The organism is Streptomyces sp. NPDC041122, assembly GCF_055592445.1.
Genome location: NZ_JBVIYQ010000006.1, coordinates 55,705 through 111,959, shown reverse-complemented (window position 1 = coordinate 111,959; position 56,255 = coordinate 55,705). Strand labels below are relative to the sequence as shown.

The following is a 56,255-nucleotide window of genomic DNA, read 5'->3' as shown; positions in this document are numbered from 1 at the left end:
GCAGTGGCTGATCGCCACGTACCCCAAACGCGAGCTGCACCACAAGGCGTTCGCGGCCCGCAGGAGGACGGCGCTCGCCACGATCACCGCCGAGGGGCGGCCGGACCCGGCAACGCTGCCGCTGCTCGCGGCGCCGGAGCGGTTCGGGCGGCTGGTGCGCGCCGAGGAGGAGCGGGGCACCCTGACCGTCTCTCCCGACGCGGTGCTCGCCTCCCTCGTCCATATGCACGCCAACCGGCGTCTCGGCACGGACCGTACGGCCGAGGCGCAGACCCTCGCGGTGGCCCGCGGCGCGGTCCGGGCGCACCTGGACCGGGAAAGGGCACACGCATGACCGAGGACCTTCTCGCGCGGCTCGCGGAGCGCATGGCCGATCCGGTGGCGCTGGCCGAGCGGGTGACCGCCGCCGAGCCACCCGGGCCCGCCACCACCCGCTCGCTGTGGCATCCCCAGTCCCTCGCGGACGGCCACGCCGGGGTGGGGCTCCTGTTCGCGGCACTGGCCCACGGCGACCACGGCTACGCCGCCGTCGCGCACGCCCATCTGTCGGCGGCCGTCAGCGGGGTGCGCAGGACCGCGCGGGAGGGGCTGTACGCGGGGCTGCCCGCGGTCGCCTTCGCCGCGAGGACCGCGGTCACCCGGCCCGGCGAGTACGCCGCGCTCCTGGACCGTCTCGACGACCAAGTCGCCCTGCTGGCACGGCGGTTGGTGGCGGAGGACGCCGCCCGGGTCGCGGCGGGGACGGGCGGGGCCAGGATGGCCGGTTATGACGTGATCGCCGGGCTCTCCGGCATCGGGCGGCTGCTCCTGGCCGCCGGGCCCGGGCACCGCGCGACCACCGAGCTGGTCCTCTCCCACCTCGTCGCCCTCACCCGCCCGGTCACCGAACCGGGCGGCCGCACCGTGCCCGGCTGGTGGACCGCCGATCCGATCCTGCTCAGCGAGCCGGACGGGATTCCCGGCGGCCACTTCAACGCCGGTCTCGCGCACGGCATCCCCGGGCCGCTCGCCCTGCTGTCCCTCGCTCATCGCGCCGGCGTGCGGGTGCCGGGCCAGGAGCGGGCCATCCGCACCATCGCCGAGTGGCTCCTCGACCGGCGCGACCCGGCCGGCACGGGCTGGCCCAACATCGTCCCGCTCGACGCGGAGTTGGCGGCGGCCGCCGGTGGCCGTCCCGCGCTGGCGGAGGCCCGTAGCGGCTGGTGCTACGGCACGCCCGGTGTCGCCCGCGCCCTCCAACTCGCCGCGCTGGCCCTCAAGGAGACGGAGTGGAACCGCCAGGCGGTCGCCGCGGTCGCCGCGGTGTGCGACCACCGGGGCCCGGACCGCGCCTCAGGTGACCCCACGCTCTGCCACGGCCTGGCGGGGCTCACCACGATCGTGGCCCTGATGGCGCGCGAGCCCGGCGGGGCGGAACTGGCGGCGCGGTTGCCGGCGCTGGCCGACGCCCTGGCGCGCGCGGCCGACCCGGCCCACCCCTTCCTCTGGCCCGCCGCCGCCCCCGGAGGGCCCGCCGTTGTGCACCGTCCCGGCTTCCTCGACGGGGCGGCGGGTGCCGCGCTCGCCCTGCGCGGCGCGACGGCCCCGGACGCGCCGAGCGGCGAACTGCCCTGGCAGGCGGCGCTCCTGCTGTGCTGAGCGGCGTCGACAGTTCTCCCCCTGCTCACCCTCGCTTGAAGACGGCCACGGTGCGCGCGGGGACCGTGAAGTCCCCCGAACTGCGCTCGTAGGAGGCTGACTTGACCCTCGCGTCGGCGCCGGACGCCTGCACCGGATGCAGGGCGTACCGGGCGCCGCGCACGGCGGTGACGCGCTGCCGCTGGGTCCGCGGGCTCGCGTTGAGGACGACGACCAGGTCGTCCAGCTTCATGGTGATGACGCCCGGTGTCTCGGCCCGGGTGCCGGAGAGCGGGAAGGAGAGCGCCGACTGGACCTGTTCGGTCGTCGCAAGGGAGAAGGCGGGCTCGGTGGTGCGGATCCTCAGCAGGTCCCGGTACGCGGCCGACGTGCCGTTGATCTGCGCGCAGCCCGGGGTCAGCGAGGGTGATGACGTCAGCAGGGGCTTCGCGTAAGGCCACTTGGCCCTGTTGTCGGCGGCCGGTGGCAGCCCGCGGCCGAAGCCGTTGCCGGTCCGGCAGTTCCAGTGGATGGCGTTGAACCAGTCGCCGCTGTCGAAGGAGTTGCGGTCCAGGGACTTCGAGCGCAGCAGGTCCGTGCCGGCCTGGGAGAGCGCCGGGCCCTGGGACAGGGTGGCCGTGGCCATCGCCAGGAGCTGCATCCTGGCGCGGTCGGCCGCCGGGGTGCCCTCGGGCAGCTTGAAGGCGAGCGCGTCGTAGAGGGTTTCGTTGTCGTGCGCGTCGGCGTAGGAGAGTGCGTCGCCGGGGGCCGCCGCGTAACCGGCGGGCGCGCCGTTGTAGTCGACGTCCGCGCCCTTGACCGTCACACCGGCGGAGTCCCGGAAGGTGAAGCCGGCGAGGTTGCCGGACAGGCCCACCTTGATGAGGTCCTGGTAGTGGAGGAGCCGGGCCTTCTGTTCGGCCGGAGTGCCGTTCGCCTGCGCGGAGTTGGGGTCGGTGTAGAGGCCGCTGGCGAAGCCCTGTACGCGAGGGTCCTCGTCGAAGGGGCCGCCGCCGCGCAGCGCGTCGCGGGAGCGGTCGGAGAAGGTCGCGACGCCGGTGCCCGCCATGTTCTGCTGCGTGGCCTGCACGAAGCGCGCGTCGTCGGCGACCTCACCGAAGTTCCAGCCCTCGCCGTACAGGACGATGCTCCTGCCGTCGACGCCGTCCTTCGCCACGGTCAGCTCGTCCAGGGCCTTGCGGACGGCGAGGATGTTCGCCTTCGGGTGGTGCCCCATCAGGTCGAAGCGGAAGCCGTCGACCTTGTACTGCCTGGCCCAGGTGACGACCGAGTCGACGACCAGCTTGCCCATCATGGCGTTCTCGGGGGCCGTGTTGGCGCAGCAGGTGGACGTGGCCACGGTGCCGTCGGCTTCCAGGCGCTGGTAGTAGCCGGGCACGATCCTGTCGAGCACGGACTTCTCGTCCTGGCCGCTCGCGACGGTGTGGTTGTAGACGACGTCCATGACCGTGCGCAGCCCCGCGCCGTTGAGCCCCTGCACCATCCTGCGGAACTCGACGGTGCGCCGGGTCCCGTCCGGGTCGCTCGCGTACGAGCCCTCCGGGACGGTGTAGTGCAGGGGGTCGTAGCCCCAGTTGTACGCGTCGTCGGCCGCGCTCTTGGACACGCAGGCCTGTTGTGCCGCGGAGTCGGGGGCGTACGACGGCAGGTCGCAGTCCGGGGTCGCCTGGTCCGACGCCCGTTCGGGGACGGTGCCGATGTCGAAGGCCGGCAGCAGGTGCACGTAGGAGGTCCCGGCGCGGGCGAGGTCGCGCAGGTGCCGCATGCCGGCGGAGTGCTCGTCGGTGAACGCCAGGTACCGGCCGGGATGGTCCGATGTGCGGTCCTCGACGGAGAAGTCGCGGATGTGCAGTTCCTGGATCTGCGCGTCGCGCAGCGGGGTCGCCTTCGGCTTGCGCAGCCCGGACCAGCCCCTGGGGGCGAGCCCCGGGTCGGCGAGGTCGACGGCGAGGCTCCGCAGGGAGTCGCCGGTCACGGCGGTCGAGTACGGGTCGGTCACCCTGTTCGTGACGACCTTGCCCGCGCTCGGCGCCCACACCCGCACGACGTACCGGTACGCCTTGCCCCGCCAGTGGCCGGGGCCGGTCACCGACCACACCCCCGACGCCCGGTCCCGGCGCATCGGAACGGTGCGGCCGCCGATGTCCAGCGCGACGTGCTGCGCCGTGGGCGCCCAGACCGCGAGGGTGACCCGGCCGTGGACGAAGCGCGGGCCGAGCCGCGCCGGGCCGGCGGAGGCGGCGTACAGGTCGTCGAGGACGCCCTGGGTCTGTACGCCGGTGGCGGCGCGCAGGGTGCCGTCGGCGGAGCGCCCGGTGGCGACGAGCTGGCCGGTGAGCGCGGCGCGGACCCGGTCGCGGTCGCGGCGGTCGACGGTGAAGGCGGCGTAGTCCTTCAGGTGCGGGAACCTCGCCTTCTGGGCATGGGTGAGGCCTCCCTCGACCGGAGTGAGGCGCAGCCTTCGGGCCGCGCCGCTCAGCTCGCCGTCCTTGACGGTGAGGCCCCCGCGGCGCGCGTACCACAGCTCGTGCCCGGTGCCGGTGGCGCCGTCCCAGGCCAGCGTGGAGCGGTCGATCCACTGGGCCCGGGACGTCGACAGGTCGAGGCCGTCGGCAGGCCCGGCCGCCGCGTCCGGTGCGGCGGGCGCGCGGGGCGGGGCCGCCGCCGACGCGCTCAGGGGCGCACAGGCGGCGAGCAGGGCGACGGCCACGGTCACGGCGGCGCGGCGCGGGGAGCCGGTCACGTCAGCTTCTCCTTGCGGGGTCGGAGGCGTTCAGGGGTTGCGGTGCGGGAGGCCGCGGCCGGTACGCGGAGGGGTGCGGCCGCCCGGCGGCGGGGACACAGGCGGGCCGGACGGCCGGTCGGAGGGGGCGGGGTCAGCAGCCCTTGGCCCCGGTGTGCAGCGCGAGCGCCGTGTTCGGTGCGACCGAGGCGGTGAACCGACCCGAGCCGTCCACGCCGACCTTCCGGCCGCTCTGCACGTCGCAGTAGGTGCCCGCCGCCAGGGACGTCTGGAAGGTGCGCTCGACGGTGGCCCCTTCGTGGTTGATGACCACGTACGCCTTGTCGCCCCGGCCGAAGGCGATGGCGTCGTCGCCGTTGTCCCACCAGTCGGTGACGGCGGCTCCGCGCGCGGTGTTGCGGAGCTTGACCATGGAGCGGATCTCCGGCCACGCGTGCTGGCACTTCCAGCCGTCGCTGTAGCAGGCCTTGACCAGCCCGCCGTCGGGCGACCCGGCGTCGATGTCGCTGAACTCGTAGCCGGAGTGCACGTCGGGCGAGCCGTAGGGCCAGGCCAGCATGAAGACGTGCGCGAGGGTGTAGTCGGCGCCGTCCTTGTAGCTGAGGGTCTGGCCGTGCCGCTCGGTGTCGTGGTTGGTGACGAACACCGAGGCCGAGCCGCTCGGCAGGTACCCCCAGCCCTCGCCGAAGTTCTTGAGGTAGGCGAGCTTCTCGTCCTTGAAGACCCGCTTCAGGTCCCAGCCGTAGCGGAACTCCTGGGGGTCGCCGGTGGCGGTGTACTCGTCCGGCGAGACCGCCTCGCCCGCCCCGTACAGGGTCTCCTGCTTCCAGTGGACGCCCGGGTCGGTCAGCCGCGACTTGATGTTCTTCAGGTCGTCGACGGGGATGTGCTTGGCCGCGTCGATACGGAAGCCGTCCACGCCGAGGGAGAGCAGGTCGTTCAGGTAGCCGGCGATGCGGCCGCGCACGTACTCCTCGCCGGTGTCCAGGTCGGCCAGGCCGCCCAGTTCGCAGTGCTGGACGTTCCACCGGTTCCGGTAGTCGCTGATGGGGGCCTTGCAGTCGTCCATGTCGGCGGCGGAGTAGGTGCCGGGGTAGTCGTACTTGGTGAAGCGGGAGCCTGCGGAGCCGGTGCCCGAGGCGTTGGTCATGTGGTTGATGACCGCGTCGGCGACGACCTTCACCCCGGCGGAGTGGCAGGTGTCGACCATCCGCTCGAAGTCGGCGCGGTTGCCGAGCCTGGTACCGATCTTGTAGCTGACGGGCTGGTAGGCGGCCCACCATGCGTCACCCTGGATGCGCTCCTGCGGCGGCGACACCTGCACGTAGCCGTAGCCGTACGGACCGAGTTGCGTCGTACAGGCCTTCGCCACCGACGCGTACTTCCACTCGAAGAGGACGGCGGTGACGTCCTTGGCGCCGGGCGGTGCCGCCTGGGCGGCGGGGGCCTCGGCGACGAGAGCGCCCGCGGCGCCCGCCACGAGGGCGAGCGCGGCGGCGAGGAGTCTGCGGGGCTGCGTGGGGCGGCCGGTCATGGGGTACCTCCCGGGCGTTGAAGGCTCTTGCAGCAAGTCATGGAAACTTGTTGCGAGTTGGACCGTAGGGCGCCCTCTATGCGCGGTCAACCCTCTGCGCACGGGCCTGCGCGGTGGATCCCCGTACGACCAGCTCGGGCTGGAAGACGAACTCCGTGCGCTGCACGGGGTTGTGGCCGATCTCCTCCAGGAGCGCCCCCACCGCGGCGGTCGCCATCGCCCGCACCGGCTGGCGCACGGTGGTCAGCGGCGGATCGGTGAAGGCGATGAGCTGGGAGTCGTCGAAGCCGACCACGGAGACGTCGCCGGGCACGGTCAGGCCGCGTTCGCGCACCGTCCTGACGGCGCCGAGCGCCATCAGGTCGCTGCCGCAGACCATCGCCGTGCAGCCGAGGCCGAGGAGCGCGCCGGCCGCCGCCTGTCCGCCCTCGACCGTGAACAGGGTGCGCCGCACCAGCCGTTCGGCCTCGGCCGCGGGCAGGCCGAGCATGCCGTGCAGGGCGGCGGTGAACGCCTCCGCCTTGCGCAGGGAGGGGACGTACCGGGTCGGCCCGACGGCCAGACCGATCCGCTCGTGCCCCAGGTCGACGAGGTGGCGCACCGCCATCCGTACGGCCGAGCGGTCGTCGGGCGAGACAAAGGAGGCCGGGATGTTCTCGTTGTAGCCGTTGACGAGGACGAACGGCACCTTGCGGTGGGCCAGTTCACGGTAGCGCGTGGGGTCGGCCGTCAGGTCGGCGTGCAGGCCCGAGAGGAAGATGATGCCGCTGACCCCGCGGTCCTCCAGCTGCTCGACCAGCTCGTCCTCGGTGGCGCCGCCCGGCATCTGGGTGCAGAGCATCGGGGTGTAGCCGTGGCCGGCCAGGACCTGCTCGATGGCCTGCGCGAAGGCGGGGAAGATCGGGTTGGTCAGCTCGGGGATGACCAGGCCGACCAGGCCGGCGCTGCGCCGTTTCAGCCGGGTGGGCCGCTCGTAGCCGAGGACGTCGAGGGCGGCGAGGACCCGGCGCCGGGTGCCCGCCGCCACCCCGGCCCTGCCGTTGAGCACCCGGCTCGCGGTGGCCTCGCTGACCCCCGCCTGGGCGGCGATGTCCAGGAGCCGCGGGGCGCCCCGGTGGGCGTCCCGCGGCGTGGCGGGCAGCGTCACACCGTCCACCAGACGGTGGTGTCGGCGGGCAGGACCACCGTCCCGTCCACGACCTCCGTCTCCTCGACGGCCAGCAGGACCTTGCCCGGTGCCGGGATCCGTACGGGTTCGCCGGTGGTGTTCACGGTGCACACGAAGCCCTCGCGGGCGAAGGCGAGCACCCCTGCGGGGGCGTCGAGCCACTCGACGGCGGTGCCCGCGCCGAGCCCCGGCTCCGCGCGGCGCAGAGCGAGCGCGCTGCGGTACAGCTCCAGGGTCGAGCCGGGGTCGCCGGTCTGCGCCTGCACGCTCAGCTCGCCCCAGCCGGCCGGCTGCGGGAGCCAGCTGCCGCCCGCGCCGAAGCCGTACGACGACCCCTCGGTGGTCCACGGGATGGGCACCCGGCAGCCGTCCCGGAAGCCGTCCTGGCCCGCGGCCCGGAGGAACGACGGGTCCTGGCGCACCTCGTCGGGCAGGTCGGTGACGTCGGGCAGGCCGAGCTCCTCGCCCTGGTACAGGTAGGCGGAGCCGGGCAGCGCGAGCATCAGCAGGGTCGCGGCGCGGGCGCGGCGCAGGCCCAGCTCCCGGTCACCGGCCGTCCGCAGCTGGGTGCCCATGCCGGGCGGGTTGGCGAGCCGGGTGGTGTGCCGGGTGACGTCGTGGTTGGAGAGCACCCAGGTGGCGGGCGCCCCCACCGGACGCATCGCGGCCAGCGACACGTCGATGACCGCGCGCAGCTCCTCCGCGTCCCACGAGGTGCCCAGATACTGGAAGTTGAAGGCCTGGTGCATCTCGTCGGGGCGCACGTAGTGCGCGGAGCGTTCGACGGTCGGGGTCCACGCCTCGGCCACGAGGATGCGGGCACCCTCGTACTCCTCCAGGACCTGCCGCCAGCTGCGGTAGATCTCGTGCACGCCGTCCTGGTCGAAGAACGGCATCACGTCGTTGCCGAGCAGCTTGAGCTGGTCGGCGCTGCCGATGTCGGGCAGCCCGGCCTCCTTGACCAGGCCGTGCGCGACGTCGACGCGGAAGCCGTCGACGCCCATGTCGAGCCAGAAGCGCAGGATGGAGCGGAACTCGTCCCGGACGGCGGGGTGGTCCCAGTTGAAGTCGGGCTGTTCGGGCGCGAAGAGGTGCAGGTACCACTCGCCGTCGGGCACCCGGGTCCAGGCGGAGCCGCCGAAGATGGACTCCCAGTCGTTGGGCGGGAGTTCACCGTCGCGGCCCCTGCCGGGGCGGAAGTGGTAGCGCTCCCGCAGCGGGGATCCCGGCCCCTCGGCGAGGGCGCGCCGGAACCAGTCGTGGCGGTCGGAGGAGTGGTTGGGCACCAGGTCCACGATGATGCGCAGCCCCAGCCCGTGGGCGTCGCGGATGACGGCGTCGGCGTCCAGGAGACTGCCGAACATCGGGTCGATGGCCCGGTAGTCGGCGACGTCGTACCCGGCGTCGGCCTGCGGTGACGCGTAGAAGGGGCTGAGCCAGACGGCGTCGACGCCGAGGTCCCTGAGGTACGGCAGCCGGCTGCGGACGCCCGCCAGGTCGCCCATGCCGTCGCCGTTGCCGTCGGCGAAGCTGCGCGGGTACACCTGGTAGATCACCGCGTCGCGCCACCAGTCCGGCTGTGTCTCGGTGGCGGCGGCGGCAGGGGCAGCGAGGTGCTGGGTCATGTCTTCCCTGGGATCGAGTGGGGTGGAGCGGCGGGACGCCGTGGAGAGGGACGTCTCGGAGACAGGACGCCTCAGGACTTCGTCGCGCCCGCCGTCAGACCGGAGACCAGGTGGCGCTGGGCGAAGCCGAAGATGATCGCGGCGGGTACCGCGACGATCACCGCGGACGCGGTCAGCGAACCCCAGTCGCTGGTGTACTGGTTGACGAAGGTCTGCAGGCCGCCGGCGAGCGTGAGGTTCTCCTCACCGGTCATGAACGCCGAGGCGTAGGCGACTTCGGCCCAGCCGGTGATGAAGCTGTAGAACCCGGTGACGGCGAGGCCCGGCTTGGCGAGCGGCACGATGAGCCGCCAGAAGGTGCCGAACGGGTTGAGCCCGTCGACCCGTCCCGCCTCGTCGATCTCGACCGGGATGGTGTCGAAGTACCCCTTCATCATCCAGGCGCAGAACGGCACGGCGATCGTCAGATAGGTGACGACGAGGCCGATGGGCTGGTTGAGCAGGCCGAGGTTTGCCAGCAGGTTGTACAGCGGCACGATCAGCACCGCGACGGGGAACATCTGGGTGATCAGGAGCAGCCACATCAGCGGCCGCATGCCGGGGAACTTGAAGCGGCTCACCGCGTAGCCGGTCGTGGCCGCGATGAAGACGCCGATCACCGTGGTCAGGCCCACCACGACGAGCGAGTTGAGGAGCCAGTTCGGGAACTCGGTGTCGTTGAGGACGTGGTCGTAGTTGCCGAGGGTGAAGTCCTTGACCAGGTCGGTGGAGAAGGCCTCGCTCTCCGGCTTGAACGAGGTGACCAGGAGCCACAGCGGGGGCAGCACCGCGACGGCACTGGCGAGCAGCAGCGTGAGGTGCAGGCCCACGGAGGCGAGCGGTCCGCGCTCGTCGCGTCCCCTGACCTTCCGCTTCTTCTCCTTGAGTCGGTTCGGCACGGTGGTCACCACACCTCTCCCTGCTTGCGGAGGGCGCGGCGGTAGGCCACCGCGATGATCGACAGGAGGGCAAGGATGAGCACGCCCCAGGCGGCGGAGCCCGCGAAGTCGCGGGGGCTGACGACGAACGAGAGCCGATAGGCGTACGTCACCAGGATCTCGGTGGCGTCTCCCGGTCCGCCGCGGGTCAGCAGGAAGATCACCGGGAACATGTTGAAGGTCCAGATGCCGCTGATCAGGATCACCGTGCCGGCGACGGTGCGCAGCCCCGGCAGGGTGATGTGGCGGAAGCGCTGCCAGGCGCCCGCGCCGTCCATCTCGGCGGCCTCGTAGAGCTCACCGGGGATGGACTGCAGGCCGCCGAGCATGGCCACCAGCATGAAGGGCACGCCGAGCCAGACGTTGACGGTGATCACCGAGATCTTGGCCCAGGTGGGGTCGTTCAGCCACGGGACCGCGTCGATGCCGCCGCCTTCGAGAATCTTGTTCAGGAGGCCCTTCTTCTCGTTGAAGAGGAGCCGCCAGGTGAAGACGGAGACGAAGGCCGGCACGGCCCACGGCAGGATGAGCGCCATCCGGTAGAGGGAGCGGCCCGCCAGCCTGCGGTTGAGCATGGTGGCGAGTGCGAGTCCGAGCACGAAGGAGAGCGCGACGCAGGAGACGGTCCACACCACGGTCCAGGTGAGCCGGTCCCAGAAGACGCCGTCGGAGAGGATCGACGTGTAGTTGTCGAGTCCGACGGACTTGTACGTCGCCGGGATGTCGTTGACGCCGATGTGCCGTTCGACGTTGGCCTCGTTGGCGTCCGTCGTCGACAGATACAGGCCGCGCACCAGCGGGTATCCGACGATCACGCCGATCACGACGACGACGGGGGCGACCATGGCCCACGCGTACCAGTGGGTGGCCAGCGCTCTGCGCAGCCTGCCCGGGTTCTTGGCGGGCCGGTGGTCGCGGCCGCGGACGCCGCTCGCGTCCGCGGCCTTCGCCACCGCCCGGCCGGTCTCGACAGCCATGGGTCGGTCGGCCCTCCTTCTTACTTGTAGCCCTTGAGCAGCTTGCGGTAAGCGTCACCGATGCCCTCGGCGCCCTTCTGGGGCGAGGACTTGCCGCTGAGCACCTTCTCCATCTGCAGCCGGATCGGCTCGAAGAGCGCGTTGGCCTCCGGGATCCACGGGCGCTGCACGGACTTGGCGACGGCGGGCTTGAAGAACTGCACCATCTGGTTGTCCTTGACGGACTTCACGTCGTAGACGGAGGTGCGCGTCGGCAGCAGGCTGAGCTGCTCGGTGGTCTGCTGCTGCACCTTCGCGGAGCTCATGTACTTGATGAACTCGTACGAGGCGTCGAGGTTGCCGGATCCGGCGTACGCGGCGAGGTTCCAGCCGCCCTGCGGGGCGCCCTGGCGCGCGCTGCCGGCCGGGGCCGGGGCGACGCCGAGGTTGCTCTTGTCGCCCGTGAACTCCTTGCCCTTCAGGGCGCCCTCGATCGACCAGGGGCCGTCGAGCGCCATCGCGACGTCGCCGTCCTTGAAGGCGTTGAGCTGGTTGTTGTAGCCGTCGCTGGCGTCGGTGACCGCCGCCTTGGAGTCGACCAGGTCCTTCATCACCGAGAAGGCCTCGGCCCCCTCGGGGGCGTCGACGGTGACCTTCTTGCTCTTGGTGTCCAGGAGGTCGCCGCCCTCGCCGTAGAGGTAAGGGAGGTAGTAGTACGGGTCGTCGCCGCGCAGGTAGAGGCCTGTCTTGCCGGACTTCGACCTGATCTTCTTCGCGGCCGACTTCACCTCGTCGAAGGACTTCGGGACGCCGACGCCGGCCTCCTTGAGCATCCTCTTGTTGTAGAAGAGCGCGAGGGTGTCGATGGTCTGCGGCGCGGCGTAGGTCTTGCCCTTGAACCTGGTGCTCGCCGCGGCCTGCGGGAGGTAGTCGTCGGGCTTGTCGAGCGCGACGGTGCCGTCGAGCGGGGCGAGGTAGCCGAGCGAGGCGAAGTCCTGGGTCCAGGCGACCTCGGTGCGCATCACGTCCGGGGCGCCGGAGTTGCCGCCCGCGGCGTTCTTGAACTTGGCGTTGGCCTCGCCGAACGGGACGTTCACATAGTGGACCTCGACGTCCGGGTGGAGCTTCTCGAACCCCTTGGCGAGCTTCTCGTACGCGCCCTTCTCGGCGTCGTTCGAGGTGTCCCAGAAGGTGACGGTGCCGGAGAGCTCCCCCGAGCCCTTCTTGCCACCGCTGCCCCCGTCGTCGCCCCCGCACGCTGCCGCTGTCAGGGCCAGGGCCGCGATCAGCCCGGTGGCCGCTATGCCACGCCGCATGTGAACTCCTTCAACTGATCCCGGAATCACGGGGAGACGCAGAGGTGCCTCCTGCTGGCCGCACTCGACGCGGCGCCGGGTTGCCAGGAACGTAACAGCGCTGGAATGCCACCGAAAGAGGTTGCGGAAACTTTCTGCAAGTCCCGGCGATCGTTACATCTGCGTGTCCGGACCGTTGCCGCCACCGCGCTTGACACCGCTCCCGGTGGCGGACCTCACCCCTCCCGGACCGCTGCCGCCTGCGACGACGGCACGGCGGCGGCCCTGGAATCCGGCTGCAAGACTCTTGCAAGGCAGCACTTTCCGCAAGCTTTCACCGGCGGTGCGCAATCCTCTCGGTGACCGGTACAGTCCGGTGCCATGACCGCACGGCTCGTCGACATAGCAGCTCACGCGGGGGTCAGCGAAGCGACCGTGAGCCGTGTCCTCAACGGCAAGCCCGGAGTGGCCGTCGCCACCCGCGAGGCGGTGCTCGCCGCCCTCGACGTCCTCGGGTACGAACGCCCGGTGCGGCTGCGCCGGCGCAGCGCGGGACTCGTCGGGCTCATCACGCCCGAGCTGGACAACCCGATCTTCCCCGCCTTCGCCCAGGTGATCGCCCAGGCGCTGACCCGCCAGGGCTACACGCCGGTGCTGGCGACCCAGACGCCGGGCGGCTCCACCGAGGACGAGCTCACCGAGATGCTGGTGGACCGCGGCGTCGCCGGGATCATCTTCGTCTCCGGGCTGCACGCCGACACCACCGCCGACATGTCGCGCTACGAGACGCTGCGCGGCCAGGGCGTTCCCTATGTCCTGGTCAACGGCTTCTCGCCGGAGGTGAAGGCCCCGTTCGTCTCCACCGACGACCGCGCCGCGGTGCGCCTGGCCGTCACGCACCTGGTGTCGCTCGGCCACACCCGGATCGGGCTCGCGGTCGGACCCAGGCGGTTCGTCCCGGTGGTCCGCAAGATCGAGGGGTTCCGGCTGGGGGTGCGCGAGCGGCTCGGCCTGACGGACGAGGAGTCGGCGGAGCTGATCCAGCACTCCCTCTACACCCTGGAGGGCGGGCAGGCCGCGGCCGCCACCCTCATCGGCCGCGGCTGCACGGCTGTCGTCTGCGCCAGCGACATGATGGCGCTCGGCGCCGTCCGGGCCGCCCGCGACCTGGGGCTCGCCGTCCCACGGGACATCTCGGTGGTGGGTTTCGACGACTCGCCGCTCATCGCGTTCACCGACCCGCCGCTGACCACGATCCGCCAGCCGGTGCAGGCGATGGGCCAGGCGGCGGTGCGGGCGCTGCTCGAGGAGATCGGCGGCACCCCGGCCCCGCACGGTGAGTTCGTCTTCATGCCGGAGCTGGTGGTGCGGGGCTCCACGGGGTCCGGCCGGTTGGAGCGGCGGGCGGCGTCCTGAGCGGGCCGCCCCGGTCCGCCGGCCGCTGACCTTCATGTGGTGCACGGCGCGGGGCGGCGAAGGGCCAACCCCTCACACCCCAAGCATGGTTGGCGACCACTGCGGCCCGCCACCGAGCACCGCGTCGCGTGCCGCGGCGGCCAGCGCGCGCCGGTCGGTCCCCACGAGCGGGGCATGCGCCGTGACCCGCACGGCCAGTTCGCGGGCGCCCGCCACCCGCCGCAGCGACGCGGTGAAGTCGTCCGTACCGAGGAACGCGGCCACGGTGCTCGGCGCACCGCCCTCGCGGTACTCGACCGTTACCGGCCGCACGAGGGCGCCCGCGTCGGCCGCGGCCTGGAAGGCGGCCCGCCGGAAACGGCCACCCGACGCCGCACACCACGTCGTGGCCTGCGGAAAGACGAGGACCGACGTCCCGGCCCGCAACGCGTCGGCCAGCTCCGCGACGAGATGCGGCAGCCGTCGTGGCCTGTCGTCCCGGTCGATGAACCGCGTGCCCACGCGCCGCGCCAGCGCCCCGACGACGGGCCACTGCCCCACCTCACGCTTGGCGAGGACGGTCACCGGCTCGACGGCGAGCAGGGCGACGGCGTCGAGCCAGGAGACGTGGTTGGCGACGACCAGGGTCCCCGGGCCGCCGTCCCCCGCGCTCAGCCGCTCCGCGTGGTCCGCCTCCAGGCGCACCCCGAGCGCGCCGAGTACCGCGCGCGCCTCGGACCGCAGCGCCCGCGGTTCGGCGAGCCGGTCGCCCCGGGCCACGGCCCTGGTCAGCGTGTACGTCAACGCGGCGTAGCGGCGGGTGAGTTCGGCCAGCGGCACGCGCGTGACCGGTTCGGTGACGCAGTCCACCGGGCAGCCGCGGTCGACCGTGAAGGGGTTCACCGCGCGTCCTCGCCGAGGAAGTAGCGGCGGTGGCGTGCGCTGAGCCGTTCCGTGTCGAGGAGCACGAAGAAGTCGGCGACGTCGAACTCCGGGTCGTACGCGGGAGCTCCGCACACCCACGCGCCGAGTCGGAGGTAGCCGCGCAGCAGGGGCGGCAGGTCGGCGGCGGTCGGACGCTGCGGCGGCGGCCCGGCGGGGGCCCATGGACTCCGGGGGTGTACGCGCAGCTCGGGCGGCGAGGCGTGTGTGGCCGTGCCGAGCAGCCAGGCACTGGCGGCCGCCCGGCCACCGTCGGCCAACGGCACGGAGGCGCAGCCCGCGAGGTACCGGTGGCCGGAGAGCAGGACGTACCGGGCGAGCGCGGACCACATGAGGGTGATGACGGCGCCGGAGCGGTGATCGGGGTGCACGCAGGAGCGGCCCGCCTCGACGGTGGCCGGCCGCAGTCCGGCGAGCGCACGCAGGTCGAACTCGCGGTCGGAGTAGGTCGGTTGCCCTTCTCCGGTCCGGCCAGGGGGCAGCAGCCGGTACGTCCCGACGATCTCGCCGGTCGAGGTCTCGGTGACGATCAGGTGGTCGGCGAGGTCGTCGAAGGCGTCGACGTCGTGGCCGGGCAGGGGTGTGTCGAGGTGTGCGCCCATCTCCTCGGCGAAGACGCGGTACCGCAATCGCTGGGCGGCACGGATCTGGTCGGGGGTGTGCGCGACGGAGGTGACGTACGAGCCGGCGGCCGTCGGGCGGGGCGAGGTGGCGGGGGATGCCGTGGGAGACGGCGGGAGGGGTGTCGAGGGCATGACAGACATGGCGGTTCCGTTCTCGGTTCGATGGGGTCGAGACGAGGGGGAGACGGAGGGCGGGACGGAGCGGTGAGGCGGGGAGGATGTGTGTGCGGGGACGGCGGGGCGGGAGACCGCGACGTCCGTGCCGTCGCCCTACTCAGCACGGTGGCGGCACCGGCTGAACTGTGCGCTTCGGGCACGCGTCGACCCGCCGTCCGGAGCGCGTCCGATGGCCGTCCGGTGCGTCGGTTGCGGCCCGACCCACATGTGGCCCGCGAGCCCCGCCCCTGCGCGACCTGCTTCGGCCGGGCCGGGAGCCCGCCGCACGCGCTCTTGAGCGTTCCGGCGTCGACCGCGCCGGATCAGGTGGCCCTGATCCGCCACTCCCCCGCACCACCCGGCGAGCTCCGCGGCGGCACCGGCTTCTCTGCGTCTTCCTTCGGGGCGCGCATGTGCACGGCGAGGCCCAGGTCCGTACGGGACGACCCGTGAAGATCACTCCACGGCCCGCGCGGCGTCCGGAGGCTTCATTGACGCCGATGGCCACGGACCGTAGAAACGCGGCATGCCCTCACCCTCGCCCCTCCCCCTCGCAGGCATCACCGTCGTCAGCCTGGAGCAGGCCGTCGCCGCGCCCTTCGCCACCCGACAACTCGCCGATCTCGGCGCGCGCGTCATCAAGGTCGAGCGCCCCGGCGGCGGTGACTTCGCCCGCCGCTACGACACCACCGTGCACGGACAGGCCAGCTACTTCGTCTGGCTGAACCGGTCCAAGGAGTCGCTCACCCTCGATCTCAAGGCGCCCGAGGGCAGGGCGATCCTGGAGGAACTCCTCGCGGATGCCGACGTGTTCGTGCAGAACCTCGCCCCGGGCGCCGCGAACCGCCTGGACCTCGGCGCCGAGGCGCTGCAAGAGCGCCACCCGTCGCTGATCCCCTGCACCGTCACCGGATACGGCACGGACGGGCCCTGGGCCGACCGCAAGGCGTACGACCTGCTGGTGCAGTGCCAGACCGGGCTCCTCCAGCTCACCGGGACACCGGACGAGGTCGCGCGCGCCGGCATCTCGGTGGCCGACATCGCGGGCGGGATGTACGCGTACAGCGGCATCCTGTCGGCGCTGTTCACGCGCGCGACGACGGGGCGCGCGCCCACCGTCGAGGTGTCCCTCTTCGACGCGCTGGCGGAGTGGATGGGCCAGCCCGCCTACTACACGCGCTACGGCGGGAGCCAGCCGCCGCGTGTCGGCGCCCGCCACGCGACGATCGCGCCGTACGGCACGTTCACCGCGCCCGACGGCAAGGACGTGCTGCTCTCGGTGCAGAACGAGCGCGAATGGGCGGCGCTGTGCCGCGAGTTCATCGGCCGCCCCGAGCTGGTCGACGACCCGCGGTTCGCCACCGGGTCCGACCGGGTGGCCCACCGCGACGCGCTCGACGCGATCATCTCCGCGCGCTTCGCCGAACTCGGCAGCGTGGCGGCTACGGAACTGCTCGACCGCACCGGCATCGCCAACGCCGGGGTCAACTCGGTCCAGGAGTTCCTGGACCACCCCGTGCTCACCGAGCGCGGGCGCTGGCAGGACATCAGGGTGCCCGGCACGGCCGAGCCCGTCCAGGCGCTGCTTCCGCCCGCCGTGCTCTCCGGTGTCGCCCCGCGCATGGGGCCGGTGCCGGAGGCGGGTGAGCACACGGCGGCGATCCTCGCCGAGCTGGGGCACGGCCCGGACGCCGTCGCCCGGCTGCGCGCGGACGGGGTCTGCGGGTGAGCGCCCTCGACGGCCTCACCGCCGAGGAACGGCTGATCGTCACGACGGTACGGGAGTTCGTCGACCGCCAGGTCAGACCGGTCGTCCGGGAGTTGGAGCACACCGACACCTATCCCGAGGCCCTCATCGAACGGATGAAGGAGCTCGGCGTCTTCGGCCTCGCCGTCCCCGAGGAGTTCGGCGGGACGCCCGTCTCCACACCCTGCTTCGTCCTGGTCACCGAGGAACTGGCACGCGGCTGGATGAGTCTGGCGGGCGCGATGGGCGGCCACACGGTCGTCGCCAAGCTGCTCCGGCACTTCGGCACCGAGGAGCAGCGGCGCCGCTGGCTGCCCCGGATGGCCACCGGCCAGGTGCGCGCGACGATGGCGCTGACCGAGCCGGCGGGCGGCTCGGACCTGCAGGCGCTGCGCACGGTGGCCCGGCGGGCCGAGGACGGCGACGGGTATGTCGTCGACGGCGCGAAGACGTGGATCACCAACTCCCGCCGCTCCGGGCTGATCGCGCTGCTCTGCAAGACGGATCCGGACGCCGAGCCGCGCCACCGCGGGATCTCCGTGCTGCTCGTCGAGCACGGCCCGGGCCTGACCGTCTCGCGCGATCTGCCGAAGCTCGGCTACAAGGGCGTGGAGAGCTGCGAGGTCTCCTTCGACGGCTACCGCGCCCCGGCCGGCGCGCTGCTCGGGGGCGTCGAGGGCCGCGGGTTCGGGCAGATGATGAAGGGCCTGGAGACGGGGCGGCTACAGGTCGCGGCCCGTGCGCTCGGCGTGGGGCGCGCCGCGTTCGAGGACGCGCTGCGCTACGCCCAGGAGCGCGAGTCGTTCGGCGTGCCGATCTGGCGGCACCAGTCGATCGGCAACTACCTGGCGGACATGGCCACTTCGCTCTCCGCCGCGCGTCAGCTCACCCTGCACGCGGCCCGGGAGGCGGACGCGGGGCGGCGGGTGGACATGGAGGCGGGGATGGCCAAGCTGTTCGCGTCGGAGACCGCCATGCGGATCGCCCTGGACGCGGTGCGCGTGCACGGCGGGCAGGGGTACTCGACGGAGTTCGACGTCGAGCGCTACTTCCGCGACGCCCCGCTGATGATCGTCGGGGAGGGCACCAACGAGATCCAGCGCAATGTGATCGTGCGTCAACTCATCGCGCGGGGCGGCCTGGAGGAATGACCGGGGCGCCCCGGCGCCGCCGGGCCCGGTCAGCCGTCGACGGCGACACCGAGCCCCTCGACGACGACCGCGTTCGGCAGCCCCGGGAACGTCTTGCCCGGCACGATGAGCTTGCCGCGCCGGCTGCCGCTGCCCACCAGGACGTACGGCAGATCGGCCACGGCGGCGTCGATCAGGAGCGGCCATGCGGCGGGCAGCCCGATCGGCGTGATGCCGCCGTACTCCATGCCCGTCTCACCGGTGGCCGTCTCCATCGGAGCGAACGAGGCCTTGCGTGCGCCCAGTTGACGGCGGACGACGCCGTTCACGTCGACGCGCGTGCCGGACAGGACGACGCAGGCGGCGAGCGTGGTCTCGCCGCCGCGCTTGCCCGCCACGACGACGCAGTTGGCGGACTGCCCGAGGAGCTCGGGTCCGTAGTGCTCCAGGAAGGTGGCCGTGTCGGCCCACTGGGGCTCGGTGTCGACGTGGATGAGCTCGTCGGCCGGTACGGGACCGCTCCAGCCGCGTACGGCGTCCGCGACCGCGGGCACCAGCAGGTCGAGGGCTTCGGGGGCGGGGCTGACGACGTCGAAATCACCGAGAGGAGCACGCATGGCGGCACGCTAGCAGCCGCCGGCCACCGGCCGGCGACGTCCCTGGGCGACCGACTGCCGTCAGTGGGAGGCCGCGTGGGCCGGCGGCACCGACACCGACATCGTCATCTCGACGACTTCGCCGCCCTTGTTGTGGTAGCCGTGCGCCACGTTGGCCTCGAAGGACGCCGCCGATCCGGCCGGCACGACATGCTCCACGCCGTCCACGACGAGCGTCAGGGCGCCGCGCGAGACGTGCAGCAGCTCGACGGTGCCCGCCGGGTGCGCGTCGGAGTCGCTGCCCTCACCCGGCTCCAGACGCCAGGACCACAGCTCGAAGGGGCCCCGGGCCTCGGCCCCGACGAGGAGCGTGGTGTTGCTGCCGGCCTCGGTGGACCACATCCGCACCGCCTGCTCCGGCGGCACGAGCCGGACGTGCGGCCCCTGCTCGTGGTCGAGGAGGGTGGTGATGCTGACGCCCAGCGCGTCCGCGAGCTTCACCGTGATGCCCACGCTCGGGTTGGTCCTGGCCTGCTCGATCTGGATGATCATGCCGCGACTCACGCCCGCGCGGGCCGCCAGGGCGTCGAGGGTGAAGCCCCGCTCGGTGCGGTACCGCTTGAGGTTGCGCGCGAGCGACTGGGTCAGCTGGTCGAGGTCCGACACATTCCGTCCAATATCCTGGATGACGTGGTTCACGGCACTGAACTGGGGTGAGGTGCACCCCATCATCCCAGATGGTCCACCGCACTGTACTGCGCGGGGTGCGGCGGCGCGGTCTTCCGCGCGGTCCTGGACCCCGCCCCTCGGACCCGTCCCTCAGACCTCGCCCAACTCACCCAGGGCGATGAGCTGTTCCGGCGTGACACCGTCGGGTATCGGCACCGGCGCCGGCGTGCGCAGCGGGGGCTGCCACCCCTGGTCGGCGTCCCAGGTGCGGACGACACGGGCGGGCGCGCCCGCGACCACGGCGTGGTCGGGGACCTCGCCCCGGACGACCGCGCCCGCGGCGACCACCACGTTGCGGCCGATCCGGGCGCCCGGCAGGATCACCGCGCCGGTCCCGATCCAGCAGCCCGGGCCGATCTCCACCGGGTCCATGCGGGGCCACTGCTTGCCGATGGGCGTGTGCGGGTCGTCGTAGGAGTGGTTGGTGGACGTCACGTACACGTAGGGCCCGAAGTAGCAGTCGTCGCCGATGGAGACCGTGGTGTCCGCGATGACGTGGCTCCCGCGGCCGAGCACCACGCCGTTGCCGATGCGCAGGATCGCCTCGGGGCCGAGGTCGAGGTCCGGCATCATGCCGGCGGTGAGCGTGACGTGCTGGCCGACGATGCAGTGGTCGCCGAGCCTGATCCACGGCTCACCGAAGACCGTGCCCTGCGGGAAGGCGAGCCGGGTGCCCTCGCCGATCGCGCCGAACCGCAGCCGCCCGGGGTGCGCGGCGGTCACCGCGCCGGTGCGCTGCGCCCACTCCCAGCCCGCGTGGACGGCGCGCTGCGCCAGCCGGCGCGGCGCGGCGGCGAGGGATGAGAACGTGTTCCTGTTCTTCGGCACGGGCTCACGTTACTCAGTGCCACCCCGCCCCGCAGTCCCCCGGCCTGTGATCTTCACCCCACGCGGCGGCACCCGGGCCCGCGTCCCGTACCGTGCCGTCAGGCGCGACACCACACGGATGTGACGAAGAAGGAGCGAGTCGATGGGCCACGAGGCACTCATCACCGGCATCGGCGGCAAGGACCCGAAGATCGACGGGGAAGCCTTCACCGCGCCGACGTCCGTCGTGCTCGGCGACGTGACGCTGCACGCCGGGGCGAGCGCCTGGTACGGCGCGGTGCTGCGCGCCGACTGCGGGCCCATCGTGGTGGGCGCCGACAGCAACATCCAGGACAACTGCAGCCTGCACGTCGACCCCGGGTTCCCGATCACGGTCGGCGAGCGCGTCTCGGTCGGCCACAACGCCGTCCTGCACGGCTGCACCGTCGAGGACGACTGCCTGGTCGGCATGGGCGCCACCGTCCTCAACGGCGCGGTGATCGGCGCCGGGTCCCTGGTGGCCGCGCAGGCCCTGGTGCCGCAGGGCATGCGGGTGCCGCCGGGGTCGCTGGTGGCGGGGGTGCCCGCCAAGGTCCGCAGGCCGCTCACCGAGGAGGAGCGCGCGGGCATCTCCCTCAACGGCACGATGTACGTGGAGCTGGCCAAGGCCCACCGCGACGCGCACGCGGCGGGCTGAGCGCTTTCCCGTCAGTCGGCGGCGGGCACGGTCCGCGGCTCGGTCGCGTCGGCGCCGGCCGTCTCCGCCTCCGCCGCGGCCTTCTGCGCCCGGCGCTTGACGAGCAGCATCGAACAGACGCCGATCAGGACGGCGATGCCGAGTCCCACGTACGAGAACCGCTTGAGCCAGTCCTCTGCGACCACGCCGATGTAGTAGATGACGGCGGTGGTGCCGCCCGCCCAGACGACGCCGCCGAGCACGTTGGCGATCAGGAACTTCCAGTAGGGCATGCGCAGGACGCCCGCGAGCGGACCGGCGAAGATGCGGAGCAGGGCGACGAAGCGGCCGAAGAAGACCGCCCACATGCCCCACTTCTGGAAGGACCGCTCGGCGCTCGCCACATGGGCGGCGCTGAAGTGCTTGGGGAACTTCCGTTCCAGCCAGGCCAGCAGCGGCCGGCCGCCCTTGCGCCCGATCGCGTACCCGATGGAGTCGCCGATGATGGCGCCGACGGTGGCGCACGCCCCGAGGATCACCGGGTTGAGGTCCCCGTGCTGGGAGGACAGCAGCGCCGCCGAGACCAGGACGATCTCACCGGGCAGCGGAATGCCCAGGCTCTCCAGTCCGATGACGAGGCCCACCAGCGCGTAGATGCTGACGGCCGGTACCTGCTCCAGCCACTCCTGAACGTGCAACGCCGGTTCCTCCCGTGGTCCCAAGTGTGTGTGCCCGGCGCGCGCTCCCCCCACGGACGCGCACGCCGGGCAGCCTACCCGGACGGGCTCACCCGGCCGGAACGGCGTCCCAGAGCCCGCACCGGTGCTCGCCGTGCACCGTCGCGCTGATCGTGGTCCCGCCTGCCGACGCGGTGCGCAGGGACAGCACACGTCCCGGCCGGGTGCGCTGGTCGTGAGCGGTGGGTGCGCCGTCGGCGCGCGGCGGCCCGCCGTGGACGAAGGAGCCCCAGTACTGGACCATCTGCCGCGCCAGCGCCCGCTGTTCGGTGTTGAGCGGGGTGACCAGGCCGAAGTGCTTGAAGAGGTACTGGACCTCGTTGACGTGGGTCGCGCCGAAGTCGAAGTCGGTGCCGAGATCGCGCAGCGACGCGAACGGCGGTGAGGTGCGGTCCGCGAACTCGTAGGCGTAGACGGGCCCGCGGTGTGCGAGGGCCGTGTTCATGCGCAGGGCCGAGCAGGCGAACATGCGGTCCCCGAGCGCCGCCGCGTACGCGTGCGTGGGCGAGGAGTACGCCGCGAGCGGGTAGCGCCGGAGCACTCGGCGGCCGACGTCGGCCCCGAACGCCTCGGCGAGCGCACCCGGGTACCGCTCGGCGGTGAGCGGCTCGCCCTGACCGTCGAACTGTCCGAAGGCGAAGAGGCGCCCTTCGTCGCTGTTCGCGCCGTTCAGCACGGGCACGCGCGCCGCGCTCCCGTCCTCGTACGCCTCCTCGGGCTGCACCGGCAGGAACGTGCCGCCCACGACCGGCGCCCAGTCGAAGCCGGCCTGCGCCGCGAGGATCTCCTTCGCCGGCCTGGCCCGCAGACAGGCGAGGGCGGTCTTCGGGTCCGGGCAGCCCGCCTTCTTCGCGAAGGCCGCCCCGTCCGTGACGGCCCGCCGCCGCTCGCGGGCCGCGCAGTCGCCGTACGCGCCGCTCTCCACGATGCCCGCGCGGTACAGGCCGCGGGCGGCCGGCGAGGCGAGCTGGGTGCACACGGAGCGGCCGCCCGCGGACTCGCCCGCGAGGGTGACCCGGTGCGCGTCGCCGCCGAACCGGCCGATGTTGGCCCGCACCCAGCGCAGCGCGGCCTGCTGGTCGAGCAGCCCGTAGTTGCCCGAGACCCCGTCGGACGCCTCGCCGTCGAGGCCACCGGTGGCGAGGAACCCCATCGCTCCCAGACGGTAGTTGACGGTCACGACGACGGTGCCGGTCCTGCGGGCGAAGGTGTCGGGTACGACGTCCTCGCCCGCGCCCGCGGTGAGCCCGCCGCCGTGCAGCCACACCATCACGGGGCGCCGCTCCGCACGGCCCCCGGGCGCGTAGACGTTGAGGTCCAGGCAGTCCTCGGTGTGACTCGGCCTCTCGTAGCCGGGGTCCCAACTCGACGTCTGCACACAGCGGTTGCCGAACCCGGTCGCCGGGCGCACCCCGTGCCAGGCCTTCGCGGGCCGCGGCTCCGTCCAGCGCAGGCGGCCCACGGGCTGCTCCGCGTAGGGGACACCGAGGAACCGGCGCCCCTCGGCGGTGACCCGGCCGCGGATCCAGCCGGCGTCGGTCCGCACGAGCGGGCCGCCGCTGCCGCCCGTGCCGACGGGCGCGCCCCCGGCCTGGGCCGGCGGCGGCACGAGGGTGGCCGCGACGGCCGCCGCGAGGACCGCGACGACCGACGCGGCACGCCGTATCGGACCGCCGGCGCCCCTGCCGCTCCCCCGCCCGCGACGCCTCCCGCCGCGCGCCCTCATGACCCGGCTCCCTTGACCACGGTGGTCGTGGAGAGGACCACGTCACGTGCCGATGTACCCACCTGCACGGCGCGCCGTCCGGTGCCGCGCACCCAGCCGTGCCGCTCGGCGTCCCACGCCGACAGGGCCCGGCCGTCGACGTGGACGGTGACGCGCCGCCGCTCCCCCGCGCGCAGCGCGAGCCGCCGGTAGCCGCCGAGCGCCCGTTCGGCCTGCGAAAGGTCCAGGTCCGGTGAGGGGCCGACGTACACCTGGGCGACGGTGACGCCGTCCCGCCCGCCGGTGTTGCGCACGGTGAAGCCGACGTCCACACCCCGGCCCGACCTGCGCACGGTCAGGTCCCGGTAGGAGAACGTGGTGTACGAGAGGCCGTGCCCGAAGGGGAAGAGCGGCCGCACGTCCTCGGCGTCGTACCAGCGGTAGCCGACGTGGATGCCCTCGGAGTACTCCTCGACGCCGTCGAGGCCGGGGTAGCGGCGCGGGTCCCCCGCCATCGGGTGGCGGTCGTCGTCCACCGGGAAGGACTGGGTGAGCCGGCCGCCGGGGTCGCAGTCGCCGAACAGGACGGCGGCGGTGGCGGCCGCGCCTTCCTGACCGGGGTAGTACATCTGCAGCACGGCGGCGGTCCGCTCCAGCCACGGCATGGAGGTGGCGGACGAGGTGTTGAGGACCACCGTGGTCCGCGGGTTGGCCGCGGTCACCGCGCGGATCAGCGCCTCCTGGTGGCCGGGGAGCGCGACGGTCGTGCGGTCCTGGCCCTCGGTCGCGTCCTCGTACGCGAAGAGCACCACGCCGTGCGCGCCGCGGGCCCTGCGCACCGCCTCGGCCACGTCGGCGGCGCGGGTGGCCCCGGTGACGCGGCGCAGCCGGAACGTCTGGCCGGTGTCCCCGCCCTTGGCGGTGATCCGCAGGTGGTGTCCGGCGGGGCCGAGCCGCAGGGTGGCGCGGCGCACGTTCAGGCCGTCGGGGGCGGTGGAGACGAGGCCGCCGGAGAAGAACTCGCCCACGCCGGGCAGCTTCGGGTAGAGCTCGGTGCCGTCCAGCTCCACCGTGGGCCGCTCGCCGGAGTAGTGGAGGACGAGCGTCCACTCGTCCGGTTCCCCGGGCGTCAGCGTCCCCTCGTACCTCCAGGTCTTCCCGGCGCCGACGCGCTGGCCCTCCGTGTCGAGACCGGGGGTGAGGGCGCGCCGGGGGATGGCCTTGCCGTAGAGGTCCTCGCCGAGCGCGTAACGGACGTCGGCGTGCCGGCCGGCGCGTGCGGTGATGGCGTGCAGCGGGCTGTCGGCGCGGTCGGGGACGACGTGGGCGCTGCCGCCGCCGCTGACGAACGGGTAGCGGCCGGTGGGGCCGATGACGGCGATGTCGCGGGCGGCGCGGCCGGTCAGCGGCAGGGTTCCGTGCGCGTTGCGCAGCAGGGTGGCGCCCGCCTCGGCGACCTCCCGGGCGACGGCCGCGCCGGCCTCGGGGTCGCGCCGGGGCCGCGGTGGCGCGCTGCCGTCGAGGAGCCCGAACCGGTCCATGACGCGCAGGATCCGGCGCACCGAGCGGTCGACGTGCGCCTCGGGGACGCTGCCGTTCCGGACGGCCTTCTTCAGCGCGGCCCCGTAGTAGGCGTCGTCGGGCATCTCCATGTCGAGGCCTGCGGCGAGCGAGGCGGCGGTGCTGTGCTGGGCGAACCAGTCGGTCATCACCCACCCGTCGAAGCCCCAGCGCTCGCGCAGGATGTCGTCGAGCAGCGCCTTGTTCTCGCAGGCGAAGGTGCCGTTGACCTTGTTGTACGCGCCCATGACGGCGCCGGTTCCGGCGCCGACGGCGGCCTCGAAGCCGCGCAGCTCCGTCTCGTGCATGGTCCGTTCGTCGGCCCGCACGTCGACGGACATGCGGTCCTTCTCCTGGTTGTTCAGGGCGAAGTGCTTGACGGTGGCGATGAGGCCCTCGCCCTGGATGCCCTCGATCTCCGCGGCGACCAGGTCGGCGGCGAGCAGCGGGTCCTCGGCGAAGGTCTCGAAGTTGCGGCCCGCGTACGGGGTGCGGATGAGGTTGACCATGGGCGAGAGCAGCACGTCCTGCTCGAGGGCGCGGCCCTCGCGGCCGATGACCTGGCCGTAGCGGCGGGCGAGCGCCGGGTCGAAGGCGGAGGCCAGCAGGACGGGGGCGGGCAGGGCGGTGGCGCGGGCCGTGACGCGGACGCCCGCGGGTCCGTCGGCGAGGCGCAGCGGCGGAATCCGCAGGCGCGGCACACCGGGGACGTACCCCGCCTGGCCGAGGCTCTTGGGGTCGGTGGCGCCGTGCAGCAGGGAGATCTTCTCGTCGAGGGTGAGTCTGCCGATGAGTGATTCGACGCGGGGGCCCGCGCCGGGGCCCTCTCCGGCGCGGCCGGCCGCGTAGGTGGGCACCGCCACGCCGGCGGTGGCCGCGGCGGCCACGGTGATCGCACCGCCGACCAGCCTGAGGGCTGACCGCCGGGACACGGAGTCGGACATGAGCCGTCACTTCCTTCTGTGCCTGGTGCGCGAACACGACTGTGCGAAGCGAAGCGTGTACACGTGCCACTGGTGGATCGTCGTTCGGCCTTTGAACGCACTATGCGTCAGGACGGACTTGACACCCCGTGAGACACCACGTGTGGCGGCGGGAAAACTATGGCCGGGGATGACTCGTGTCAATGAGTCGAACAAGAGTTGAACAAGAAGCGGGATGCGCGGCGGGATGCGGCGGCGCATGACAGAGGCCCGCGGCGGTGCCCTCAGGGCACATCCGCGGGCCTCTCCCGCTGCGTTCGCGCTCCCGGCCGCGCCGGGCCCGGCTCAGCTGGGGTTGTTGGGCCGCAGCGTCCACACGACGGTCATCTCGCCGGTCACCGCGCCGTCCTCGCGCCGGATCTCGATGGCGACCGGGAACTCGGGGCGCTCCCCCGCGTCGAGCTCGGCGATCACGTCGGCGGCCGGACGGCCGAGCGTCGCCGTGGCGGTCACCGGGCCCATCGCCAGCTTCTTGTACGCGATCTCGGCGCTGACGGCGAGCGGCACGGCCCGCGACAGCTCCGCGCCGAACGCGGCGAGGACGATGGCGCCGCTCGCGGACTCGCCCAGCGTGAACATGGCGCCGGCGTGCGGGCCGCCGACGTGGTTGTGGTACTCGCTCTGGTCGGGCAGGGCGACCACGGCCTTGTCCGGCGCGGTCTCCCGGAACTCGAGGTTGAGGGTCCTGGCCATCGGAACCGTGGCGGCGAGCATCTCGCCGATCGACATCTGGTCTGCGCTCATGCGGGGATGTTACCCACCGGTAGCGTTTCTTGGCCAGGGCCCGCCTCCGCACGGATCACCGTCACCTAGGGTTGGCGCCCATGTGGCAAGGACAGCAGCCGCCCGGGGGCGAGCAGAACCAGCGGGGCCAGAACCCCTACCAGCAGCCGGGATACCACCAGCCCAACCCCTACGGGCAGCAGGCTCCGTGGAACGCGCCGACCATGCCCGGCGGCGCCGGGGGTACGCCGCCGTCGGCACCCGAGCCGCCGCGCGGCGGCGGGAACCGCACCAAGCTGATCGCCATGGCCGCGGCCGGCGCCGTCGTGGTCGCCGCGGGCATCACCGGCGTCGTGCTGATCGGCGGCGACAAGGACGACACCGCCGCACCCGACCCGACGGCGTCCGCCTCCGTCTCGGCGGGCGCCGCGGACGACGACGCCCATCCCCGTACCGGCGACGGCATGCCCGAGCCGACCGTGCCCGGCTGGAAGGTGGTCGTGAACCCCAAGCTGGGCCTCGCCTTCGACGCGCCCGCCGACTGGTCCCTGGAGTCGCGGGACTGGGCGGGCGGTGTGGTGGACAACAAGGACGCCGACGACGACAACGCGGAGTTCCTCGCCGCGTTCGCCGCCCCCGCCTACTTCAAGGAGAAGTGGTGCGCGAGCGACGACGACAAGGACGGCACCGAGGACTACAAACCGCTGGCGGCCGCCGGCACGCGCGGCAACCGCGGCGCCAAGAGCACCGCGGAGGCCGCCCGGCACGACGCGGCCAACTGGGTCTACGGCGTGTACACGCAGCCGGACCGGAAGCGGGTCACCACCGGACCGACCGAGGCGTTCACCTCGAAGTCGGGCCTCAAGGGCAGCCTGGTGAGCGCCAGTTCGTCCGGCTCCGACACGACGGACAAGTGCGCTTCGGACGGCAAGGCGACGGTTTTCGCCTTCGAGAACTCCGAAGGGCGGTTCGTCTCCTGGTCGTTCCACGGCGCCAAGGACGTCAAGGACGAACTCCCGGACGCCACCGTCCAGAAGATGGCCGCCACCGTGCGCGAGTACGACGCCGACAAGAACTGAGCGGCCGCTCGGGGCGGCTGTGATCTTGTATGACCGGCCCCCGTATCGTTTCCCGCCATGTGGCCAGGAACGCAGCCGCCCGGGGGCGAGCAGAACCCGCAGGACCAGAGTCAGAACCCGTACCGGCAGCCGGGGTATCAGCAGCCGAATCCGTATCAACAGCCGGGATACCAGGCGCCCAACCCCTACCAGCAGCCCGCGCCCGGAGCGCAGGGGCAGTGGAGCGCCCCGACCGCGCCGGCGACCGGTGTGCCGGGGGTGCCGGAGGGGGGTGGCGCCGGTGACGGCGGGAGCGGCCGGAGCGGTGGCAGAACGAAGGCCGTCTCGCTGGTGACGGCGGCCGCCGTCGTCGTGGCCGCCGCGGTGACCGGGTTCGTGCTGCTCGGCGGCGAGGACGACGAGGACGGCCGGAGCGACAAGGACACCGCGGCGGGCTCCCCCGGGCGCCCCGGCCATCAGGGGCCGGGTGCGCCGGCGGACGACGGCGGCCCCAACGGCGGCTCGGACGGTTCCGGCGCCGACGACGACTCACGCGGTGCGGACAACGGTCTGAAGCCGACCATCAAGGGCTGGCGCGTCGTGGTGAACCCGAAGTGGGGCACCGCCTTCGACGTGCCGCCGCAGTGGGAGGTGCAGAACCCGGGCTCGGGGATCGCCCTGGAGGACATCAAGACCGGCAAGCCGCTGATGACGATGTCGGCGCCCGCGTACCTGGAGCCCGCCTGGTGCGTCACCGATGACAACAAGGACGGCAGGAAGGAGGACCACGAGCTCGCCGCCGTGGGGACCAAGGGCGCCAAGGGCGCGCGGAACACCGACGAGGTCGCGGTCAACCAGGTCGGCTGGTGGGTCTACGGCGTCTACACCCAGCCGGACAAGAAGAGCTTCACCAACGACGACAAGGCCCAGCCGTACACCACCGCGTCCGGTCTCAAGGGCAGCATCGCCCGGGCCCGGTCCACGAACACGCCGCAGAAGGGCAAGTGCGCCACGGACGGCAAGGCGATCACCTTCGGCTTCAAGAACGCGGCCGGTGAGTACGTCTCCTGGAGCCTGTACGGCGCCAAGGGCGTACCGGACGAGATCCCCGAGAAGACGGTGATGAAGATCCTCAGCACGGTGCGCACGCACGAGGACCCGACGGAGTCCTGACCCGTACCGCCGCTTTCTCCGCACGATCTCCACATGCCGGGGCCCGGTACCCCGCGCCCCAGGGGGCGCGCATGGCACCGGGCCCCCGGCACCTCTATGGTTACTGGCCATGTGGCCAGAAAAGCAGCCGCCCGGGGGCGAGCAGAACCCGCAGGACCAGAGTCAGAACCCGTACCAGCAGCCGGGGTACCAGCAGCCGAACCCGTATCAACAGCCGGGATACCAGCAGACACCGCCTGCGGGGGGCTACCAGCAGACGCCGCCGCCAGGGGGCTACCAGCAGCCGCACTCGGGCGGTTTCTCGCAGCCCGAGCCGTCGCAGTGGTCGGCCCCGACGCCGCCGCCCGTGCCGCCGCAGCAGACGGGCGGACCGGGCGGCGGCAACGGCAACGGCAACAAGACGAAGATCACCGCCATCGTGGCCGCGCTCGCCGTGGTGGCGGCCGCCGGCGTTTCCGGCTTCCTGGTCTTCGGCGGCGACAAGGACGACGAGGCGGGCCCGGCGAAGCCGTCCGCGTCGAAGTCGAAGTCCGCCAAGCCGAGCCCGAAGCCCAGCGACGACGGCAACGCGCGCGGTGAGGGCGGCGAGGACAAGCCGACGATCCCCGGCTGGCAGGTCGTGGTGAACCCCAAGTGGGGCACCGCCTTCGACGTGCCCCCGGAGTGGAAGGTCGAGACGCCCGACACCCTCATCGGCTTCGACGACCGCAAGGACGAGGGCGCGAAGTCGATCATCATCATGTCCGCGCCCGCGGTCCTCAAAGAGAAGTGGTGCACGTCCGACGACGACAAGGACGGCGAGCCCGACGACACCTCGCTCGCCGCGGTCGGCACCAAGGGCCAGAACGGCGCCAAGAACACCGAGGACGTGGCGCGCAACGACTCGGCCTGGTGGGTCTACGGCGGCTACACCGAGCAGACCAAGGCCGACAAGAAGAAGATCAAGATCGGCAAGGTCGAGGACTACACCACCAAGTCCGGCGTCAAGGGCAGCCTCGTGACGTCGACGACGTCCGGCGCCGCCACCTCGGCCAAGTGCGACTCCGAGGGCAAGGCCACCACGTTCGGCTTCAAGAACGAGGCGGGCGAGTACGTGGCGTGGACCCTCTACGGCGCCAAGGGCGTCAAGGAAGAGGTGCCCGACGCCACGGTGAAGAAGATCCTCGGCACGGTCCGCTGGAGCGAGGCGGCGTCGGAGGACTGAGCCACCGCCCCCGGACGCGGGGGTGGCGCACCCCGGGAGGACTTCTGAGCCACCGCGCCCCGGGACACGGGAACAAACGGTTTGGCAACCGGCCCACCGCCCGGGGATAGTCCCGAGGTGACCACCGCCACCCCCGCGCCGCGCCGCCGCCCCTCCTGGGCCGGCCGCAACTACACGCTGTTGACCGCCGCCGCGATCGTGACGAACCTCGGGAGCCACGGGGCGTTGATCGCGGCGGCGTTCGCCGTCCTCGACGCGGGCGGCGACGGCGGTGACGTCGGACTCGTGGCCGCCGCGCGGACGCTGCCGCTCGTGCTGTTCCTGCTGATCGGCGGCGCGGTCGCCGACCGGCTGCCGCGCCACCACGTCCTGGTCGCCGCCAACGCGCTCAACTGCGTGTCGCAGGCAGCCTTCGCCGCGCTGGTCGTCGCGGGCGAGCCACAGTTGTGGCAGATGATGCTGCTGACCGGCCTCGGCGGGGTGGGGCAGGCGTTCTTCGGCCCCGCAGCCGAGGGCATGCTGATGTCGTCGGTCGGCGGCGAGCAGGCCGGCCGGGCGTTCGCGCTGTACCGCATGGCGATGCAGGGCGCGGGGCTCGGCGGGGCCGCGCTCGGCGGTCTGCTGGTCGCGGCGCTCGGGCCCGGCTGGGTGCTGGCCGTGGACGCCGTGGCCTTCGCGGTCGCGGGGGCGCTGCGCGCCTTCCTCGACGTCGGCCACATCCCCGAGCGCGCGCCCGGCGAAGGGCTCGTCGCGGATCTGCGGGACGGCTGGCGCGAGTTCGTCGGGCGGCCCTGGCTGTGGTCGATCGTGGCGCAGTTCTCGGTGGTGGTGGCGGTGGTCGGCGCCGCCGAGTCGGTGTTCGGACCGCTGGTGGCGCGCGACGAGCTCGGCGGGGCCGGGCCGTGGGGGCTCGCGCTCGGCGCGTTCGGCGCGGGCACGGTCGGCGGCGCGTTCTTGATGATGCGGTGGAAGCCGCGGCGGCTGCTGTTCGCGGGCACCCTCTGCGTCTTCCCGCTGGCCGCGCCCTCGGCGGCGCTCGCGGTGCCGCTGCCGGTCGCCGGTCTCGCCGCGGTGATGTTCGTCAGCGGTGCGGCGATCGAGGTGTTCGGCGTCTCCTGGATGACCGCGATGCACCAGGAGATCCCGGAGGAGAAGCTGTCGCGCGTCTCCGCCTACGACTGGTTCGGCTCGGTCGCGATGGTGCCGCTGGCCACGGCGCTCGCCGGCCCCGCGGAGTCCGCGTTCGGCCGGACGGCCTCGCTGTGGGGCTGCGCCGTGCTGGTGGTCCTGGTGACGGCGGCCGTCCTGTTCGTCCCCGACGTACGGAACCTGACGCGGCGCACCACCGAGGTGGTCGCGTCGGCGAAGCCCGTGTCGCGCGGCGCCGCCGAGCCCTCACCCGACGGAGAAGGCGCCGTCGGGCGGCTCGGGTGAGGCCACCGCGTCCCCGTCGTGCACCGGCTGCGCGCCCCCGATGAGGCGGCGCAGCGCGTCGCCGTGCTCCACCCGGGCGGGAAAGACGTCGGAGGCCGTACGGCGGGCCAGCGCGGCGACGTCGATCGGGGCGTGCCCGGCGATGAGCACCGCGTTCCCGAAGCGCCGCCCGCGCAGGACCGTCGGCTCGGCGATCAGCGCGACCTCCTCGAACACCGCGGCGAAGGTGGCCAGTTGGGAGCGGAGGAAGGTGAAGGGCGCCCCGTCGGCGAGGTTCGCGGCGTAGTGCCCGCCCGGGCGCAGCACCCGGTCGGCGGCGCGCGCGTACGCGACGGTGGTGAGGTGCGCGGGGACGCGTGAGCCGCCGAAGACGTCGGCGAGCAGGATGTCGGCGCTGTTCTCCGGCGCCGCGTCGAGCCACTGCCTGGCGTCCGCCCCGTGCACCGCGACCCCACTCGGTTCGGTCAACGGCAGACATTCGGCGACCAGTTGGAGCAGCCCCCGGTCCGCGTCGACCACGTCCTGCCGGGAGCCGGGCCGGGTGGCGGCGAGGTAGCGGGGCAGGGTGAGGGCTCCGCCGCCGAGGTGGACGACGTCGAGCGGGGCTCCCGGGTCGGCCGCGATGTCGAGGAGGTGCGCGAGTCTGCGCGCGTACTCGAACTCCAGGTACGTGGGTTCGTCCAGGTCGACGTAGGACTGGGGCGCCCCGTCGACCGTGAGCAACCAGGCGCGCGGCCGGTCGACGTCGGGCATGAGCTTGGCGGTGCCGTGATCGACCTCCCTGATCACCGCGACCGGTTCCGGCATGCCCTCGAACTCCTGCTCGTCCACGCCGTCCATTGTGCCCGCCCGTACGCGCTGCTCAGGCCGGCCGGCGACGGGGGCCGGGGGCGGGCCGCAAGACGGCCGGAACCGGTGTGTTCGCGCGACGGCGCAACGCCGGTCGGACGCCTTGCCCGCCGGGGCGGGGCTCAGTCGGCTTCCGTGTGCGGCTCGCGCGGCGCCCCACGCCAGGGGGCATGTGAGTGCTCCACGAGGAGCGCGCCGGTGGGCGGTAATGCCGACCGGCGCGCTCAGCGGCCTCCCCCGGAGGCACGTCCCGGGCGGCGTGGGGCCGGACGCGTCCGGTCAGGCGATCCCGGTCACCGTGCCCGCGCCGACCGTGCGGCCGCCCTCGCGGATCGCGAAGCCGAGACCCGTCTCCAGCGGTACGTCGCGGCCGAGTTCGACCGTCATCGTGACGGTGTCGCCGGGCCGGGCCACGGCCGCCTCACCGAGGTCGACGTCGCCGACCACGTCCGCGGTGCGGATGTAGAACTGCGGCCGGTACCCGGTGGCGATCGGGGTCCTGCGCCCGCCCTCGCGCGCCGCGAGGACGTACACCTGCGCGGTGAACCGCCGCCGTGGGGCGACACTGCCGGGCGCCGCGACCACGTGCCCGCGCCGTACGGCGTCGCGTGGCAGCCCGCGCAGCAGCAGCGCCACGTTGTCCCCCGCCTGCGCCTCCTCCATCGGCTTGCCGAACGTCTCCAGGCCGGTGACCACCGTCTCCGTCTCCGCGCCGAGGACCTCCACGCGGTCCCCGATACGGACGGTGCCGCGCTCGACGGCGCCGGTGACGACGGTGCCGCGCCCGGTGATCGTGAGCACGTTCTCCACGGGCAGCAGGAACGGCGCGTCGAGATAGCGCTCGGGCATCGGCACGTAGGTGTCCACCGCGTCGAGCAGCGCGTCGATCGCCGCCGTCCACCGCGGGTCGCCCTGCAGCGCCCGGAGCCCCGAGACCCGTACGACGGGCACCGCGTCGCCCCCGTACCCGTGCGCGGAGAGCAGGTCGCGGACCTCCAGCTCGACGAGGTCCATGAGCTCCTCGTCGCCGCCGTCGGCCTTGTTGAGGGCGACGACGATGTGGTCGACGCCGACCTGGCGGGCGAGCAGCACGTGCTCGGCGGTCTGCGGCATGATCCCGTCGAGCGCCGACACGACGAGGATCGCGCCGTCCAGCTGCGCCGCGCCGGTGACCATGTTCTTCACGTAGTCGGCGTGGCCCGGCATGTCCACGTGCGCGTAGTGCCGGGTGTCCGTCTCGTACTCCACGTGCGCGATGTTGATGGTGATGCCGCGCTGCGCCTCCTCCGGGGCACGGTCGATGCGGTCGAAGGACACGTACTGGGTGCCGCCGCCGGTGCCGCGCTCGCTGAGGACCTTGGTGATGGCGGCGGTCAGGGTGGTCTTGCCGTGGTCGACGTGGCCCATGGTGCCGATGTTCAGGTGCGGTTTCGTGCGGACGTAAGCCGTCTTGGACATGGTGGTTCCTTCTCCGGAACTCGAAGCTGTTGGCCCGGGACCGCGCTTCGCGCGCGGCCGGGACGGGGACCCCGGGTCCGACCGACCCTCCCCCTCGGGGGTCCGCCGGGGTGTCCGGGGAGGGTCAGCTTCGGGCGCCGTCGAAGGCGACGGGTGCGAGGACGGCAGCCTTCGCAGCGCCCGCGACTGCGGGCGTGGCTGCGAGGAAGGCGTACCGGAACATGGGTCTGATCCTCACCGAAGGAAAGCGCCACGTCGAATGATTTATGGGCGTGAACCCACGGTTTATGGGCGTGAACCCGGCACACGGACACGCGTGCGAACGCCGCCGCCGGGCGGCCGGGTTGCCTTCGGCCCACGCCGCCCGCGACGCGGGTTCAGAGGTTCTTGAGGGCCTCGCGCACCGACAGTGGCGAGAGCCTCTCGCGCTCCCTCTCGACGAAGGCGCGCACGGCCGCGGGATCGGTCTTGGCGTACTCGCGCAGACACCAGCCGATCGCCTTGCGGATGAAGAAGTCGGGGTGCCCGGACTGCCGTACGCAGTAGGCGAAGAGGCGCTCCGTGTCGGTCGCCGACTTGTGGCGGAGCTGGTGGAGGAGGGCCGTGCGGGCCACCCACAGGTTCTCGTCCTCGATCCACGCGTCCATGACGCGCCGCAGCTCCGGGTCGGCCGCGACCAGTGCGCCGACCACGTGCGCGGCGAGCGCGTCGACCGTGTCCCACCAAGGGTGTGTGATGACGAGGTGCCGGGCCACGGGCAGGAAGCCGGAGGAGCAGCGCTTCACGTGCCGGCGCAGATAGTCGACGGCGAAGTAGGCGTACTCGCGTTCGGGGAGTTCCCAGCACCGCAGTGCGATCGCCGTGCAGTCGTTCTCGTCGGGCAGCGGGGTGCCGGCCAGGACGGTGCGGGACAGTTCGCGGCGCACCGGAGAGGTCAGGCCGAGGAAGGGCGCGACGTCCTTCATGTACGCCCTCATCTGCGCGGCCCGCTCCGGATCGGCCGCCTCCGCGTACCCGGTGACGAGGCGTCCGACGACCGTGTCGGCCAGCTCGCTGCCCGGCACCCGTCGCGGGACTGTGACGCTCATGAGACGCACCATACGGCGATCAGACACCTGACCCGGTTACGCTGCCCGAATGTTCGAAACCGCCACCACCCGTCCGCAGGGCCTCGCCGTGCGCTGTGCCAGAGCGCTGCTCTCGCCGTGGTCGCGGCTCTCGCTGCTCGTGGTGCTGCTGGCAGCGGCGGCCACGTGTGTGCTGGTCTTCGAGCCGCAGCGGATCCTCTCCGACGGCTGGCCCGCGCAGTTGGGCGGCGCCACGGCGGTGCTGCTCTTCGCGGCGGCGTACGGCGTGTGCACCGCGGCGTTCGTGCCGCGTCCCCTGCTCAATCTGGCGGCGGGGGCGCTCTTCGGTTCGCAGGCGGGGCTCGTCGCGGCGATCGCCGGTACGGTCCTCGGCGCGGGGATCGCGTTCGGGCTCGGCCGGATGCTGGGGCAGGACGCATTGCGGCCCCTGTTGCGCGGCCGCTGGCTGAAGGCCGCGGACGGCCAGCTCAGCCGGCACGGTTTCCGCTCGATGCTGGCGGTGCGACTTTTCCCCGGGGTGCCGTTCGCGGCGGCCAACTACTGCGCGGCGGTGTCGCGCATGGGCTGGCTGCCGTTCCTGATCGCCACGGGCCTGGGGTCGATACCGAACACGGCCGCGTATGTCATCGCGGGTGCCCGCGCCTCGACGCCGACGTCCCCCGTCTTCCTGATCGCGATGGGCTTCATCGCGGTGACGGGTGTGGGCGGGGCGGCGGTGGCGTGGTTCAAGCGCCACCATTTCCGGGACCGGGACCGGGCCAGGGACCAGGCGGTCGGCGAGGACCGGGGCCGGGCCGAGCCCCCGCCGCCGTACGACGGTGACCGTGCGACGTAACCACGCACGCCACGCACGCCACGTATGTCACGCATGTCACGCATGTACGGCGGCCGGACCGCACGCCTCCGTTCGGCCCTCCCCCTGTCCCGTAACCCGGGCCCGCTACGCTGCCCCACGACGAGGGACGTGATCACCCCTCGCACTTCGGCGTTCCGCCCCCGACCCCGGCGACGCCACAGCAAGCGTCCCCATGCCACAGCCAGCCTCAGCCACGCCCCGCTATGACCGCTACGACCGCATCCGCGGCCTGATGATCAGTACTTGGACGGCGCAGTTTCATGTCTTGGCTTGAATCCTTCATCCTCGGACTCGTCCAGGGACTGACCGAGTTCCTCCCGATCTCCTCCAGCGCGCACCTGCGGCTGACCGCGGCGTTCGCGGGCTGGCACGATCCCGGGGCCGCGTTCACGGCGATCACGCAGATCGGCACCGAGACCGCCGTGCTGATCTACTTCCGCAAGGACATCGCCCGCATCCTGTCGGCGTGGTTCGGCTCGCTCGTCGGCAAGGTGCCGCGCTCCGACCACGACGCGCAGATGGGCTGGCTCGTCATTGTCGGCTCGATCCCCATCGGTGTCCTCGGCATCACGCTCAAGGACCAGATCGAGGGCCCCTTCCGCGACCTCCGCCTGATCGCCACGACCCTGATCGTCATGGGCGTCGTCCTCGGCATCGCCGACCGCCTCGCGGCGCGCGACGAGACGGGCGGCAAGCACCGCGCCGTACGACGCCGCAAGGACCTGCGGGAACTCGGCGTCAAGGACGGCCTGATCTACGGCGTCTGCCAGGCGATGGCCCTGATCCCCGGCGTCTCCCGCTCGGGCGCCACCATCAGCGGCGGCCTCCTCATGGGTTACACCCGCGAGTCCGCGGCCCGCTACTCGTTCCTGCTCGCCATCCCCGCGGTCCTCGCGTCGGGCGCGTTCGAGCTGAAGGACGCGAGCGAGGGACACGTCGCCTGGGGCCCGACGATCTTCGCCACGATCATCGCCTTCATCGTCGGTTACGTGGTCATCGCCTGGTTCATGAAGTTCATCACGACCAAGAGCTTCATGCCGTTCGTGTACTACCGGATCCTGCTGGGAATCGTGCTGTTCGCCCTGGTGGGGGCGGGCTCGCTGAGCCCGCACGCGGGTGAGTCGGCGGGATGAAACCGGGCTGCACAGGTGGCGCTATCCGGCATTTCCTGGCGCCTGATTGCGGCACCGCGCCATGATCATCTCCCACTTTTCTCCCACTCATCTCCTACCGGAAGGCGGGATACGCCCCACCAGGGCGTGTGCAGCCGCGAAATGCAGGGATGACGCGGAAGGGCCCGCACGGCTTCTGTTAGCGCGGCACGGCCATACGCCGACGCACAACTTGCAGGGCCCCCTGACCTGTGAGGACAGAGACCGGGGGGCTTCCACTGCGACCTCGACGACATCGCAAGCCTGGTGTCGGCCGACCTTGACCCGGCGCTCAAGCTGATGGGCACCACGCCTCCGAAACAGCTCGTCCATGGACTACGTCGTCCAGATCCACACCGAGATGCTCTCCGGACTCCGGCTCCTCCGATCCACACGGGCCGAGTGAGAGATCCGGTCGCTCGACTATGCTGACACCAGCGTTGCGCCCGTGCCCGCGATCCGGGATGAGGGCCCCTGACCTCTTCGAGGCGCCTGGAGGAAGCCGTGACCGCCGAACTCCCCGACTGGATGATCCCGCCCAGGATCAGCGGCTGGGAAGCCGATGACCTCGACCTCCTCCCCCAGGCACCGCGGCACACCGAACTCATCGACGGGGCCCTGATCTTCATGATGTCGCCGCAGCGGTCCTGGCACGCCCGGCTGGTGGAGAACCTGACCTTCGCCCTGCGCCAGGCTGCCCCCGTCGGGTTCGACGCTGAGCGTGAGATGACAGTCAGGCTCGACAAGAAGAGCCGCCCCGAGCCGGACATCCTGGTCACGACCGCTCCGTACGACCCCGACCGAACGTGGTATGCGCCCGAAGACGTCGCCCTGGTCATCGAGGTCGTCTCGGAAGAGTCGGCGGACCGCGACCGTTCCCTGAAACCCTTCAAGTACGCACAGGCCAGGATCCCCCACTTCTGGCGCGTCGAGGACGAGACCGGCGCCCCCACCGTCCACACTTACGAACTCGACACCATGACCAGCACCTACGTGGCCACCGGCATCCACCGCAACCGGTTGAAGGTCTCCGTCCCCATCCCCCTCGACATCGACCTCGACAGCCTCGTGCCCTGACCGTCCCTTCCGGACGCCAGGCCACGGCTTCGCGAGCTGGAAGCGTAAGCCGCCTCACGCCCCCGCGAGGGCGAAGGTGAACGGTTCACGGGGGTGCCGTTGAGATTGATCATGATCCGGCTGGCGCCGGGGTGAGCGGAATGTCCCGGCGCCGGATGGGGACTCGGCGGGCGCGAGCGATGTCGTCGGCGTCCTGGATGTCGGCGAAGTGGGCATGCGCCTGGGCGACGGCTTCGGGGTACACCTCCTGCTTCTCCTACTCGGCGAGCGCGCGGTAGATGTCGGGCTATCCCGACGCCGCCGGGGCCAGGGCAGTCCGCTCCGCAGGGCCGACCTGACCCGGCACATGCCGAGCGGACGACCTGTCGTCGTCGGTGCTCGCGCTCTGGAACGAACCGCAGGAATGCCTGGCTGACCAGGCCAAATGCGGCCCACACACATCAGGCCATCTCTTTTGAGGGCACATCCCGGGGACTAGCGCAATTGGATGCTGATCCTTCGCGTGCGCCCCCCCCATGCTCCGTAGTCTGGCCTCAAGGCGCGGCCATCGCACAGCAGGTCAAAACCGCCCAGAACCTCGACTTGAACTGGTCCATGAGGTCCATCACGACCAAGAGCCTCATGCCGTTCGTGTACTACCGGATCCTGCTGGGAATCGTGCTGTTCGCCCTGGTGGGGGCGGGCTCGCTGAGCCCGCACGCGGGTGAGTCGGCGGGATGAGGGGCTGACCGGGCGGGACACCGGCGGACCCCTCGGAGAACTTCGCGAGCCGGGGGTTGCCACCGCTCCCGCCCCCGCTCGTCGCTTCTGCCCTACGGTGTCCTTCTGGCTCAACCCTGGGGGGTACATATGCGCGTTCGCGCTACCGCGGTCACAGCTGCTCTGCTGCTGGCCGCTCTCACTGCGTGCGGCGGCAGCGACGGTGAAGGCAAGGCCGACGCGAAGACGTCTGGGGGCGAGAAGCCCGCAGCGTCGAAGAAGGTCGACTGCATGGACGAGGACATCAGCCAGTCCGACTGGATGGAGCACTGCTCCGACGAGGGCGCCGGCACCGGCGGCGACGGCACCGGCGGCGACGGCACCGAGGGGCAGTCCGCGAGCCTGGAGTTCGGGGAGACGTACACCTGGCCCGACGGGGTCAAGGTGAGTGTCGTCGAGGCTCGCGTCTTCACCGACTACGACTCCGAGCTGGGCGAGTCGGCCGAGCCCGGAGATCGGGACTTCCGATTGAAGATCAAAGTCACCAACAAGAGAAAGGTCCCGTTCGCCCTCGGTAGCCTCTCAACTCTGGTCGAGGGTGCCACCAATGGGGGCCAAGCGCGGATGGCGATGCTCGACCGGGGGTCCGATCCGCTCGAGGGCCGCCTGGGAGCCGGCGTCACGGCGACGAAGACCGACGACAACACCCTGAAGACCAAGTACGGACGGAAGATCATCGTCACCGTGCAGCGAGACGACAACGACTTCAGCACGGAGGAGTCGCCAGAGTTCAGCGGAACCATCAAGGACTGAGCGCGACTGACCGCGACTGACCGCACAGCGAAGCCGGCGACTTCGGGTCCCTGGCCGTACGGTCTGGAGACGCCCACCATCGCGACGTTCGGCGTGTCCTCCGGGCAGGCGCTGACCGGTGTGGTCGGTCCGCTGAACGCGGTGCCGGTGCTGATCGGCCCGGTCCGTGTCGCCCTCGCCGGCCGCCGCCGCTTCCCTCCCCTCGTCGCCCCGGCCTCCTGCCGGGCCGGGCCGCTGAGGGTGCGGTGGGGCTCGTGGGGGTAGACAGCGCGCATGACGCAACCTGTGGACGCTGACGAACTGTTGACCCGTATGCGTGGGGCCCGCGACTGGGCGGCGCGCGAGGCGGAGCGGAAGTCCGACCTGACGAAGACCCTGCGGGGCGAGGACCGGCAGAGGGAGGCGGGCGAGGCGGACGTCGAGGCGCGGGTGTTCCGCTCGATCTGCGTCGTGCTCGACGAGATCCTGCATCCGGGGTCCCACTCCGACCGCGCCTAGCGAGCGCGGTGTCGCACTCCGCCCCGCCCACCGCTCCGCGGCCCGCCCCGCAACCGTCGCTTCTGCCCGGTGGGGAGGCGCTGGTGACGGCTCATCAAGGGCCATTGTCAGTGGCTCCCCATAGAGTGAAATCACTCGGCAAGCCTCGGGAGAAGGAGCAGAAGCATGTCCGCCAAAAGGATCCAGCACAAGGTGAATCATGTCGCGCTGGTAGTGGACTGTTCGGGTTCCATGCGTCCGCATCAGCATCAACTCGTGCGCGTCGTGGATGAGTTCGTGGCGGGCCTCAAGGCCGAATCGGACAGCCTCGGTCACGAGACCCGGATAAGCCTCTACTCATTCGACCACCGGGTGGAGAACCTGGTGTGGGACATGGACGTGAAACACCTTCCGTCCATGCGGGGCCTGTATCAGGTCAACAACGGCGCGACCGCTCTCATCGAGGCCTCCCTGAAGTCCCTGGACGACCTGGGACACATATGGGAGGAGTACGGCGAGCACAGCTTCCTCCAGATCGTCGTGACGGACGGCGAGGAGAACGCCTCCGGCGGCGACCGTCGGCACGACGGCGACATGGCCATCCTCGGCCCCTGGCTCGACAGGATCACGGCGAAGATGGGCGGCCTCCCGGGCCACTGGACCTCCGCGATCCTCGTGCCGAACTCCCTGGCCAAGCGCACCGCCCAGAACTACGGCTTCCCGGCGGGCAACATCGCCATCTGGGACGCGGACTCCCAGGAGGGTGTCGAGGAGGCCATCGGCACCGTGCGCGCCGCGGCGACCAGCTTCCTGCGCGCCCGCGAGCAGGGCGTGCGTGGCACGAAGAATCTGTTCGCCGTCGGCCAGGACATATCCGTCGACGAGGTGCGGGCCAGCCTCGAACCGATTCCGGCGAACAAGTACCGGCTCCTGAAGGTCGACAAGGAGGCCGAGATCCGCCCCTTCGTCGAATCGCACCCGGGCGTGACGTACGAACGCGGCTCCTGTTACTACCAATTGGGCGCCCGCGCCCAGGTCCAGCCCAACAAGGAAGTCATCGTGGTCGAAAAGGACACCGACCGCGCCTACACGGGCGACGCGGCACGGAGCCTTCTTTTCGGTACGGGCATTCAGGGCACCGTCTCGGTAAAAGCGGGGAACAATCCCCAGTTGGAGGTGTACGTGCAGAGCCGCTCGGTGAACCGGAAACTCAAGCCGAATACGCGGCTGCTCATCATGTTGTGATTCTCGGCGCCTCTCGCCGGGACGTCCGCCTCAGCGCCCGTCGGCGACCTTGTGGACGGTCGTGTCGTCGGGGTCCAGGCGCCGCCCGTCCTCGGACAGCACTGCCGGCGCGCGCAGGCGCCGCCCTTCCCGGCGGTCGACCAGTTCCGAGCGCGGCTCACCGGGGGCGAAGAAGTTCTGCTCGCCCCACTGACGCAGCGCCACGACGACGGGGAGGAGCGCCTTGCCGTTCGGGGTCAGCACGTACGCGCGGTAGGCGCTGCCGTCCGAGGCCGGGACGGATAACGAGGCATTGGCGCGGGCCTAGGCGGACGAGGGTGTCGTACGGGAGTGGCTGCGGGGGCTGGCGAGCAACCCGGCCCTTCCGGCGCCGGTGCTCCGACGGCTGCTCTCCTTCCCGGAGTTTCCGGTGCACGGGTCGTGGCTCAACTGGCGGATGCTGGACGCGGAGGCGACGGCCGTCGTGGTGGCGTCGTCGCGGATGCGGCACCGGATGGACGCCCCCGAGAATCCGACCGCCGACGTCGAGGTGCTCACGGCACTCGCGCACGACGTGGAACCGCGGGTGCGGTTCGTGTACGCGGTACTGCTCGGGGAGTTCGGGCGGCGCGTTCCCGAGAGGGTGGCGGAGGTGTTGGCGCGGGACTCCAGCGCGAAGGTGAGGCGCGGGGTCGCGGGGCGACCGGAGCTGTCGCGGGCCGCGCTGGACCGCCTCCTCGGCGATGAGGACCCGGGCGTTCGGGCCCGTGTGCTCGGCCCGTGTGCTCGGGCCCGCCCTGTGGGACCGGCTCGCGGAGCCGGAGAGGAGGCGGTTGCGCGCCGACGCGTCGCCCGAGGTGCGCGCCCGAGTCACCGAGCTGTGCCGCGTCGAGCGGGAAGTCGAGCCGGAACCGGAGACCTGGCGCGCCGAGGCGCGGGGGAGGCACACCGATCCGCACGTCAGGCGCCGGGCCGCCGAGGACCCGTCCGTACCGCTCGCGCTCGCCCTGCGGCTCGCCCGCGATCCCGACAGCGCCGTGCGGCTCGCCCTCTCCCTGCGGGAGGAGCTGACCGAGGAGCAGCGCGCGGCCATCCGGTACGAGGTGCCGGACGTGGTTCCGTTGCCCCCCTGGATCCGGCGGGGTGCGACGGCACGACGGATCGCCGCGTCGGCGCACGTCGGGCTGCGCCGGGCCCTCGCCACGCAACCGCGCCTGCCGGCCGAGGTGGTGGCGCGGCTGGCCGCGGACGACGATCCGGGGGTGCGGCGCAATGTGTGCGACTTCTGCGAGGACGCGCCGCACGAGCTGCTCCTGGAGCGGTACGCGACGGCGCAGGACCGCAACTGGTCCGCGGCACGGCTGCACCGGAACTTCGCCGTGCCCGGCCTGGCCGGTACGCGGACGACCCCAACCCCCGGCTGCGCCGTGCCGCGTTGGACGACCCGGCCGCCGGCCCGGAGTTGGTGCTGCGGCTCGCCGACGATCCGGAGGTGGCGGAGTGGGCGGTACGCGACTCGCGCCTGCCCGGAGCCGAGTTGCTGCGCCGGCTCACCCTCCCGCACGGCGCGTCCGCCGCCGCGGGCAACCCGGCGCTGCCGCCGGGAGCGATGCACCGGCTGGTCGACCTGGCGTGGAGCCGGTGGGCCATGGAGGACCGGACCGAGGAAACGCGCTCCACGCCAGGCACCAGGCCCGGCTCCGCGCAAGACTGACGCGGCCACGAACTCGCCCCGCCCAAAGCCCCGTTGACCGACATGCGCGAACGCACGACCGCGGCTCCCGCGCCGGCGCCGCGCACCGTGACGGAGCGCGGCGTCAGCGGGGGGCCGCCCAGCCCTGTGCGGCCCTCCGTGTCGTCACGTCATGAAGACGTCGCCGCGCAAGCGTGGTCCGTGGAGGGGTAGATGTTGAGGACCAGGTCGGCACCCGTGGTCTCCAGCAGGCGCCGCAGTTGCGGTTGCGGGGCGGCGATGCGCAGCGTCGTGGACTGGTGGATCACCAGGAGCAGGTTCAGCGCGGACGAGTCGGCGAAGGTCACCTCGGCGACGTCGAGGACCAGGACCGGGAGGGCCGCTGCCGCCGTCTCCATGGCGCGGCGCAGGGGCGGCACGGTGTGCATGTCGAGGTCGCCGCGCGCGACGACGACCCAACTGCCGCCCCTGGGATACTGCTCCACGGCGGGGTCGGGGCTGCTCACGCTGTCGGACATGGAACGACTCCTGGCGCGCGGGGGCTGGACACCCGCATATTGTTACCTCCCGCGCGGGCGCCGGACACCGCCGCCCGGAAGACTGCCGGGAGCGCGACAGCCCGACCGCCGCCCCAACGGCCCAGCGTGCCGCCCGAACTCATGGTCAGTCAGCGCTGCGCCGTGGGGCGGACCACGATCTCGTTGAGGTCCACCGAGTCCGGCTGGGCGATGGCGTACACGATGGCGTCCGCGATCGCTCCGGGGTCCAGCGCCATGGCGTCGCGGCGGGCCCGCAGCGCCGCGCGGGCGTCGGGGTCGGCCACCGCGTCGACGAAGTCCGTGTGCACGAAGCCCGGCGACACGACGGTGACGCGCACGTCGCCCGCCTCCTGCCGCAGCCCTTCGCAGACGGTGCGCACCGCCGTCTTCGTCGCCGCGTACACCGCCTGTCCGGGAACGGTGCGGTACGCGGCGGTCGACGCCACCGTGACCAGGTGCCCGGCCCCCTGCCCGCGGAAGACGGGCAGCGCCGCGGCGACGCCGTACAGGACACCGCGCAGATTGACGTCGATCATGTCGTCCCACTCCTCGACCCGCAGGTCCTCCAGGGGCGAGATGGGCCCGATGCCGGCGTTGTTGACCAGCACGTCGAGCCGGCCGAACGCGGTGACCGCCGCGTCGACGAGCCGGACCAGGTCCGCGCGGCGCCGTACGTCGGTCGGTACGGCGAGGGCGTCGCCGCCACGGCCACGTATCTCGGCGGCCGTTGCCGCCACGCGGTCCTCCCGCCGCGCACCGAGGACGACGCGCGCACCGCGTTCCGCCAGGGCCAGCGCGGTAGCCCTGCCGATCCCGCTGCTCGCGCCGGTCACGGCGACCACCTTGCCGCGGACGGCCTTGGCCTCCCCCGCCCCGTCCGCCCCGTCCGTCGCCTTCTTCTTCCCGTCGTCGGTCTTCGTCATGGCTCGTTCTCCCTCGGCTGTCGCACCTGCCGTGCCCGGCGTCCCCGGCGCACGGGTCGTGCGGGGCTTCCCTTGATCTGCCGGTTCAGCCTGCGGGATGCTCAGCCTGGTATACAGAGCCGGTTCATTCTGGAACTGGAGGTGGTACCCGTGCCGCAGCACACCGTCGAGCAGCGCCGTGAACTGGGCGTCTTCTTGCGCAGCCGCAGGGCTCAGCTCACCCCCGAACAGGTGGGGCTGCCGACGACCGGCCGCCGCCGGACCCCGGGCCTGCGCCGGGAGGAGCTCGCACTGATCGCCGGGATCAGTGCCACCTGGTACACGTATCTCGAACAGGGGCGGGACATCCGGGCGTCACCGCAGGTGCTCGGCGCGCTCGCGTCGGCTCTGCGTCTCGGCCGCCACGAACGCGAGCACCTCCTCCGGCTCGCCGGCCACGCCCCCGCGCCCGCCCCGCACGAGCCCGAACCGCTCGCCGCCGAGGTGGCGGAGATCCCGCACCTGCTCCACCCGCGGCCCGCCTACCTCATCGCGGGCGACTACGACGTGCTCAGCAGCAATCAGGCGGCGAGCGAGCTGTTCCCGAACCTCGCCCCGTCTTTTGACCGGCCCGCGAACCTGGCCCGCTGGGTCTTCCTCGAACCCGCCGCCCGGGACGTCGTGGTCGACTGGGAGCCGGAGGCGCGCGGCCTGCTCGCCCGGCTGCGCACGCTGCACGGACGCCACCCGGGCGACGCCCGCTGGGCGCGGCTGATCGACGAACTGCACGCGGGCAGCGCGTACGTACGTGACTGGTGGCCCCGGTACGACGTGCAGGCCCGGCAGAGCGGACGCAAGCGGCTGCGGCCACCGGGGCGTGCGGTCACCGACTTCGTCTACACCGCGCTCCACCTGGCCGAACAGCCGGAAATCACCCTCGTCGTCTACACCGAGGCCAGCGCGGGCGAACAGGACCCGAGCGGCGGCGGGACAGGCGGAACACCGGCGGCGGCTCCGTGGCCTCGCGCCGGTGTCCGGTGTGCGTGATGGGCGGCGCCTCGCGGCGCCCCACGACCCCGCCTCAGGACTGCGGGCGGCTTCCGTGGTTGGCCGCGTGCTTGCGGCGGGCCTTCTTTTTGCGGCGTCGCTTCGAGGACATACCGCCACCCCTTTCTGCGGAGAACAGGCGATTCCTGCCGGTTTCCACCGTTCCACATGGGTCCGCGCCCGGCGACCGGGCGCGATGATCACGTGGTGGAGGTGTGCGGTAGCTGACAGTTCCGATTGTCGTGGGCATCGCCTAGGGTTGAGGCATGCCCTTAACCCCTCCTCCCCCTGGTTCCGCGCGGTCTTCGGTCGAACTGAACGAGCGGATCCGCGGCCTCTGGCTGCGCACCGGCGGCCGGCTCACCCCTGAACAGCGCCGGGAGTACGAGCACCTGGTGACGGAGTGGGCCGCCGCGGTCCGCGAGGAGATGGTGAAAGCCGCATAACCGTGCGGCCGCGGCTTTCCACGAAGAGCGGGGCCCTCAGGCGGACTCAGGCCGCAGGCGCACCGGCAGGGTCCGGTGGCCGTTGCTGAGGAGCGAGCCGAACGGCTGCAACTCCCCTGCGGGCACGCCGAGTTCCATCTGCGGGAAACGTTCGAAGAGCAGGCTCAGGGCCGTGCTGACCTCCAGGCGGGCCAGCGGCGCGCCGAGGCAGAAGTGCACCCCGTGGCCGAAGGCGAGGTGCTCCTTGAGCGTGCGGGTGACGTCGAAGGAGTCCGCGCTCTCGCCGTGCCAGTCGGGGTGGCGGTTGGCGGCGGCGTAGGAGGCGAGGATCGCCTCGCCCCGAGCGATGGTCCGGCCGTCCGCCAGCTCGATGTCGGTGACCGCGAACCGCAGCGGCAGATGCCGTACGGCCGGTTCGAGCCGCAGCGTCTCCTCGACGGCGTCGGCCCAGTCCGCCTTGCCCGAGCGGAGCAGCGCGAGCTGTTCCGGGTGGGTGAGCAGCTGCGTGATGGCCTGGTCGATGACGTTGACGGTGGTCTCGTACCCGGCGCTGATCATCAGCAGCAGGGTGTCGCGGAGCTCGTCCTCGGTCAGGCCGCCCTCCTCGTCCTCGTCGCGCGAGGTGATGAGGAGCGAGGTCATGTCGTCGCCGGGCTCGGTGCGCTTGTCGGCGATGAGCTGGTGGAGGGCCGCGTAGAGCGCCTTGGTGTTGGCCTCGGACTGCTCGGCGGTCAGGGTGGTGTCGAAGACGCCGTCGACGACCCGGCGGAAGGATTCCTGCCGCTCCGCCGGCACGCCCATGAGCCGGCTGATGACGGCGATGGGCAGCGGGTAGGCGAGGTGCTCGCGCAGGTCCACGGTCTCGCCCGGCGGAAGCGCGTCGAGCCGGTCGAGGATGTCGGTGACGACCGTGTCTATGCTCGCCCGCAGCGCGGTGACGCGGCGGTGGCTGAAGGCGGGAGCGACCATGCGCCGCAGCCTCCGGTGGTCGGCGCCGTACGCCGTGAACATGTTCTCCACCGCGACCCACAGGGCGAGCGGCCAGCGCTGGACCGCGTCGGCGTACTCCGGCCAGTGGGCGCGGGCGTCCTTGGAGACGCTCGGGCTGGTCAGCAGCTCTTTGAGGAGTACGGGGTCGGTGACGGACCAGGCGGTCACGCCGAGGATGTCGACACGGACCGCCTGCCCGTGCTCCCGCAGCCGGCGGTCTTCGTCGTGGGCGTGGGCGCCGGTGGGGTCGAGGATGATCGGCTTCGTGGACAGGTCCATGGTGCGGGTCCCTTCAGACGGACGCGGCGGTGGGGAACTGGACGGGCAGGGAGGTCAGCGCCCGGTGGAAGGGACCGGGGCGCCAGACCAGGTCCGTGGGGGCGGTGGCGAGATCCATCTCGGGCAGCGCGTCGAGCAGGTGGGTGATGGCCGTCTCGGCGATGAGATAGGCGTGCGGGCGGGCGGGGCAGGCGTGCGGACCCGTGCTCCACGACAGGTGGGCGCGGTTGCTGGCGATGCGCTGGTCGCCGAGGGCGGGGTCGTTGTTGCAGCCGGCCATGGAGATGACCACCGGCTGGTGCGCGGGCAGCAGGAAGCCGTCGACGTCGACGGGGTGCGGCGGGTAGCTGATGCAGTAGTTGGCCAGGGGCGGGTCGGTGTAGAGCACCGTGTCGAGCGCCTCACGGACCGAGGAGCCGCCCGCGTGCAGGTCGCCGGAGAACTGGTCGTCGGTGAGGATCCGCAGGACCGTGTTGGCGATGAGGTTGGTCAGGGGCTCGATACCGGCGCCGTAGAGCGTGACGAGCTGGTGGGCCATCTCCACGTCGTCGAGGGCCGCCGTGTGCGCGAGGAGCCGGGAGGTGACGTCGTCGCCGGGCTGTCGCTGGCGCAGGGCCACCAGGTCGGCGACGGCCTGGGAGAGGATCTGGTTGCCGCTGGCCGCGTCCACTCCCTCGAAGATCTTCGCCATGCCGTCGGCGATACGGCGGCCCATCTCGTCCGGGCAGCCGAGCAGGGCACTGAGGACGCGGAAGGCGATGGGCCAGGCGTACTGGGTCAGCAGGTCGGCGCCCTCGGCGTCGCGGAACTCGGCGATGGTGGCGTCGGCCACCCGCTCGACGACCGTACGCAGGGCGTGCTGGTCCACACCGTCGATCGCGGCGGTGTTCGCCGAGCGGTAGCGGGTGTGCGCGGGGCCCGCCGAGCGCAGCGCGTTCGGGCGGTACTCCATCATCGGGCGCACCGGGCAGGTCTCGGGGACGGACTGCTCCCACGTGCGCGGGTCGGCGGGGAACCGCAGCGGGTCGTTGAGGATGCGCCGGGCCTGCGCGTATCCGATGACGAGGGTCGCCGGGACGCCGGGGATGAGGTCCACCGGGACGAACGGGCCGTATGTGGCCCGCATCCGCGCGTAGGCGGCGTGCGGGTCGGCCGCGAACTCGGCTTCGTGCAGGGCGACCCGGTGCTCGGGGGCCGCGTCGGTCGTGGTCGGGCTGGTCACGGGCGGGGCTCCAAGACGGGTGCGTGCAGGTCGGACAGGTACTCGCAGAGGGTGATCAGGGCCAGGACGCTGGAGGTGCTCTCGCGGGCGTCACAGGTCGTCAGCGGCGTGTGCGCGTCCAGGTCGAGGGCCTGGCGGATCTCTTGAAGGTCGTAGCGGGGCGCATCGTCGAAGAGGTTGATCGCCACCGCGTACGGGGTGCCCTGTTCCTCGTGCAGCGCGAGGATCTCGAAGGACGCCTCCAGGTTGCGGGTGTCGACCAGGACCAGCGCGCCGAGCGCCCCCTCGGTCAGCCCCGCCCACATGGGGCGGAACCGGCCCTGGCCGGGGGTGCCGAAGAGGTAGAGCACGAGGGCGTCGCTCAGGTGCAGGCGCCCGAAGTCCATGCCGACGGTCGTGGTGGTCTTGCGCGGGGTGCGCGCCAGGTCGTCGACGCCCGCGCTGGCCTCGGTGATCCGCTCCTCCATGCGCAGCGGCGGGATCTGCGAGGCACTGCCGACGAACGTCGTCTTGCCGACGCCGAAGCTCCCCGAGATCACGATCTTCGCGGACCGGGTGACGCCGGGTGGCACATAGATGAGGCCGTCAGACGAGGGCGCGGAGACCACGCAGTACCTCCTGGAGCAGATCGGTTTGGGGTTGGTTCTCATCAGCGGCGACCGGGCGGGCCAGCAGGCCCTCGTCGATGAGGGAGGAGACGAGGATGCGCACCGTGGAGGGAGGGAACTCCAGGGCGGCCGCGATGTCCGCGACCGCCAGGCCGCCGCCCCGGGCGTGGCTGAACAGGCCCATGACGCGCCGGGCGTCCGCGCCGAGGCCCTCGGTCGAGCCGCTCGCGGCGAGCACCACGGTCTCCAGGCGCACGTCCGGATCGGCGCGGACCCGCCCGTCGGTACGGACGTAGGGTCTGACCAGGTCCGGGTCTCGCCGCGGGCCGCTCACGTCGTCGGCAGGCCGAGACCGGAAGGCCGGCGCGGGGCGACCTTCATCTCATGGCCGACGCGCTGCGCCAGCTCCAGCATGTGATGGGTGATCAGGCCGATGTCCGCGTCGGGACCGCTGGTCTGCACCGACAGCATGGTGTTGCCGCCGGCCTGCGTGATCAAGCCCACGTGGTTGGTGAGTTCGATCAGCGCCTGCCGGGTGCCCCCGCCGCCGGTCTCCTCGTCGTAGGCGAGCGCGGCGGCCCGTACGGCCGCGGTGATCGCGGCGAACTTCTCCGCGTCGTCCTGTCCGATCCCGGAGGTACGGGAGTGCAGCAGACCGTCGGAGCTCATCAGCACCGCGTGCCGGACGCCGTCGAGGGACCCCAGTGACTGGTCCAGCAGCCAGCCAAGTTCGTTGCCGGTGGTCACGGTCAGGCTCCTTCGTGCGTGGTGGTCGGATCTTCGGTACGGGCGCTGCGCGTGCCCTTGGCCCAGGCGGCGGCGATGGAGGGGCGGCCCGGCGCGGCCTGGCCGTCGGCCGCCGGGGTCCGGCCCGCCGGCGTCCGGCCGGCCGGGGCCGCGCCCGCGGTCGCCCGCGAACGGACGGTCAGTCCGCTGGCCGTGGTGCGCCGGGCGGGGGCCGGCTCGGCGGCCGGGGCCGGAGCCGGGGCCGAAGCCGGGGCCGGGACGGACCGGGGGGCGGGCGCCGGCGCGGACGTCGTCAGCAGGCTCTTGGGGATGAACATGTAGACGCGGGTGCCGCCGAACGGGTTCGGGGCCTCCAGGTCGATGCGGAACCCGTAGTCGCCGGCGAGGGCCGCGGCCGCCCGCAGTCCGGTCTGCGGGTGCGCGCCGAGCTGGTTGATGTCGTCGCGCTGGTCGCCCGTCAGGATGCGCCGGGCCCAGGTCAGTTGCTCCTCGTTCATGCGCAGTCCGGCGTCGTCCACGATGACCGAGACGCCGTGGTGGCCTTCCTGGAAGGCCACGTGCACCCGGGCGGAGGACGGCGAGTAGCGGACCGCGTTGTCCAGGAGCACCGCGAGGGCGTGGACGACGGGTCCGACCGCCCGGCTGGTCACCGTGACACCGAGCTCCTGGTGCTCGACCCGCTCGTACTCCTCGATGCTGCCCATGGCCGCCCGCACCACGTCGGTCAGCGGGGTGGCGGGCCAGCGGCGCGACAGCTTGCCGCCGGACAGGACCACGTAGTTCTGCGCGACGAGCAGCATCTGCTGGGTGGGGTGGTCGATGCCGACCAGCGTCTCGTACGCCTCGTCGCCCTCGTGCCGCCGCACGCCGTGGCTGACCCGCTGGCTCAGCTTGGAGGCCATGCCGACCATCGCGGAGGAGACGGCCCGGACGGCCGCGCGGGTGGACTCCTCGGCGGCCTGCCGTGCGCGGGCGCCCTCCTCGGCCGCGGCTTCCCGTGCCTCGGCGACCTGGGCGGTCATGGCGGCCTGGGTGTCGTACTGGGCCTTGCGCACCGTGTGCGCCGCGGAGTCGGCGAGCTGCGCGAGCCGCCCCGCGAGCGCCGTGTCGGCCAGGGCTTCGGGGAGTTCGATGTCGACACCGTGGCCGGTTCCCTGGCGCTCGGCCTCGGCGCCGAGCCGGGGGATCACCCCCTCGGCGAGCTGCGCCAGCACGGCTTCGGTGGCGTGCTGGCGGACGGCGATCTCCTCGGCCTGGGCACGGAGGCGGCCGCTGGTGGCGCGCTCACCGCGGTACTGGTCCCAGAACCGCCAGGCGGCACCGCCGGCGGCCAGGGCCAGAACCGAGGGCACCACGCTGGTGGCCTGTATCAGGTCTGTCATCACGTCCTCTACAGGTGTCAAAGGGGGCGAGGCGGCCTGGTGCCGCCGGCTGGACGGGGTGACTGCGGCAGGGGCGGGCGGGCCACGATCGGCCGCCCGCCTGTCCGGGGCGGCGCGTGGGTCGCGCGCGATCGGCGGCGGGTTCCGCCGCGTCGCGGGCCCGCGCCGGCTAGGGGAGGTGCCGCGCGGGTGGGCGGACGGCGCCGGGAGCCCGGGGGCCGGGCGCCGCGCAGGCGCCGCGCCGGTGGGCGTCTCGGGGCAGCCTGTGGGGCCCGGCCTGTCTGACCGTACGCATCAGCACTTTCTGGCTTCCCTCGGTTCACGACGAGCTTCCATGGCACTATTTTCGGCCAACTGGCATCGAAAAGGAGCCAGTTGGACACAGCTCGTCAACGATATCTTGTCGTGTCCACCGCCCGAGGCCAAGCGTCCGTTTATCCGCCGGTGAAATAGCCGGAAAGCACTTGGAACCGCGTCCACCAGCGCGACCAGCCGTACCAGGGAGGCGAAGTGCCCGCCCTTGTCGAGTTCGTTCCGGTGTCGCAGGCCAACACATCGGGGTGCAACGAGGCGGCGAGTTGGCCGGAAATCGCCGGTCGGGAGGGCCGGGCATCCGACCGACGGCGGACCCGGCCGCTCCCTCAGCTCAGCTGCCGCCGCACCAGCTCGTGCAGCCGGCCACCCGTGTCCGCCAACAGCTGGGCGGGCGGGCCCTGTTGGACGACGCGGCCCTCCGACATCACGATCACCCGGTCGGCGTCCAGCACCGTGGAGAGGCGGTGGGCGATCACGACGCGGGTGGCGTTCAGGGCGCGGGTGCTGTCGATGACCGTGCGCTGCGTCTCGTTGTCCAGGGCGCTCGTCGCCTCGTCGAAGAAGACGACGCGGGGGCGACGGATCAGCGCCTGGGCGATCATCAGGCGCTGGCGCTGGCCGCCGGAGACCGCTCCGCCGCCGGAGATCATCGTGTGCAGGCCCATCGGCATCCGCTTGATGTCCTCGGCGAGGCCCGCCATCGCGGCGGCCTCCCACGCCTCCTCCTGAGTGAACGACTCGGCGCCGCAGATGCAGTCCAGGATCGAGCCGGTGAGCGGCTGCGCGTTCTGCAGGACGACGCCGCACTGCCGGCGCACCGCCGACTGGTCCAGGGCCGACAGGTCCTGGCCGTCGTAGAGGACGCTGCCCGAGACCGGCTCGTCGAAGCCGATCAGGAGGCGCAGGAGCGTGGACTTGCCGCAGCCGCTGGGGCCGACGACCGCCACGAACTCGCCCGGCCGGATGGCCAGCGACACGTCGTCGAGGACGAGGGGGCCGTCGTCGGTGTAGCGGAAGGACAGCGAGCGGGCCTCGATCCCGCCCTGGAGCTCGCCCGGCTGGGTGCTTCCCGCGCGCACCTCCGGCGCCTCGTCGAGGACGGGCTTGATCTGCTCGAACATCGGGAGCACCGCGGCCGCCGAGATGAGCGCCCCGGTCAGCTGGGTGACGGAGGTCAGGAGCATGGTCACGGCGGTGGAGAAGGTGAGGAACTCGCCGGCGGTCAGGCTGCCCCGGGCCGGGCCCGCGAGCAGGACGAACATGACGAGCGTGCAGAGCGGCAGGTAGACGGAGTTGAGGACGGTCGTGAGGTTCTTGATGCGGCCGGCCCGCCGCTGCAGCTCCCTGCTGCGCGCGAACTCCCCCGCCCAGGCCGCGTACGCGAAGCTCTCCGCCCCGGCCACCCGGAGCTTGGGCAGGCCGCGCAGGGTCTGGAACGCCTGGTTGTTGAGCTTGTTGCCGAGCTCCACAAGGCGTCGCTGCCAGCGCAGTTCCCACAGGCCGAGGGAGAGGAAGACGGCGGCGATGACCGCCAGCATGCCGAGCGCGGCCAGCGCCAGCGGGACGCTGTAGACCATCAGCAGGACCAGGTTCATCGCGCCGACCGAACCGGCCTGGAGCGCCACCGGTCCGATGCCCGACATGACCCGGCGGATCGCGCTGACCCCCATGGCCGCGCTCGCCAGCTCACCGGTCGAGCGGGACGCGAAGAAGCGGGTGGGCAGCCGCAGCAGGCGGTCCCAGACGGCCGGTTGGAGGGCGCTCTCCATGCGGCCCTCCATCCGCAGGACGGTGAGGTTCTGCAGCAGCATGAACGCCGCCGAGACGATGCTGGTGATCATGACGGCCAGGGAGACCTGGACGATGAGGCTCTTCTGCGCGTTCGGCACGAACACCCCAAGGACCTGCCCCGTCGCGATCGGCACCAGGGCCCCGATCGCGACGGTCACCAGACCGGCGAGCACCAGGTTGCGCACGTCGCCGCCGGTGCCCCGCAGGCTGAAGCGGAACAACCGCCACGGCGTCAGCGGCCGGTCGGGCAAGGACCGGTAGAACATGACGGCCTGCGGCTCGAACTCGTCGGCGTTGGCGGCGTCGACGCGGGTGCGCCGCCCGGACGTGGGGTGCACCGACTCGTAGCCGCCCCGCCGCCACAACAGCGCGACCGGCGCGCCGCTCGCCGCACGGTGTCCGACCAGCGGGCCGGCGTACTCGCGCCACCAGCGGCCGTCGAGCCGGACGGCGCGGGTACGGACCCGCGAGGCCACCGCCACCTGCTCCACCGGATCGATCCGTTCGCTCACCGCGCCGCCCGCCGAGGGGCCCGCCAGGGTGATGCCCGCCGCCTCGGCGACCAGTCGGCAGGCGGCGTACGTCGCGTCGTGGCCCGCGGCCTCCGCGCGGCGCGGGGCACGCCTGCCGGAGCGGCCGATGGAGGCGATCAGGGTCCGGTCGGCCTGCTCGCGGACGCTCTCGCCCGCCTTGATGCCGGCCGCCGTACGGTCCTCGTGGGCCCGCTCCAGGCGTTCGATCCAGCGGTCGAGGGTGGCGAGCAGCCGGTACTGCTGGTTGACCATCCGCTGCCACATGGCGGCGTCGACGAGCAGGTCGCCGGTGGCCTCCGCGCTGTAGGCGGACCCGTACTGGACGCTGCCCGGCGCCACCGGCATCCAGAGGATGTCGTCGTCGGCCACCACCTCGTCGCCCATGGTGCGGCCGTCCAGCGGTGCCTCGAACAGGACCCGGTGGCCGCGTCCGATGCCGAGCGCGAAGGCGTGCTCCAAGATGCTGAGGGCGGCGTCCTGGGTGTCGTAGTGGGTGGGGTACTGCTGCTCGTAGGACCAGGTGTCGCCGTGGTCGGGGCGGTACAGCTCGCGCAGCGGGACGCGGCGCAGCGCGCAGCCCTGGAGGGGGCGGCCGACCAGGGTGTGCTGCGGGCCCTCGACCGGGCCGAGCAGCAGCGTGCCGGGCTCCAGGCGGCCGAGGTAGTGCCAGTGGCCCTGCTGCACGGCGTCGACGGCGAACAGGTCGAGGGCACCGGCCACCACGAGCCACAGCACCTGCGGGCCCTCCAGGTGCACGCTGCGCAGCCCCGCGCAGTCCACCGGCGTGCCGAGCGCGCCGAACGCGGCGGCGACCGTGTCGGCCATGCCGCCGGAGTATCCGTGGCTCTCCGGTACCGAGGTCACCTCAGTGCTCCTTGACCAGGTCGGCGTAGGGGCCGCCGGCGGCGACGAGATGTTCGTGCCGTCCCCGCTCCACGACCTGGCCGTGGTCCAGGACGACGATCTCGTCGCTGTCGCGCACGGTACTCAGGCGGTGGGCGATGACGACGCAGGCGCAGCCGCGGCGGCGCAGGTTGTCGATGATGACCTGTTCGGTCTCGGCGTCCAGGGCGCTCGTGACCTCGTCGAGGACGAGGATGCTCGGGCGGCGGACCAGGGCGCGGGCGATCTCCAGGCGCTGGCGCTGGCCGCCGGAGAAGTTCTGCCCGTCCTGCTCGACGCGGCCGTGGATGCCGCCGGGCCTGCGGGCCACCACCTCGTACAGGCAGGCGTCCTGGAGCGCGGCCACCACGGCGTCGTCGGTGATCGAGGGGTCCCAGAGGGCGACGTTGTCGCGGACGGTGCCCTCGAAGAGGAAGACGTCCTGGTCGACGAAGGAGACGGAGGCGGAGAGCGCGCCGCGCGGGATGTCCTCCAGGCGCTGCCCGTCGATGCGGATCGTGCCCTCCCAGGGGCTGTAGAGCCCGGAGATCAGCCGGGAGACGGTCGACTTGCCGCTGCCCGAGCCGCCGACGAGCGCCACCTGCTGCCCCGGTCCCACCGCCAGCGAGAAGCCGGTCAGCAGCGGCTTGTCGAGAGGGCTGTAGCCGAAGGTGATGTCCTCCAGGGTGACGTGGCCCTTGAGACGGCGGGTGCTCGCGGCCGGTTCGGGGCGGGAGTACAGCGTGTCGACGGGGAAGTTCTCGACGTCCTTGAGGCGGGCGACGTCGGCGGCGAAGTCCTGGATGCGTCCGGCGACGCCGTTGAGGCGGGTGATCGGTGCGGTGAAGCGGGTCACCAGCGCCTGGAAGGCGACGAGCAGGCCGATGGAGAGGTGGCCCTCGACCGCGCGCAGGCCGCCGATCCACAGGATCAGGGCGCTGTTCAGGGTGGCCAGGGTCGGCGCGACGACCCCGAGCCAGGCGCTCGGCACGCCGAGGCGCTGCTGCTCCTCCAGGGTGGTGGCGTGCTGCCCGGCCCAGCGCCGGAAGTAACCGTTCTCGCCGCCGGTGGCCTTCATGGTCTCGATCAACTGCAGGCCGGTGTACGAGGTGTTGGTGAGCTTGGCGCTGTCGGCGCGGAGCTTCTGGGTGCCGGTGGCGCGCAGCCGGATGACGACGCGCATCGCCACGATGTTGAGCAGGGCGATGCCGACGCCGACGAGGGTGAGCTGCGGATCGTACGTCCACAGCAGGGCGGCGTAGAGCAGCACCACGACGCCGTCGACGCCGGCGGCCGTGAGGTCGCGGGCCAGGGTCTCGGCGACGGCGTCGTTGGAGGCGAGGCGCTGCACCAGGTCGGCGGGGCTGCGCTGGGCGTAGAACGTGACGGGCAGGCGCAGCAGATGGCGCAGGAAGCGGGCGCTGCCGAGGGTCGAGGAGATGATGCGGCCGCGCAGCAGGTTCGCCTGTTGCAGCCAGGTGAGCACCACGGTGAGCGCCACCATCGCGCCCATCGACGTGAACAGCGCGCCGAGCAGCGAGGTCTGGTGGCCGACCAGGAAGAGGTCGATGTACGTCCGGCTGAGCGCGGGCAGCGCCGCGCCGACCGCGACCAGCAGCAGGCTGGCGAGGAGCGCGGCGAGCATCGTGCCGGTGGTGCCGCGCAGCCGGGCCGGGAGGGCCTTCATGACGCCGGGCCTGCGGCCACCGGGGCGGAAGTCCTCGCCCGGTTCGAGGACCAGGACGACGCCGGTGAAGCTGGTGTCGAAGTCCTCCGCGGGCACGAAGCGGCGGCCCTTGTCCGGGTCGTTGATGTACACGCCGCGGCGGCCGAGGCGGCGCCCCGTCCCGTCGTAGACGACGTAGTGGTTGAA

Annotated in this window: 48 protein-coding genes and 5 pseudogenes (2 of these 53 only partly in view); 22 read left to right on the top strand and 31 right to left on the bottom strand. The window is 72.4% G+C overall.

Annotated elements, in window-relative coordinates; translation table 11 throughout:
- A protein-coding gene (locus ACZ6B8_RS21965) for a lantibiotic dehydratase (protein ID WP_471608249.1) crosses the window boundary here: on the top strand, window positions 1-334 show its 3' portion. 2,891 nt of this gene lie to the left of the window's left edge; 334 of the gene's 3,225 nt are visible here — the last part of the coding sequence; its start codon lies beyond the left edge, outside the window; the stop codon is at window positions 332-334.
- A complete protein-coding gene (locus ACZ6B8_RS21960) occupies window positions 331-1,638 on the top strand; it encodes a lanthionine synthetase C family protein (RefSeq protein ID WP_471608248.1) in 1,308 nt (435 codons plus the stop codon). The genes ACZ6B8_RS21965 and ACZ6B8_RS21960 overlap by 4 nt, the downstream gene beginning before the upstream one ends.
- Before the next feature lie 25 nt (window positions 1,639-1,663).
- Here ACZ6B8_RS21960 and pulA read toward each other — a convergent pair whose 3' ends face one another.
- From pulA to ACZ6B8_RS21925, 7 genes and pseudogenes are all read right to left on the bottom strand, one after another.
- Window positions 1,664-4,381, bottom strand: coding sequence for a pullulanase-type alpha-1,6-glucosidase (gene pulA / locus ACZ6B8_RS21955; RefSeq protein ID WP_471608247.1), 2,718 nt, complete (start codon window positions 4,379-4,381; stop codon window positions 1,664-1,666).
- Window positions 4,382-4,517: 136 nt separating this feature from the next.
- Window positions 4,518-5,915 (bottom strand): annotated as a pseudogene (locus ACZ6B8_RS21950) (alpha-amylase); the annotation flags it as partial.
- 76 nt (window positions 5,916-5,991) lie between these two features.
- A complete protein-coding gene (locus ACZ6B8_RS21945; RefSeq protein ID WP_471082686.1) occupies window positions 5,992-7,062 on the bottom strand; it encodes a LacI family DNA-binding transcriptional regulator in 1,071 nt (356 codons plus the stop codon).
- Window positions 7,059-8,708: a glycoside hydrolase family 13 protein gene (locus tag ACZ6B8_RS21940; RefSeq protein WP_471608246.1), complete on the bottom strand. Its 1,650-nt coding sequence runs from the start codon at window positions 8,706-8,708 to the stop codon at window positions 7,059-7,061. Before ACZ6B8_RS21940 ends, ACZ6B8_RS21945 begins: the two co-directional genes overlap by 4 nt.
- Before the next feature lie 71 nt (window positions 8,709-8,779).
- A complete protein-coding gene (locus tag ACZ6B8_RS21935) occupies window positions 8,780-9,646 on the bottom strand; it encodes a sugar ABC transporter permease (RefSeq protein ID WP_471082689.1) in 867 nt (288 codons plus the stop codon).
- A 5-nt stretch (window positions 9,647-9,651) separates the two neighbouring features.
- Window positions 9,652-10,662 carry a carbohydrate ABC transporter permease gene (locus tag ACZ6B8_RS21930; protein WP_471608245.1) on the bottom strand — a complete coding sequence of 337 codons (1,011 nt, stop codon included), beginning with the start codon at window positions 10,660-10,662 and terminating at the stop codon, window positions 9,652-9,654.
- Window positions 10,663-10,682: 20 nt separating this feature from the next.
- Entirely contained in the window at window positions 10,683-11,957 is a 1,275-nt protein-coding gene (locus tag ACZ6B8_RS21925) for an extracellular solute-binding protein (RefSeq protein WP_471608244.1), read from the bottom strand.
- Between the two features lie 360 nt (window positions 11,958-12,317).
- On the opposite strand from ACZ6B8_RS21925, the gene ACZ6B8_RS21920 reads away from it, so the two are divergent.
- Window positions 12,318-13,352, top strand: a complete 1,035-nt coding sequence (locus ACZ6B8_RS21920) for a LacI family DNA-binding transcriptional regulator (protein WP_471082377.1) — start codon at window positions 12,318-12,320, stop codon at window positions 13,350-13,352.
- Between the two features lie 72 nt (window positions 13,353-13,424).
- On the opposite strand, the gene ACZ6B8_RS21915 is transcribed toward ACZ6B8_RS21920, so the two are convergent.
- The gene (locus ACZ6B8_RS21915; RefSeq protein ID WP_471608243.1) at window positions 13,425-14,234 is read right to left on the bottom strand and encodes a lysophospholipid acyltransferase family protein; all 810 of its coding nucleotides are present in this window, start codon (window positions 14,232-14,234) and stop codon (window positions 13,425-13,427) included.
- Window positions 14,231-15,028 carry a GNAT family N-acetyltransferase gene (locus ACZ6B8_RS21910; protein ID WP_471608242.1) on the bottom strand — a complete coding sequence of 266 codons (798 nt, stop codon included), beginning with the start codon at window positions 15,026-15,028 and terminating at the stop codon, window positions 14,231-14,233. Before ACZ6B8_RS21910 ends, ACZ6B8_RS21915 begins: the two co-directional genes overlap by 4 nt.
- Window positions 15,029-15,578: 550 nt before the next feature.
- On the opposite strand from ACZ6B8_RS21910, the gene ACZ6B8_RS21905 reads away from it, so the two are divergent.
- Together ACZ6B8_RS21905 and ACZ6B8_RS21900 are read left to right on the top strand one after the other, a co-directional pair.
- A complete protein-coding gene (locus ACZ6B8_RS21905) occupies window positions 15,579-16,781 on the top strand; it encodes a CaiB/BaiF CoA transferase family protein (protein ID WP_471608241.1) in 1,203 nt (400 codons plus the stop codon).
- On the top strand, window positions 16,778-17,950 hold the full coding sequence (locus tag ACZ6B8_RS21900) for an acyl-CoA dehydrogenase family protein (RefSeq protein ID WP_471608240.1): 1,173 nt from the start codon (window positions 16,778-16,780) through the stop codon (window positions 17,948-17,950). The genes ACZ6B8_RS21905 and ACZ6B8_RS21900 overlap by 4 nt, the downstream gene beginning before the upstream one ends.
- A 29-nt stretch (window positions 17,951-17,979) precedes the next feature.
- Here the strand turns inward: ACZ6B8_RS21900 and ACZ6B8_RS21895 are convergent, their stop codons facing one another.
- The 3 genes from ACZ6B8_RS21895 to ACZ6B8_RS21885 all read right to left on the bottom strand — a co-directional run bounded on the left by ACZ6B8_RS21895 (window position 17,980) and on the right by ACZ6B8_RS21885 (window position 20,082).
- Window positions 17,980-18,546 (bottom strand): YbaK/EbsC family protein, encoded by a 567-nt coding sequence (locus ACZ6B8_RS21895; protein ID WP_471082391.1) that lies wholly within the window; start codon window positions 18,544-18,546, stop codon window positions 17,980-17,982.
- 60 nt (window positions 18,547-18,606) lie between these two features.
- Window positions 18,607-19,191, bottom strand: a complete 585-nt coding sequence (locus ACZ6B8_RS21890; protein WP_471082393.1) for a helix-turn-helix domain-containing protein — start codon at window positions 19,189-19,191, stop codon at window positions 18,607-18,609.
- 153 nt (window positions 19,192-19,344) lie between these two features.
- The gene (locus ACZ6B8_RS21885) at window positions 19,345-20,082 is read right to left on the bottom strand and encodes an acyltransferase (RefSeq protein WP_471608239.1); all 738 of its coding nucleotides are present in this window, start codon (window positions 20,080-20,082) and stop codon (window positions 19,345-19,347) included.
- A 142-nt stretch (window positions 20,083-20,224) separates the two neighbouring features.
- On the opposite strand from ACZ6B8_RS21885, the gene ACZ6B8_RS21880 reads away from it, so the two are divergent.
- Window positions 20,225-20,758, top strand: coding sequence for a gamma carbonic anhydrase family protein (locus ACZ6B8_RS21880; RefSeq protein ID WP_471608238.1), 534 nt, complete (start codon window positions 20,225-20,227; stop codon window positions 20,756-20,758).
- An 11-nt stretch (window positions 20,759-20,769) separates the two neighbouring features.
- On the opposite strand, the gene ACZ6B8_RS21875 is transcribed toward ACZ6B8_RS21880, so the two are convergent.
- The 4 genes from ACZ6B8_RS21875 to ACZ6B8_RS21860 all read right to left on the bottom strand — a co-directional run bounded on the left by ACZ6B8_RS21875 (window position 20,770) and on the right by ACZ6B8_RS21860 (window position 26,451).
- Window positions 20,770-21,435 (bottom strand): DedA family protein, encoded by a 666-nt coding sequence (locus ACZ6B8_RS21875; protein WP_471608237.1) that lies wholly within the window; start codon window positions 21,433-21,435, stop codon window positions 20,770-20,772.
- A gap of 88 nt (window positions 21,436-21,523) precedes the next feature.
- Window positions 21,524-23,200: a carboxylesterase/lipase family protein gene (locus ACZ6B8_RS21870; RefSeq protein ID WP_471608236.1), complete on the bottom strand. Its 1,677-nt coding sequence runs from the start codon at window positions 23,198-23,200 to the stop codon at window positions 21,524-21,526.
- On the bottom strand, window positions 23,197-25,683 hold the full coding sequence (locus tag ACZ6B8_RS21865) for a beta-glucosidase (protein ID WP_471608235.1): 2,487 nt from the start codon (window positions 25,681-25,683) through the stop codon (window positions 23,197-23,199). The genes ACZ6B8_RS21870 and ACZ6B8_RS21865 overlap by 4 nt, the downstream gene beginning before the upstream one ends.
- Before the next feature lie 324 nt (window positions 25,684-26,007).
- Window positions 26,008-26,451 (bottom strand): DUF4442 domain-containing protein, encoded by a 444-nt coding sequence (locus ACZ6B8_RS21860; protein WP_358708112.1) that lies wholly within the window; start codon window positions 26,449-26,451, stop codon window positions 26,008-26,010.
- A 95-nt stretch (window positions 26,452-26,546) separates the two neighbouring features.
- Here ACZ6B8_RS21860 and ACZ6B8_RS21855 point away from each other — a divergent pair, with 95 nt between their 5' ends.
- From ACZ6B8_RS21855 to ACZ6B8_RS21840, 4 genes are all read left to right on the top strand, one after another.
- Window positions 26,547-27,524, top strand: a complete 978-nt coding sequence (locus ACZ6B8_RS21855) for a DUF8017 domain-containing protein (protein WP_471608234.1) — start codon at window positions 26,547-26,549, stop codon at window positions 27,522-27,524.
- 57 nt (window positions 27,525-27,581) lie between these two features.
- Window positions 27,582-28,676, top strand: coding sequence for a DUF8017 domain-containing protein (locus ACZ6B8_RS21850; protein WP_471608233.1), 1,095 nt, complete (start codon window positions 27,582-27,584; stop codon window positions 28,674-28,676).
- 109 nt (window positions 28,677-28,785) lie between these two features.
- On the top strand, window positions 28,786-29,880 hold the full coding sequence (locus ACZ6B8_RS21845; protein ID WP_471608232.1) for a DUF8017 domain-containing protein: 1,095 nt from the start codon (window positions 28,786-28,788) through the stop codon (window positions 29,878-29,880).
- An 81-nt stretch (window positions 29,881-29,961) separates the two neighbouring features.
- A complete protein-coding gene (locus tag ACZ6B8_RS21840) occupies window positions 29,962-31,314 on the top strand; it encodes an MFS transporter (RefSeq protein WP_471608231.1) in 1,353 nt (450 codons plus the stop codon).
- On the opposite strand, the gene ACZ6B8_RS21835 is transcribed toward ACZ6B8_RS21840, so the two are convergent.
- The 3 genes from ACZ6B8_RS21835 to ACZ6B8_RS21825 form a co-directional block, all read right to left on the bottom strand.
- Complete coding sequence (locus ACZ6B8_RS21835; protein ID WP_471082692.1) at window positions 31,276-32,121, bottom strand: spermidine synthase; 846 nt, start codon at window positions 32,119-32,121, stop codon at window positions 31,276-31,278. The genes ACZ6B8_RS21840 and ACZ6B8_RS21835 overlap by 39 nt on opposite strands.
- 321 nt (window positions 32,122-32,442) lie before the next feature.
- On the bottom strand, window positions 32,443-33,621 hold the full coding sequence (gene tuf / locus ACZ6B8_RS21830; protein WP_471608230.1) for an elongation factor Tu: 1,179 nt from the start codon (window positions 33,619-33,621) through the stop codon (window positions 32,443-32,445).
- A 377-nt stretch (window positions 33,622-33,998) separates the two neighbouring features.
- Window positions 33,999-34,709: a DNA alkylation repair protein gene (locus ACZ6B8_RS21825; RefSeq protein WP_471082426.1), complete on the bottom strand. Its 711-nt coding sequence runs from the start codon at window positions 34,707-34,709 to the stop codon at window positions 33,999-34,001.
- A gap of 49 nt (window positions 34,710-34,758) precedes the next feature.
- On the opposite strand from ACZ6B8_RS21825, the gene ACZ6B8_RS21820 reads away from it, so the two are divergent.
- The 8 genes and pseudogenes from ACZ6B8_RS21820 (at window position 34,759) to ACZ6B8_RS21785 (ending at window position 41,027) form a co-directional block, all read left to right on the top strand.
- A complete protein-coding gene (locus ACZ6B8_RS21820) occupies window positions 34,759-35,544 on the top strand; it encodes a TVP38/TMEM64 family protein (protein WP_471608229.1) in 786 nt (261 codons plus the stop codon).
- A 281-nt stretch (window positions 35,545-35,825) separates the two neighbouring features.
- Window positions 35,826-36,698, top strand: a complete 873-nt coding sequence (locus ACZ6B8_RS21815; protein ID WP_471082432.1) for an undecaprenyl-diphosphate phosphatase — start codon at window positions 35,826-35,828, stop codon at window positions 36,696-36,698.
- 546 nt (window positions 36,699-37,244) lie between these two features.
- Window positions 37,245-37,793 (top strand): Uma2 family endonuclease, encoded by a 549-nt coding sequence (locus ACZ6B8_RS21810; RefSeq protein WP_471608594.1) that lies wholly within the window; start codon window positions 37,245-37,247, stop codon window positions 37,791-37,793.
- A 588-nt stretch (window positions 37,794-38,381) separates the two neighbouring features.
- Window positions 38,382-38,513: pseudogene (locus ACZ6B8_RS21805) on the top strand (undecaprenyl-diphosphatase); the annotation flags it as partial.
- 129 nt (window positions 38,514-38,642) lie between these two features.
- Window positions 38,643-39,305: a hypothetical protein gene (locus ACZ6B8_RS21800; protein ID WP_471608228.1), complete on the top strand. Its 663-nt coding sequence runs from the start codon at window positions 38,643-38,645 to the stop codon at window positions 39,303-39,305.
- A 78-nt stretch (window positions 39,306-39,383) separates the two neighbouring features.
- Window positions 39,384-39,569 (top strand): annotated as a pseudogene (locus ACZ6B8_RS21795) (ACR3 family arsenite efflux transporter); the annotation flags it as partial.
- Window positions 39,570-39,578: 9 nt separating this feature from the next.
- Entirely contained in the window at window positions 39,579-39,803 is a 225-nt protein-coding gene (locus tag ACZ6B8_RS21790) for a hypothetical protein (RefSeq protein WP_471082438.1), read from the top strand.
- A gap of 165 nt (window positions 39,804-39,968) precedes the next feature.
- On the top strand, window positions 39,969-41,027 hold the full coding sequence (locus ACZ6B8_RS21785) for a vWA domain-containing protein (protein ID WP_471608227.1): 1,059 nt from the start codon (window positions 39,969-39,971) through the stop codon (window positions 41,025-41,027).
- A gap of 30 nt (window positions 41,028-41,057) precedes the next feature.
- Here the strand turns inward: ACZ6B8_RS21785 and ACZ6B8_RS21780 are convergent.
- Window positions 41,058-41,309 (bottom strand): annotated as a pseudogene (locus tag ACZ6B8_RS21780) (winged helix-turn-helix transcriptional regulator); the annotation flags it as partial.
- A gap of 154 nt (window positions 41,310-41,463) precedes the next feature.
- Between ACZ6B8_RS21780 and ACZ6B8_RS21775 the strand changes: the two are divergent.
- A pseudogene (locus ACZ6B8_RS21775) lies at window positions 41,464-41,748 on the top strand (hypothetical protein); the annotation flags it as partial.
- 693 nt (window positions 41,749-42,441) lie between these two features.
- Window positions 42,442-42,720 (top strand): hypothetical protein, encoded by a 279-nt coding sequence (locus tag ACZ6B8_RS21770; RefSeq protein ID WP_471608611.1) that lies wholly within the window; start codon window positions 42,442-42,444, stop codon window positions 42,718-42,720.
- Between the two features lie 149 nt (window positions 42,721-42,869).
- Here the strand turns inward: ACZ6B8_RS21770 and ACZ6B8_RS21765 are convergent, their stop codons facing one another.
- Complete coding sequence (locus ACZ6B8_RS21765) at window positions 42,870-43,217, bottom strand: STAS domain-containing protein (RefSeq protein ID WP_471608226.1); 348 nt, start codon at window positions 43,215-43,217, stop codon at window positions 42,870-42,872.
- A gap of 149 nt (window positions 43,218-43,366) precedes the next feature.
- Window positions 43,367-44,161 carry an SDR family oxidoreductase gene (locus ACZ6B8_RS21760; protein ID WP_471608225.1) on the bottom strand — a complete coding sequence of 265 codons (795 nt, stop codon included), beginning with the start codon at window positions 44,159-44,161 and terminating at the stop codon, window positions 43,367-43,369.
- Between the two features lie 150 nt (window positions 44,162-44,311).
- Here ACZ6B8_RS21760 and ACZ6B8_RS21755 point away from each other — a divergent pair, with 150 nt between their 5' ends.
- Entirely contained in the window at window positions 44,312-45,187 is an 876-nt protein-coding gene (locus ACZ6B8_RS21755; protein WP_471608224.1) for a helix-turn-helix transcriptional regulator, read from the top strand.
- Window positions 45,188-45,221: 34 nt separating this feature from the next.
- On the opposite strand, the gene ACZ6B8_RS21750 is transcribed toward ACZ6B8_RS21755, so the two are convergent.
- The gene (locus ACZ6B8_RS21750) at window positions 45,222-45,299 is read right to left on the bottom strand and encodes a 50S ribosomal protein bL37 (RefSeq protein ID WP_466231358.1); all 78 of its coding nucleotides are present in this window, start codon (window positions 45,297-45,299) and stop codon (window positions 45,222-45,224) included.
- Window positions 45,300-45,453: 154 nt separating this feature from the next.
- On the opposite strand from ACZ6B8_RS21750, the gene ACZ6B8_RS21745 reads away from it, so the two are divergent.
- On the top strand, window positions 45,454-45,633 hold the full coding sequence (locus tag ACZ6B8_RS21745; protein ID WP_471082462.1) for a hypothetical protein: 180 nt from the start codon (window positions 45,454-45,456) through the stop codon (window positions 45,631-45,633).
- Between the two features lie 36 nt (window positions 45,634-45,669).
- Here the strand turns inward: ACZ6B8_RS21745 and ACZ6B8_RS21740 are convergent, their stop codons facing one another.
- The 8 genes from ACZ6B8_RS21740 to ACZ6B8_RS21705 all read right to left on the bottom strand — a co-directional run.
- Window positions 45,670-46,902 carry a cytochrome P450 family protein gene (locus ACZ6B8_RS21740; protein ID WP_471608223.1) on the bottom strand — a complete coding sequence of 411 codons (1,233 nt, stop codon included), beginning with the start codon at window positions 46,900-46,902 and terminating at the stop codon, window positions 45,670-45,672.
- A gap of 13 nt (window positions 46,903-46,915) precedes the next feature.
- Complete coding sequence (locus tag ACZ6B8_RS21735) at window positions 46,916-48,124, bottom strand: cytochrome P450 family protein (RefSeq protein WP_471082468.1); 1,209 nt, start codon at window positions 48,122-48,124, stop codon at window positions 46,916-46,918.
- Complete coding sequence (locus ACZ6B8_RS21730; protein ID WP_471082471.1) at window positions 48,121-48,774, bottom strand: GTP-binding protein; 654 nt, start codon at window positions 48,772-48,774, stop codon at window positions 48,121-48,123. Before ACZ6B8_RS21730 ends, ACZ6B8_RS21735 begins: the two co-directional genes overlap by 4 nt.
- A complete protein-coding gene (locus ACZ6B8_RS21725) occupies window positions 48,710-49,066 on the bottom strand; it encodes a DUF742 domain-containing protein (RefSeq protein WP_471082474.1) in 357 nt (118 codons plus the stop codon). The genes ACZ6B8_RS21730 and ACZ6B8_RS21725 overlap by 65 nt, the downstream gene beginning before the upstream one ends.
- Entirely contained in the window at window positions 49,063-49,479 is a 417-nt protein-coding gene (locus ACZ6B8_RS21720; protein ID WP_471082477.1) for a roadblock/LC7 domain-containing protein, read from the bottom strand. The genes ACZ6B8_RS21725 and ACZ6B8_RS21720 overlap by 4 nt, the downstream gene beginning before the upstream one ends.
- 2 nt (window positions 49,480-49,481) lie before the next feature.
- Window positions 49,482-50,861, bottom strand: coding sequence for an ATP-binding protein (locus ACZ6B8_RS21715; RefSeq protein WP_471608222.1), 1,380 nt, complete (start codon window positions 50,859-50,861; stop codon window positions 49,482-49,484).
- Window positions 50,862-51,502: 641 nt separating this feature from the next.
- Complete coding sequence (locus ACZ6B8_RS21710) at window positions 51,503-54,325, bottom strand: NHLP bacteriocin export ABC transporter permease/ATPase subunit (protein WP_471608593.1); 2,823 nt, start codon at window positions 54,323-54,325, stop codon at window positions 51,503-51,505.
- A gap of 40 nt (window positions 54,326-54,365) precedes the next feature.
- Window positions 54,366-56,255, bottom strand: the 3' portion of a protein-coding gene (locus ACZ6B8_RS21705; protein ID WP_471608221.1) for an NHLP family bacteriocin export ABC transporter peptidase/permease/ATPase subunit. Its footprint extends 396 nt past the window's final position; 1,890 of the gene's 2,286 nt are visible here — the last part of the coding sequence; the start codon falls outside the window, past its right edge; the stop codon is at window positions 54,366-54,368.

Excerpts from the sequence above, each read along its gene's own strand:
- ACZ6B8_RS21960 (WP_471608248.1), top strand. The coding sequence starts at position 331 with ATGACCGAGGACCTTCTCGCGCGGCTCGCGGAGCGCATGGCCGATCCG.
- ACZ6B8_RS21940 (WP_471608246.1), bottom strand. The coding sequence starts at position 8,708 with ATGACCCAGCACCTCGCTGCCCCTGCCGCCGCCGCCACCGAGACACAG.
- ACZ6B8_RS21930 (WP_471608245.1), bottom strand. The coding sequence starts at position 10,662 with ATGGCTGTCGAGACCGGCCGGGCGGTGGCGAAGGCCGCGGACGCGAGC.
- ACZ6B8_RS21925 (WP_471608244.1), bottom strand. The coding sequence starts at position 11,957 with ATGCGGCGTGGCATAGCGGCCACCGGGCTGATCGCGGCCCTGGCCCTG.
- ACZ6B8_RS21920 (WP_471082377.1), top strand. The coding sequence starts at position 12,318 with ATGACCGCACGGCTCGTCGACATAGCAGCTCACGCGGGGGTCAGCGAA.
- ACZ6B8_RS21910 (WP_471608242.1), bottom strand. The coding sequence starts at position 15,028 with ATGCCCTCGACACCCCTCCCGCCGTCTCCCACGGCATCCCCCGCCACC.
- ACZ6B8_RS21905 (WP_471608241.1), top strand. The coding sequence starts at position 15,579 with ATGCCCTCACCCTCGCCCCTCCCCCTCGCAGGCATCACCGTCGTCAGC.
- ACZ6B8_RS21895 (WP_471082391.1), bottom strand. The coding sequence starts at position 18,546 with ATGCGTGCTCCTCTCGGTGATTTCGACGTCGTCAGCCCCGCCCCCGAA.
- ACZ6B8_RS21880 (WP_471608238.1), top strand. The coding sequence starts at position 20,225 with ATGGGCCACGAGGCACTCATCACCGGCATCGGCGGCAAGGACCCGAAG.
- ACZ6B8_RS21870 (WP_471608236.1), bottom strand. The coding sequence starts at position 23,200 with ATGAGGGCGCGCGGCGGGAGGCGTCGCGGGCGGGGGAGCGGCAGGGGC.
- ACZ6B8_RS21865 (WP_471608235.1), bottom strand. The coding sequence starts at position 25,683 with ATGTCCGACTCCGTGTCCCGGCGGTCAGCCCTCAGGCTGGTCGGCGGT.
- ACZ6B8_RS21860 (WP_358708112.1), bottom strand. The coding sequence starts at position 26,451 with ATGTCGATCGGCGAGATGCTCGCCGCCACGGTTCCGATGGCCAGGACC.
- ACZ6B8_RS21855 (WP_471608234.1), top strand. The coding sequence starts at position 26,547 with ATGTGGCAAGGACAGCAGCCGCCCGGGGGCGAGCAGAACCAGCGGGGC.
- ACZ6B8_RS21850 (WP_471608233.1), top strand. The coding sequence starts at position 27,582 with ATGTGGCCAGGAACGCAGCCGCCCGGGGGCGAGCAGAACCCGCAGGAC.
- ACZ6B8_RS21845 (WP_471608232.1), top strand. The coding sequence starts at position 28,786 with ATGTGGCCAGAAAAGCAGCCGCCCGGGGGCGAGCAGAACCCGCAGGAC.
- ACZ6B8_RS21835 (WP_471082692.1), bottom strand. The coding sequence starts at position 32,121 with ATGCCGGAACCGGTCGCGGTGATCAGGGAGGTCGATCACGGCACCGCC.
- tuf (WP_471608230.1), bottom strand. The coding sequence starts at position 33,621 with ATGTCCAAGACGGCTTACGTCCGCACGAAACCGCACCTGAACATCGGC.
- ACZ6B8_RS21825 (WP_471082426.1), bottom strand. The coding sequence starts at position 34,709 with ATGAGCGTCACAGTCCCGCGACGGGTGCCGGGCAGCGAGCTGGCCGAC.
- ACZ6B8_RS21820 (WP_471608229.1), top strand. The coding sequence starts at position 34,759 with ATGTTCGAAACCGCCACCACCCGTCCGCAGGGCCTCGCCGTGCGCTGT.
- ACZ6B8_RS21815 (WP_471082432.1), top strand. The coding sequence starts at position 35,826 with ATGTCTTGGCTTGAATCCTTCATCCTCGGACTCGTCCAGGGACTGACC.
- ACZ6B8_RS21810 (WP_471608594.1), top strand. The coding sequence starts at position 37,245 with ATGATCCCGCCCAGGATCAGCGGCTGGGAAGCCGATGACCTCGACCTC.
- ACZ6B8_RS21800 (WP_471608228.1), top strand. The coding sequence starts at position 38,643 with ATGCGCGTTCGCGCTACCGCGGTCACAGCTGCTCTGCTGCTGGCCGCT.
- ACZ6B8_RS21790 (WP_471082438.1), top strand. The coding sequence starts at position 39,579 with ATGACGCAACCTGTGGACGCTGACGAACTGTTGACCCGTATGCGTGGG.
- ACZ6B8_RS21785 (WP_471608227.1), top strand. The coding sequence starts at position 39,969 with ATGTCCGCCAAAAGGATCCAGCACAAGGTGAATCATGTCGCGCTGGTA.
- ACZ6B8_RS21765 (WP_471608226.1), bottom strand. The coding sequence starts at position 43,217 with ATGTCCGACAGCGTGAGCAGCCCCGACCCCGCCGTGGAGCAGTATCCC.
- ACZ6B8_RS21760 (WP_471608225.1), bottom strand. The coding sequence starts at position 44,161 with ATGACGAAGACCGACGACGGGAAGAAGAAGGCGACGGACGGGGCGGAC.
- ACZ6B8_RS21750 (WP_466231358.1), bottom strand. The coding sequence starts at position 45,299 with ATGTCCTCGAAGCGACGCCGCAAAAAGAAGGCCCGCCGCAAGCACGCG.
- ACZ6B8_RS21745 (WP_471082462.1), top strand. The coding sequence starts at position 45,454 with ATGCCCTTAACCCCTCCTCCCCCTGGTTCCGCGCGGTCTTCGGTCGAA.
- ACZ6B8_RS21740 (WP_471608223.1), bottom strand. The coding sequence starts at position 46,902 with ATGGACCTGTCCACGAAGCCGATCATCCTCGACCCCACCGGCGCCCAC.
- ACZ6B8_RS21730 (WP_471082471.1), bottom strand. The coding sequence starts at position 48,774 with ATGAGAACCAACCCCAAACCGATCTGCTCCAGGAGGTACTGCGTGGTC.
- ACZ6B8_RS21715 (WP_471608222.1), bottom strand. The coding sequence starts at position 50,861 with ATGACAGACCTGATACAGGCCACCAGCGTGGTGCCCTCGGTTCTGGCC.
- ACZ6B8_RS21710 (WP_471608593.1), bottom strand. The coding sequence starts at position 54,325 with ATGGCCGACACGGTCGCCGCCGCGTTCGGCGCGCTCGGCACGCCGGTG.